Source organism: Streptomyces sp. NPDC059909, assembly GCF_042730885.1.
GTDB lineage: Bacteria > Actinomycetota > Actinomycetes > Streptomycetales > Streptomycetaceae > Streptomyces.
The window spans coordinates 1782-59316 of sequence record NZ_JBHWKX010000021.1; the positions used below are offsets into that span (position 1 = coordinate 1782).

A 57535-nucleotide genomic window follows, 5' to 3' on the forward strand; every position below is an offset into this window, starting at 1 on the left:
TTGGGGGGGCGCGTCGTGGTACAAAGGGTGTCAGATGGGGGAGAGGGCTTTGCTAGTTTTGTTGTTAGGGTCGGTGGCTCGGAGGCCGGGGGGCCCCTTTGGCCGGGGCGAAACGGAACCCCGGGCCAGGGCATCCTGCCCATGTGAGGCCGCGCGTTCCCAGCAAGCCTCGCCCACGGAGGCCCGCTGGGCCCGACAGGAGGATCACACAGTGACCAGGAACCTCGACGGCATGGCCGCCCAGGACGGCGCACGTGTGCCGCCTGAGCACATCCCAACCGCCGTCACCGCAGGAACCCTCCTCTACAGCGACGGCGCGACGCAGACCTTCGACCCCGACGGAGCCACCCGCTACCTCGAGGCCGGGCGCCAGACGGAGGGGACGTGGACCGTAGACGAGAGCGGCCACTTCAGCTCCTTCTGGCCGCCCTCCTACCGGGCCTCCTACGATCTCCGATGGGTAGTGGAGCAGGGGCAGATCGTCGGCCTCCGGTTCACGGACCTCAACAGCGGAGCCCGCTTCGACGGCCGCTACCAGTAACGACTGGGTCGGCGATTGAGGCCGGGACGTACTCTCCTGGCGGTTCGGCTGGTGGTTGATCAGCAGGTGCTCTGTCGGGCGAGCACCAGTTCGGTGCTGTGGGAGGGCTGGGTGGCCCGCTGGGCGGCGCGGTCGGAGACCAGTCCCGCGATGGCGCTGTGTGTCTCGGCGTAATCTTCGCGGCGCCCGGTGTAGTGCTGCCGCCACTGTCGCATTTCGGCGTTGGCGTGCTCGACGACGATACGGCGGGAGGACTGACGGCGGCGCATCTCGCGCCAGGCCCGCTTGTCGCCTTCCGGCGCGTCGTCCTTGGGCTTCTTCGGCGGGGCGGTGACCTGGCCGGGGAACTCGTTGGCCAGGCCTCGGTAACCCTCGTCGACCTCGGCTTTCACCTTCAGGTGGAGGCGCAGTTGCTCGGCGATGCCCTCGGTGCCCACGGCGGTCTGGTCGTGCATGCGCACCGGCCGGTCAGCGCCGTTCCACAGGGTGCGGCCCTTGGTCGCTGATGGTGGTGGTCTTGATGGTGTTCTACCTGTGGGGCCGGCCCACCCAGCAGGCATGCCGCCCTGCTGACCGCCCGCCCCGACGCCCGTCGTGTCCGAACATCGGCACGGCCCCAACTGCCGCCGAACGAAGGGAAAGTGGTCGGTCAGGACGCGTCCGTCAGAGCCTGCGCATCCGCCTCGGGCTCCTTCGACGCGGCGGACGCCGTCCGGCCCGGGCCGCCGCCACGGCTGAGGTGCACACCGAACGCCGACGTCGCCAGGCCCAGTACGGCGGCTACGCACCAGACGATCCGGAAGTCGTGAAGTGAGGCGGCACCGACGTGGGAGCCGATGACCGCGACCAGGACAGCGACGCCGACCGTGGCCGAGATCTGGCGGACGGAGTTGACCAGCGCCGACCCGGTCGCCGCACGGTGCCCCGGCACGGCGTGCACACCGGCAGCGACCAGAGTGCCCAGGGCCAGACCGACACCCGCACCGGTCAGCAGCTGGCTGGGCAGCATGTCACGCAGATAGTCCGGCGTGACGGACGCGAAGCACGCGAGCCAGACCATACCGCCGGTGAACAGCAACCCGCCCGCGGCGACCAGCGGTCCGTGCCCGAAGCGCTGCGCGGCGCGGGCGGTCAGAAGGGTGACGACCGGCACGAGGGCGGGACCGGGGGCCAGGGCGAGACCGGTGCGCAGCGCGCTCCAGTGCCAGACCTCCTGGCACCACAGCACGTTCGACAGCAGCATGATCGCGAAGGCGACGCCGAACACGAGGCTGCCCGCGTTCGCCGCTCCGAAGCGCGGCAGCCGCAGCAGGTCCAGCTCGAACAGCGGGCGGGGGTGCCGCAGGGACCTGAGGACGAACGCGGCGCCGCTGATCACGGCAACGGCCAGGAGCAGTACGGTCCTGCCGCTCGTCCAGCCCCAGTCGGGAGCCTGAACCAGCACCCCGGACAGCGCCGCGACCGAAAAGATGACCAGCAGGGCGCCGAGGAGGTCGGGCAGCGGGCCGGCCTCCCGGGCGGTCGGCTTCGGCAGGACCGATCGGCCGGCGACGAGCGCCGCGATGCCGATGGGCACGTTGACGGCGAAGATCCACCTCCAGTCCACCTCGGTCAGGAGGCCGCCGGCGACGGGCCCGGCGGCCGCGGCGAGTCCGCCGACCGCAGCCCAGCTCCGGGTGGCCTGGATACGGCGCTCGGCCGGCACCGTCGCCAGCAGCAGGGCCAGGGACGTCGGAATCTGGGCGGACGCCCCGACGGCCTGCACCACCCGGGCCACAACGAGGGTCCCCAGGTTCGGGGCCAGGGCACAGCCCAGCGACGCGAGGGTGAAGACGGCGATCCCGGTGAGGAAGACCAGCCGCTGGCCTATGCGGTCACCGGCACGCCCGGCCACCACCAGCAGCGCGGCGAAGGTGATCGCGTAGGCGTTGAGGACCCAGGACAGCGAACCGAGAGTCGCGACCCTGCCGCCCCCGGAGAAGGTCTCTCCCATGGCCGGAAGCGCGACGTTGACGATCAACAGATCCAGGTTGGTCATGAAGACGGCCACCAGGACGACTGCGGCGGCCGTTCGAGGGTGCTTTGAAAATTGAAGCAACATAGCCATGGCGCAAGCCAAGCACGGAGTGATTTGGAAATCAAACCCTGCCGGGGTGATACTGGGGCCATGACCGCGCGCATCGATCCCCAGGACATGGTCGGACGCCCCTGCTCGCTCGCTGCCGCCCTGCAGATCATCGGCGACCGATGGGCCCTGCCGGCGATCCGCGAGGTCATGCTCGGCAATCACCGGTTCCGGCAGATCGCCAGGAACACCGGCGCCCCCACGGACCGCCTGGCGGCGCGCCTGAAGGCGCTGGTGGAGAGCGGTGTCCTCGAACGGCGCCCGCTGCCGGACGACGCACGCTACAGCGGCTACTACCTGACGGAGGCGGGGCGCGATCTGGGGGCCATCACCCGCGAGCTCATCGGCTGGGGCGACCGCTGGGTCGTCACCGCGCCGCCCAGCCGGATCCGTCACCGGGACCACGAACTCGTCACCCACACGGTCTGCGAGACCTGCGGCGAGCAGGTCCACGGCGAGGACGTCCACCGGGAGGAGCTGAGCCCCGGCTGGGACCCGTCCGGCCCGGTGCAAGCCCCGTAGACCGTGCTGTGGTCGTCGATCGCGCCCTGGAACGGGCTTGTGCTCTCGGCGCGGTCGTCGGCCGGAAAGTCCCGCGGATCTCCCGGTCGTTGTCCTTGATCCGCTCGTCCAGGGCCAGGAGCTGGTGGGCCAGGTCGCGTACCGGTTTCGCATCGACGAGCGTCACCGCGAGCCGCACCCGACCGGCACCCCACGCCAGGACGTCGCTGTTGGGCTGTGCGCCGGCCTGGTGCGGCGTCGTCATGCGGTGATCTTCCATACGCTCTGGACATCGCGGAGATCGTGCGCCGACTTCAGGAGGGACACGAGACCCATCACGCCAGGAGGGTGCGCCAGCGATCGGCCGACTCCATCATGTCCTCGATGACTCGCTCCAGGAACGTCCCCACCCTGGCCAGCCGCTGCCCCATGGGCGTGTCCAGCCCGAGCGTCTCGGCCGCCGCCATCGCGGCCTGCGCCGACTCGAGCCTCTGCGGCCAGACCATCGACGCCGGCACGACGGTCGTCCTGTCGTACAACACCGCCAACCGCGACACCGAGCGCTTCACCGATCCCCACGTGCTCGACCTCCACCGGCAGGACGGCGGGCACCTGGCCTTCGGCCACGGCATCCACCTGTGCCTGGGTCAACAGCTGGCCCGCATCGAAATGCGGATCGCCCTCTCCGCGCTGATCAACCGCTTCCCCACGCTGCGCCTGGCCGTACCGGCCGAAGAAGTCGGCCTGCGCCCGGAGACCGCGGACATCTATGGAGTGAAGAGCCTCCCGGTCACCTGGGACGTGTGACCGCGAACCGGTGACGGGTGAGTTCGCGTACGGTCGCCCGTCACCGCTGCGGTTGCTCGCCTGCGATGATCGCGCCCGCGTCGCCCTGGCCGCGCCGCAGCTCGAATCGCGGGCGCCCAAGTGTCAGGCGTCGGTGCCGGACGTCGACGGCGGCGACGTTGGAGAGGGACGCCTCGGTGCCGGCGGCCGGAACGGCGGACGCGCGAACGAAGACACCGGAGCACATCAGCGCCACCGCAGCTGCCGCTGGAGGACCGGGTGCTGCTGGTGGACGCGTACTGGCGGAACTACCTGACGCGGCGACAACCGGCCACGTTGTTCGGGGTGTCGACGTCGCGGCGGCGGACCGGGCCCTCGACCACCTCGGACCGGAGCTCGCGCTCCAGCCGCGGCGCCGCTTCCTCAAGGACGCCGTGCTGATCGCGGACGGCGAGTACTTCGTCGGCTGACGTGCGCCGGCGGCGGGGAGACACAGGTCACATTCGTCCATGTCACAGGGGGTCGGGCTACCCCGTCTCAGGGGGTGTAGCCACTGACGACCGCAGAGGAGCACACCATGGACGCGCGACTGAACTTCTTCGCCGACCCGACCGCCGGCAAGGCCCTCAAGTACGTCATGTCGGCGGGCAAGGCGCTCAAGGACTCGCCGCTGCCGACCGCGACGCAGGAGCTGGTGTCGCTGCGCGTGAGTCAGATCAACGGCTGCGCCGTCTGCATCGACATGCACACCAAGGAGGCCGCCGCAGCCGGCGAGACCTCGGTGCGGCTGAACCTGGTCGCGGCGTGGCGGGAGGCCGCGGTCTTCACCGAGGCCGAGCGTGCCGCGCTGGAGCTGGCGGAGGAGGGGACCCGGGTCGCGGACGGGGCCGGTGGGGTCAGCGACGAGGTGTGGGCGTACGCCGCCGAGCACTACGACGAGGAGCAGCTCACCGCCCTGGTGATGCTGGTCTCCTTCATGAACATGGCGAACCGGCTGAACATCATCACCCAGCAGCCGGCCGGCAACTACGAGCCCGGGCAGTTCCACTGAACGGCATCAGCAACTGGCTCGGGGTCCGGCTGCGGGCTCCGGGCCCCCGGGCTCGGGGGCGTTACCCAGCCCTGCCGGTGGTCCGGATGATCACCAGAAGATGCCCGCGTCGGCGAGTACGGCCGACTGGGAGGGCTTCAAGGGGAGGGGATCCGGCGTGAGCAAGGTCGAGGAGTTCGAGGAGCTCCGGCCGCTGCTGTTTTCGATCGCCTATCGGATTCTGGGCAGTGTGGGTGAGGCCGAGGACGCGGTGCAGGAGACATGGCTGCGCTTTGACGGCTCGTCGACCCGGCCCACGTCGACCAAGGCTCTTCTGTCGGCCGCGGTGACGCGGATCTCGATCGATGTGCTGCGCTCCGCGCGGGTGCGGCGGGAGGAGTACGTGGGCCCGTGGTTTCCCGAGCCGCTGCTGAGCGATCCGTATCAGGATCCGGCGCGGTCGGTGGAGCTGGCCGACTCGGTGTCGATGGCGGCGCTGCTGCTGCTGGAGCGGCTCAGCCCGCTGGAGCGGGCGGTGTTTGTGCTGCGGGAGGTCTTCGCCTTCGGGTTCGACGAGGTCGCCGCGGCGGTGGGACGGTCGGAGGCGGCGTGCCGGCAGCTGCTGGTGCGGGCGCGGCGGCATATGGAGGCCGGGCGGCCGCGCTTCGAAGCGGACCGGCGGGAGCGGCAGGAACTGGCGACGCGGTTCTTCGACGCGCTGAAGGACGGCGATGTGGGCGGGCTGCAGGATCTGCTGGCCGCCGATGTGCAGCTGGTCGGCGACGGCGGCGGCAAGGCCCCGCAGCTGGCCAGGGCCGTCATGGGCGTCGAGAACGTGGCCCGGCTGCTTGCCTCCGTCTTCCCCCGGATGGCCCGGATCGGCGTGACGTTCGAGCCGCACGAGGTCAACGGCCAGCCGGGCGCGATCTTCCGCGACAGGGACGGCAAGGTGCTCCACACCCTGGCGCTCGATGTACTCGACGGGCACATCCAGACGATCCGCTCGGTGATCAACCCCGACAAGCTCGGGCACGTGGGCCCAGTAGCGGATGCCTGGGCAATCGACCGCGAGGTGAAGCAGGCCCGTCGGCAGCCGAACTGACCTCGAGAAGTGGTCAAGGCCGACTCGTTCACCTGCAGCTCATGTCAGCGGCCGCAGGGTGGCCGGTTCGCCTGCCCGGCGAGGTCGAGGTTGTGCAGGCGGGCGATGCCGCGCATCACGTGGTGCACGCCGTCGCCGCGAAGGCGGAAGATCTTCCAGGTCTTCATGCGGGCGAAGACGTGCTCGACGCGGGCCCGGACCTGCTGTGGCTCTTGTTGTGCGCCTGCTTCCGGTCGGGGAGTTCTTCGTCCTTGCTGCTGCTGCGGCGGCGAGGGAGGACCAGTCCCGTTCCGCGGTCTTCCCGGCGGCGTCCTTCGCTCCGGACCGGGCCCAGGCCCGGCAGTCGTTGCGGTTGCCCGGCAGTGGCCGGCCGACCACGACCACCAGCCGGGTGTCGGCGTCGACGACCAACTGATGGTTCGTCGAGTTCCGTGAGCAGGGTGAAGCCGGCCTGGCGCCCAAGAAGGGCCCTCGCGCAAGTCACAACTCGCGGCCCCTGCCCGCCGGAACACCCAGGAGGGGCAGGAACCACAGCACGGGCACTACCCGGCACCACGGCCGGGTCAGCCGGTCAGCCGGTCAGCACGGTGCGGCGGGAGCGGGCCAGGGCCAGCCCACCGATGACCATGGCGATCAGCCCCACCACCAGGGCCACGATGGCCCCGCCCCGCCCGTTGCCGGTGCCGATACCACCGTCGGAGGTGGTCACAACCAGCCCACCGAGGGCCATGCCGATCAGCCCCGCCGCCAGGGCCACGATGGCTCCGAGCCGCCCGGAGCCGGTGCCGAAACGACCGGCGGGGCGGGCCAGGGCCAGCCCACCGATGACCATGCCGATCAGCCCCAGCACGGCGGCCACGGAGGCGCCGAGTCGCCCGGCGGTCATGGTGTACACACTGGCGGCGGCCGGCTGGACCGAGACGTGCGCGGTCGCCGGTGCGGCAAGCAGGAACACCCCGAGCAGGGCAGTTCCGGCCGCGGCGAGCACACGTCGCACTGACGTCAAGGCTCCTGATGAGCTCATGTCCCTCTCCTCATTCGTGCGTCTCGTTTCCGAGCTTCGGATGTCTCCTGATCATGTCGCCGGGCGCACCGGCGGTCGTCCTGCAGACGGATGCACTTGGCGCTGCCGCCCATGGCGTACCCGGTTGCCGCGGATGCCGCAGGCGCCGCGGAGGTACTGCGTGCGCGGTAGGCGGCCGCTCGTCCCCGAGCCGGATTCACCCGCGGCAGCATCCGGCTATGGTGCGCGCATGAGCACAGGACGGTCCGATGTCCGGGCGGTTGTCGGAGACTGGGCGATCGCCGTCGGAGTGGCGGCGACGCTGCTGGTCACCGGGCTGTCCGGGCAGCACTCCGCCACGAACCTCGACCTGCTCGGCTACGCGCTGCTGACGGCCGGCGGCCTGGCGCTGGCCGCGCGCCGCCGGGCTCCGGTTCCCGTCCTGGCCGTCACCGGACTGTCCGCGGTGGGTTACCAGGCGGCCGGTCTCGACGTGCCTGCCGTCGCGTACCTGTTCGCGGTGTACGCAGCCGTACGGGCGGGACACCGCACCATCACGGTGGCGGCGAGCGTGACCATGCTGGCCGCTCTCCCCCTCGCGGCCCTGGCCTCGGGCCTGCACGACACGGGCGAGGCGTTCGCGCGCGCCCGAGGCGCTCTCGAGCTGGCCTGGCTGATCGCGGCCGGCGCCGCGGGTGAAGCGCTGCGGCAGGCCGAGCGGCGGGCGGACGAAGCCGAGCGCACCCGGGAGGAGACGGCGCGGCGCCGCGCCGACGAGGAGCGGCTGCACATCGCGCGGGAGCTGCACGATTCGCTCACCCACCAGATCTCGATCATCAAGGTGCAGGCCGAAGTCGCCGTCCACGTGGCCCGCAGGCGTGGCGAACAGGTGCCGGAGGCCCTGTTGGCGATCCAGGAGGCCGGACGTGAGGCGTCCCGGGAGCTACGAGCGACCCTGGAGGCGCTGCGCGACGACGACACGACCCCGCCGCGTGGGCTCGACCACGTCCCGGAACTGGTGGAACGGGCCAGTACGGCCGGCCTGGACGTGACGCTGACGATCGAGGGACAACGACACGACGTGCCGGCCGCGGTGGACCGGACCGTCTACCGGATCGTTCAGGAGTCGCTCACCAACATCGCCCGGCATGCCGCCGCCGGCACGGCGTCGGTCCGGATCGACTGCCGTCCGGACGCCCTCGCGATACGCATCGATGACGACGGCAAGGCCACACCGGACATCGCCCCGGTACCCGGCGTCGGGCTGCTCGGGATGCGCGAACGAGTCACCGCCCTCGGCGGTCGCCTGCGCGCGGAACCGCGCGGCGAGGGCGGCTTCACCGTCCAAGCCGAACTCCCCGTGGACCAGACGTCATGATCCGTGTCCTGCTGGTCGACGACCAGCCGCTCCTTCGCAGCGGATTCCGCGCGCTCCTCGACCTCGAAGACGACATCGAGGTGGTGGCCGAGGCCGGCGACGGGAAGGAGGGCCTGGCTCTCGTCAGGGAACACCTGCCCGACGTTGCGCTCATCGACATCCAGATGCCGGTCATCGACGGCATCGAGGCGACCCGGCGCATCGCCGCGGACCCGGCCCTGGCCGGGGTACACGTGGTCATCCTGACCAACTACGGCTTTGACGAATACGTCTTCAACGCACTGCGCGCCGGCGCAGCCGGATTCCTCGTCAAAGACATCGTGCCGGAAGACTTCCTCCACGCCGTACGCGTCGCCGCGCGCGGCGACGCCCTGCTCGCACCGTCGATCACCCGCAAGCTGATCAACCGGTACGTCACCCAGCCGCTCCGCACAGGCGCCGAAACGGGGCTGAAAGAGTTGACCAACCGGGAACGCGAGGCCGTCGTCCTGGTCGCGCAGGGCCTGTCCAACGACCAGATCGCCGATCGCATGGTGATCAGCCCAATGACCGCAAAAACCCACATCAACCGGGCCATGGCCAAGCTCCACGCCCGTGACCGCGCCCAACTCGTGGTCCACGCCTACGAATCCGGCCTGGTAGCCCCACGTGGCGCCGGGGCAGATCCGGTACGGATCACTCGTCCAGCTCGATGATCGGCCGGTCGCTGACGACCGCTGCAATGATCATCGGGGCATCGCCGTCGGACTGGTTCAGCGAGACCGCAACCCACCGACCGTTGGTGGCCGAGCCGGCCGGTACAGGTCCCCACACGGCGAGATCGCCGAGGAGGTCCTCGTCGCACAGCGCTTGGAACAGCGCGGGCATGGGTTGGTCTTCGATGTTCCGGAAGATCGGTACGCGCATGCTCACCGGTCGATGGGAGCCCCACCGGCGATCCAGTTCCTCGACGAGATCCGCGAGTTGAGCTTCGGCCGCCTCCTCCGCGTCGTTCCACTCGGGCGCGTACACCCCCGTGAGGCTGTCGCCCTCCCAGAGCGGGACGCTCACAAAGCCCTCGCCTCTGGTCACCGTCCATTCCCCGGAGACCGGGTCCCCCTCGGTGACCGTCGGCCCGGTCGCGGGTACGGGCTCGGCCAGCAGGGCCTCGATCTCGGCCGCGGCCTGACCGGTTTCGAATGTCTCTCCGGCCCGGGCGGTCACAGCGCGGCCCGGTCCATCGGGTGGGGCAGCGGTTGGAGTGCGCCGGCCTCCCGCAGTCGCAGGTAGGCCTGGACCACGGTCTCGGTGTCGCCGCGCTCGGCGATCTCGAGGAGGACACCTCCGCCGCGCAACTCCGTGCGGGCGGCCGTCAGGTCGGCCGGCACCTGGGCTGCGCGGCCGGGGGACAGGTAACCGATCCAGCCGACGGAAGGCTCACCGACGGTGAAGCCGGCGTCGTCCTCCAGAGCATCGAGCACGTCGTCGTCGATCACGCTGCCGAAGTCGGGCCGCCATGCCTCGGCGAGAGCGGTGAGCAGTTCGACGTCGGGGATCTCGGCATCGTCCGGCGAGCTGACACCGATGATCATTGCTTGGAGCAGGGACTGCGACGTGCCGCCCGCCCGGCTGCTGATGTCGATCTTCCAGCCCGGCTCGCCCGTGATGACGAGACCCAGCCCGTATCCAGTACGGTCCGACCAGGCGTCGTCCTCCTGTTCCGCGCGCAGGGCGGCGAGGAGGGACTTCTCGTCGGACCGCAGCTCGGTGGCGGGGCCGGACGCATGGATGTGCTGCCAGGTCCACACGTCGCTCGATCCGGATCCGGCCGCGGGGAGAAGCACAGCCAGCTGATCCAGCATCTGCTTCCACCGTGCGGCCAGCGCCTCGGTCGACTCCTCCCGGGGCCCCCAGGCGCCCCGCACCACACGTCGCATGTCCTGCCTCCGTTGCCTCTCGGTCTCCGGTCCGCCCACATCCACCTTCGTCACGCTAGTCGAAAGCCTCCGGCTTCTTCTCGCCGGCTGTCGGCTTCTGCTTGGTGTAGATGACCTTGATCGGCATGTCCGCCTCTCGGAACGCCTTCCGGGCGGCCTTGGCCACATCCGGGTCGGAGAAGTGCCATTCGACGGCACGGCCATTGGCCGCATCGAGCTGCCCCTGCGCCTCCTTGATGAACTTCTGCTTGCCCGATTCGGTGAGCGTGCCCTTGTCGGACTTGGAGAGGTAGCTCTTGTAGCCGTTCTTGGCCTCGAGGAAGGTCTGCCTGCCGGAGTCCCAGCCGTCGTACTCCACGGGCGGTTTGCCCTCCGTGGGGTGCGCGACGATGTACTCCTTGCCGCGCTTCGTGCCGGTGATCTGCTCCTGGTAGCGGAGCCACGACTCGTTCTTCCAGTTGGGCTTGGGGTTACGGTCCCGGCTGCCCCAGTAGCCGTCGCCGTTGTCGGCCGCGCCGAGCTCCGGGTCGTTCAGGTCGTCCGCCCAGTCGGGGTCGTTGTAGTTACGAGGGTCGGAGGTGTCGTTCTTCTTCGCGTCGGGCCACGGCTTCTTCTTCGCCGCGGCCTGGGCCGCGCGGTCCTTCTCCTCGGCGCGCTTCTTGGCCGTCCATGCCTCCCGCTCCTTCTTGCGCGCCTCCTCCGCCTTGGCCTTGGCCTCCGTGTCGCAGCCCTCGTCGGCCAGGATCACCCGAGGTGGCGGGCCCGCGGCGAGTACGCCGGTACCGGAGCCCCCGACGCCCGTGAATCCGGGGCGCGGCGGGGGCCCGAAGGCGATGGTGCAGCCCGTCTTACGGGCCTTCTCCTCGGCCTCGTCCGCCGCCTCGTCGGCCTCCTTCGCCGCCTTCCGGGCGCCTTCGACGTCGCCGGCCTCGGCGGCCTTACGGGCACGGCGCGCCGCGTCGCCCGCATCTGCGGCGGCCTCGGCCACCTCCCCGGCGACCTTGCCCAGCTTGCCGAGTTTGCCGAGTTTGCCGACGACCTTCGCGACGTCGTAGCCCGGGATGAACATGGAGCCGACGTTCCAGACGACGTCGGTGACGGCCCGGGTCTTCTCGCCGTTGTTCCAGCGGTCGCGCACCTCGTCGCCGACGAAGATGTCGTCGCCGACCTTCACGACGGTGTTGAGCGAGGCGCCGCCCCAGTCGCCGAGAGCGCCGAGGTAGTCGCCGTTGTCCCACTTCTCGCCGGCGTCCTTCGAGTCCTCGGTCCACTGGTCGCCGAGCTGGCTGCCGTAGTCGGCCATGCCGGACCAGGTTTCGGGCTTGAAGAGGTCGACGATGCCGGCGATGTCACCTCCGATGCCGTCGACGAAGACGCCCTTGACTACCTGGGTTCCGCGGTCCCAGGCACAGCCGAAGAAGCCCCAGCCGCCGCAGTCCTCTTCTTCGCCGGCGTCACCGCCGTCCGACTCCTCGGAGTCGTCGGTGTCGGAGGCAGGGATGTCATAGGCCGCTTCCGGCTCCTCGTGGGTCTCGGGGTAGGTGTCCCCACCACCGCCGGGGCCGCCGGTCGTTCCGCCGTCGGGTCCGCCGCTGGTGCCGCCGTTTGCCCCGCCTGTGGAACCGCCAGTTCCGGTCGAGCTGCCGCCCGTGCCACCGGTCGAGCCGCCATCCGCGCCACCCGTGGTGGTGCCTCCGGTCGCGGTCGAGCCGCCCGTGCTGCCGGTCGTACCACCGGTCCCGGTCGTACCACCGGTCCCGGTGGTGCCTGCGGTCCCGGTCGAGCCGCCCGTGGACCCGCCGGTGTCCGCGTCGCTCGAATCGCCTGGATCGCCTGAGCCGTCGGCACCCTCCGAGTCTTCGCCGTCACCGGCTTCCACGGTCGTGGCGCCGTCGTCACCACAGTCCGAGCCCCCGCCGATCCGGCACACCTGGGCGCCGATCTTGGACGTCAGTTCCTGGCCGATCCCGGTCGCCACCAGCCCACCGATGATCGCGGCGACCACCAGGACCAGACCGAGGTACTCCAGGGCCGTCTGGCCCCGGTCCCGCCGCCAGGTGATCATGTGGGAGAGCGAGAACTCGGGCTTGTCCTCCCGCTCCCGCTCCGGCAGTTCGAACCACTGACGGCTCTCCGTCTGCAGGAGGAACAGCAGGATCAACGCCGGGAGGAAGAGCTGGCTGAAGCCATGTGCCGACCCGTCGCCGATGTTGGCCAGGCCGCCGAGGATCAGCCACCCCTGTACGGCGACGAGGCCGATCCACACGCCCCTGCCGCCCGTCCAGACACGCCGGCCGAGCAGCCAGCCCACCACTCCGGGCGCGGCGCCGTACAACGCGAGACCGATGAGCAGACCGCCCATGGCGTCCGACGCGAGCGCCGAGCCGAACAGGCCGATGCCGCCCAGCACCGTTGCCCCGAACAGGACGTGCAGCAGTACACGCACGACCCGGAGTTCGCGTGGCAGTCCCCGCCGCCCCGCGCCGGACGCCGGAACGGCGCCTCCGTAAGCAGGTATGCCGCCGAACGCAGACATGTGTGACCCCAACTGGTGCTGATGCCGAGCAAAGTGAAGACCAGTCAGGCTATGACCCGACTCCCTGCGACGTCGTGGGCCCCAGGGCCCAACCTCAGGCCCAAGCGGTACTCATCGTTACGTGTACGTGCATTTCGCGAGGACGTGATGGAGGGGAGAGCGTTGCGGGTCCGGCGATTTGAGACCTGTTTTGGGCCCAAGAGCCCACGACGTGTGGCAACTCCGAGGTCTAGCGTCGTGCGTATGTCACTAGCGGGGGTTGCACGGCGCGTTCGCCGGCGAGTACGAGTGCTGGGGCCGCGCACGGAGGTTCGGCTGCTGGGTCTTCGGCGGCATCGTGACCGTGGTCAGGGTGCGTTGGAGTACCTGGGTCTGGCTCTGGTCGTGGTGGCGATCGTCGGTGCGTTGGTGGCGACGGGGATCGGTGCGGAGCTGACGCAGAAGATCGCGGCGCAGGTGTCGTGCATCGGTGGTGGTGAGTGCGGTGGTGGGGGCGAGTCCGAGGCGGACGGCGCCGGTGGCACGCAGGGGAATCCCGCGTCCGACACCGGCGGTGGCAGCGGTGAGGCCCCCAAGTCGCAGGAGCAGCTGGACTATGAGAAGGCGCTGAAGGAGCTCCAGGACGCGCAGGCGGACGAGAAGTCCGATGCGGACAAGGCGAAGGAGGCGGCGAAGGAGCTCGCGAAGATCCTGGCCGAGGAGCTCGGTATCAAGGATGCCTTCGACTGCATCACCAAGGGCGACATGGGCGCCTGCACGGAAACTCTGATCAACATCCTCACCAGTTTGATCGGTGGTGCGGTGGGGAAGCTGGCGGCGAAGTACGGGGCGCCGTGGAAGTGGAAGAAGGCCGCCGAGCTGATCCAGAAGCTCAAGAAGCACGGCGGGGATCTCTACGACGGCATCAAGGGCCTGATCAAGAACCGCAAGAAGGTCGCGGACGCCCAGAAGAAACTCGACGACGCCAAGAAGAAGTGGGATCCGGAGAAGCAGAAGAAGCCGGACGAGAAGAAGCCCGACGACAAACCGACCAAGTGCGCGACGCCTCACAGCTTCCTGGCTGGCACTCCCGTACTGCTGGCCGACGGGACCCGCATCCCCATCGAGACCGTACGCGTCGGTCAGTGGGTCACTGTCACCGACCCGGACAGTGGGCTGACCACGGCACGCCGGGTCACGGACACCATCACCACCCATGACGACAAGGACTTCACCCGCCTGACCGTCCGGACGGGCACGGGGCCGGCGGCACTCACCGCCACCGACACGCACCCCTTCTGGGTCGCGGGCCAGGGCGGCCGCTGGGTAAAGGCGGGGGAGATCAGGACGGGCGCCGCCTTCCTGACCCCGTCGGGCGGAACGCTGCAGGTCACGGGCGTCGAGCGCTATTCACTCCGCCAGACGACCTTCGACCTCACCATTGAGGGAATTCACACCTATTACGTCGGTGTGGGCGGGCAGAACGCACTGGTCCACAACAACGATCCTTGTGAGAACCCCGACTACGACGAAGATCCGAACTACGGCATCACGGACGAGGCGCACGAGAAGATCGACAAGGCGCACGGTACGAAGGTCGCCGACGGTGTGGACTACAACGTCAAGCGGATCAAGTCCAAGGACCAGCCGGTGCCCGGCGAGACCCCGGAGGAGGCGGCCAAGCGGATCAAGAACGCCGAGGACCACATCATTCCTGGGACGAACGGCGACCCGACGAAGATGGCGGAGTACTTCGCCAAGTTCAAGGACAAGAAGTTCAGCCACCACGACTCCCGGCCGCCGGACCCGTCGAAGCCGAACTCCCAGGCGGAGGCGCTCTACGATGAGGAAAAGGGCGTGGTGATCCTCAAGAACGGCACCATGATCCACGGGTACAAGTTGTCCAAGGAAGAATTCGACCGGATCTATACGAAGGGACCGAAGCCCAGCTGATGGAGACCGAGGTAGTGATCCGGCGGGCCGAGGGGACCGGGGACGGGAGTGCCGGCGGGAGCTATGTGCTCGTGCTCCCGGACGATCAGTTCCATCTGCTCCGCCGGGCGGCCGTCGTGTTCGCCGCTCAGGAGCAGTCCCCGGCCGCCAGGGCACTCGTACTGGGGTCCTGGGACGTGAGCCTGGACGCACCGCTTCAGCTCGCGCTTCCTTACGACGACGTCGTTCCCGGTCCGGTCACGCTGACCTTCGCGCAGCTCCACGCGCTCCACGCCATCCTCACCACGCTGCCCACCTCCTCCGTCTGGACGGAGGAGGAATTCGTCGGGAGGGTCGGGGACTTCAGGGAGACGCTTCTGCGGCTGGCGAGCGGCCTGAGGTGGGGGATCGCGGTGCGGACGGGCGAGGCGGGCGGATGAGGGCGCGCGTACCCGTTCGCCGTGCGGAAGGGGGCGAGGGCTGGCTGGTGCGGCTGACCCCGTCCCAGCTCGATCTGCTGGGGAGGTCGGCCGGCGCGTTCGCCGAGTTGGTGCCGGACGAGGCCCAGCGGGACTTCGTACTCGGGCCGGAGGGCGCATCGCTTGCGACGCTGTTCGCGATCGAACACGATCCCGACCACTCCTCGGACGTGCGAGCGACGGACGGCCAATTGAGGTCCATGCACGCGCTGTTGGTCACGCTGCTGGCCCTGCTCCCGTCGGAGCGCGAATGCGTGGAGAGACTCGGGTACTTCCGGGCGAATGTGTCCGATGTGGCGCTGGGGCTCCGGCACGGCTACGGCAAGGCGGCTGTGGAACGGGGCTGAGGGGGGGCGCCCGCGTGTGCCCGCTGATGGTGTCGGCTCCGGCAGCGCCCGCGGCCCCGGGTCGTCACCCGCATTTCCTTCCGTCGTACTCCAGGGCCGTCCGGCCCCGGTCGCGCCGGTTCCTTCGCCCCGGGCGGGACGCCGGAAGGGTTTCGCCGTAAGGAATTTGAGACCTGCTTTGGGCCCAGGAGCCCACGACGTGTGGCAGTTGCCAGGTCTAGCGTCGTGTGTATGTCACCAGCGGGGGTTGTGCGGCGTGTTCGCCGACGGGTTCGTGTGATGGTGCCTCGGACGGAGGCTCGGCTGCTGGGTCTTCGGTGGCATCGTGACCGTGGTCAGGGTGCGTTGGAGTACCTGGGTCTGGCTCTGGTCGTGGTGGCGATCGTCGGTGCGTTGGTGGCGACGGGGATCGGTGCGGAGCTGACGCAGAAGATCGCGGCGCAGGTGTCGTGCATCGGCGGCGGCGAGTGCGGTGGCGGGGGTGATGAAACCCAGGCGGACGGCACCGGTGGTACACAGGGGAACCCCGCGTCCGACACCGGCGGTGGTAACGGCGACACCCCCAAGTCCCAGGAGCAACTGGACTACGAAAAGGCGCTCAAGGAACTCCAGGACGCTCAGGCCGCGGAGAAGTCGGACTCCGACAAGGCGAAGGAAGCGGCCAAGGAGCTCGGGAAGATCCTCGCCGATGAGCTCGGTATCACCGATGCGCTCAAGTGCATCACGGAAGGCGACATGGGCGCCTGTACCGAGACCCTGATCAATGTGCTGCTGAGCCTGATCGGTGGCGCGGTGGGCAAACTCGCGGCGAAGTACGGGGCGCCGTGGAAGTGGAAGAAGGCCTACGAGCTCATCAAGAAGCTCAAGAAGCACGGCGGGGATCTGTACGACGGTCTGACGGGGCTGCTGAAGAATCGCAAACGCGTCAAGGACGCGGAGAAGGCCCTCGAGGAAGCGAAGAAGAAATACGACCCGGAGAAGCAGAAGAAGCCGACCGAGAAGAAGCCCGACGAGAAGAAGCCGGACGACAGCCCGACCTGCCCCGCAACCAGGCACAGCTTCCCGCCCGGAACCCGTGTACTCGTCGCCGGCGGCCTGAGCGTCCCGATCGAGGCGCTGCACATCGGCGACCAGGTCGCCGCCTCCGACCCGGCCACCGGATTCACAACTCTGCGCACGGTGAGCCGCGTCATCACCACCTATGACGACAAGGACTTCACCCGGCTCGGCACGTCCGCCGGCACCGTCACCGCCACGGACACGCACCCCTTCTGGCTCGTCGACGAGCGCCGCTGGGCGGACGCCGGGGAGGTCGAGGCCGGGGATCTGCTGCGCATGCCGGCCGGCGGCACTCTCGCCGTCACCGCGGTTCACCGCTACACCCAGCGGCAGACCACGCACGACCTGACCGTCGCCGGCCTCCACTCGTACTATGTGCTCGCGGGGCTCGCCCCCGTCCTGGTGCACAACAACGACTGGTGCACGGACGAGATGCGCCTCGAGGACGCCGACGACATCGCCGATGGGCACGCGGGCAGCAAGCACGCGGGGGACTTCCCCGGCATGTCGGTCGACGATCTCCGCAAACTCACCAAGGACGTGATCCAGAATCCCTCGCGGACCAAGGACCTGGGCAGCGGCCGGAAGGCGTTCCTCGGCAAGGACGGCACGACCATCGTGATCCACGACCCCATGCATCCTGACGGCGGGACGATCTTCCGGCGGGACCCGGGCTCGCTCGAAGAGTATTGGGAAGGACTGAACTGATGGCGGGACGAGACGTGCCGGCGAGTGAACTCCTCGCCGAGGACGAGATCGCACTGCTTCGGCGGGCGCTCCTGGAGTGGGGAGGGCCTGCCCGGTGCAGCGATCAGCTCGCCGTCGGCATGGGATTCGCGTCCATGCAGGATCTGCTCGACCAGTGCCGCAGGCTGCGGGCCGCACTCGCCGACGATGTCGCGCTTGCCCCGGTGGACTGGGCGCGCACTCTCCTGGCTACGGAGATCGTCTTCGTCAGCGACCTCGCGGGCACCGGCTTCGAGTGGCGAACGACCACGGGGCTCGACGACGAACGGACCATCAGGACGCTGCGGTCGATCCAGCGGAAGCTGGCCAGGACCGTGAGGCGCTACTACGGGCAGACCCCGACCGGATGACGGCGGTACGAACGCGGACGGGCGTCCCGTGCCCCAACGGCACGTACCGGCAGTCCTGGATGAGCGATTACCTACAGGAGCTGCTGGGCGACGGCCCGCTGCCGGGGCCGCCGGACGACGATGGGCCGAAGTGAGTGAACTCACCTCCCATTGACGGCCTTTGGGTCCCAGGGCCCAAGATCCACACCTGGGTTTCGCATTAGCGTGCGAGTATGAATGGTGCGGTTGGGGGCTGGGCAGAGTCTGTTGCCCAGGCGGCGAATGTAAAGTCAGGAGTATTCACGGGGAGTTGGGGTCCAGGGGGCGACGTGCCGCCCGGCTTCCCGGTTCGCGGTCGCACACCGCTGCCTCGTCAACTGCTCCGGGTGCAGGGACTCCAGTGGGTGCAGGTCGCGCTGACCCTGGTGTACGTCCTGACCGTGCTGTCGATGGTGTCGTACTACAACGGCGAACTGTTCGGCATCCTGCTCTACGACTCCCTGCCCAGCATCATCGGGGTCTGTCTCGCCCATCGCGCATGGCGCGGAGGACGGTGGGTCGGCCGAGGGCTGGTCATCGTCCAGTGCTGGCTGCTGTGGCTGGCGTTCATCTCCCTCCTGCACTTCGACTACCGCGGCATCTCGCAGACGGCGATTCCGGGCGTCGTGATCGTGCTGCTGCGCACACCTGAGGTGCGCGCGTGGTTCGACCTGGAGGTCGACGAGCGGGAGCGGCCGCGGTCCTTCCGTATGGAGCGGATGATCCGCTGGCGGCGGGACCAGGGCCAGACGGCCATGGAGTACCTCGGCCTGGTCCTCGTCGTCGCCGCGATCATCGGCGGGATGGTGGCGACCGGGATCGGCTCGGAGCTCACCAGCAAGATCGCCGCGCAGGTCTCGTGCATCGGCGGCGGAGAGTGTGGCGGTGACGGTGACGCCGGCGGCACGGGCGGCGACGGGAACACCGAAGCCGGTGGCTCGGCCGATGGCGAGGGTGAGCAGACCGGCGGAGCTGGCGGAACCGGCGGAACCGGCGGAGCTGGCGGAACCGGCGGAGCTGGCGGAACCGGCGGAGCTGGCGGAACCGGCGGAACCGGCGGAACCGGCGGAGCTGGCGGAACCGGCGGCACAGGTGGCTCCGGCGGTGCCGATGGCGGCGACGGCGCCACCGACGGGGCCGCGTCCGGTGAGAACGACTACTCGACCATGAGCGGCGACACCATCCCCGTCGCGCCCGGTCCGCTGGAGCGGGAGGTCGACCCCGAGGACTTCAAGGACGACGGCACCGAGCGCCTGATCCCGGAGGAGCGCCACGACAGGACCGTCTGGGATCACACCCGAGGCTTCGTCATGGCGCCCTTGGTCGGCTTCTTCAACGACACGGTCGCGTTCGCCGCCAATCCGAAGAAGACGATCGAGGACACCTGGGAAGGTCTCGAGAACTACAGCCAGGACTGGTGGAAGAAGAACCGGCCGAGCGTCGGCGAGAAGTGGAAGAAGGGCGACAAGCTCGGCGCCTCATGGGACGCCTTCACGGGCGGGTTGAGCTTCACCAAGGACTTCGCCGTCGACATGTTCGTCGACAAGGAGAACTGGAAGAAGGGCAACTACGGCGCCTCTGCCGGCAACACCATCCTCGGCGTCATCGGCATCTTCAGCCCCAAGACCCTGAAGAAGTTCAAGAAGCTGGGCGACGTCGGCGGCAAGAGGGACTTCCCGGACACGCCGAACGGCCGGGCCGCGGAGTCCGCGCAAAAGGCCAGGGACGAAGCCAAGCGCGGCGACCTCGACCAGGCCCTGAAGCACGCCAACGAGGCGCAGCGGCACGCCGACCATGCCCGCCGTATTGCCGACAGGGATCAGAAGAAGCAGTGCAAGGGTCTCGCGCTGGCCTCGGCGCAGCCGGCCGCGGCGAACACCGGCGGCCCCCGCGGCGTGACGACGGCGACGTTCGCCGTCCACCGAGGGGGAACCACCAACGGAATCGTCCGGACGGGCACGAACCTCTGCGGCGATGACGACGACGACGTCGTCGAGGCCAACAAGGCCCAGAGGGAGGCCCTCAACGCCCGCGCCGACGTCCTGCGCGAGGTGCTGAAGCAGGCCAAGAAGGACGATGTGCACGTCCAGACCAAGGCGCTGGACGACTTCCTGGCCCGGGCCAAGGACGATTCCATGTGGGACCAGAAGGAATACACGAGCAAGGAAGCGGCCGACGCGCTCGATGACGTCACCAAGCTGGTGCAGCGCAAGAACATCGACGGCCTGAGCCGCGAGAAGCTGGCGTACAAGGTGCTGAACTCCCCGAACAAGGACAAGCTCGCGGAGAACCTGGCCGAGGCCAACGCCACCCGCAGGATCGCCGAGAACGAGGCGGCGGACGGCACCACGGTCTACTCGGGCCCCGGCGACAATGCGAAGAACCCGAAGCACAGCGGAGAACTGCCCGACGGCAATGGCGGCACGATCGACGTCTCCGGTATCCCGGACGCCGATGTCGCCTACCGCGGCAAGGACGGCAAGGTTCATGTCGTCGAGGTCAAGAACAGGGCCAACGCGACCACGCAGCCGTCCCTGCCCGAGCAGGTCAAGCGGCTCGGCGAATGGCAGAAGAAGGAGCCCGGCCGGCAGGCACGCTACGAGATCGAGAGCACCGACAAGTGGACTCAGATCTTCGAACAGTTCAACTACAAGAAGCAGAGCAAGACGGAGAAGCGGGAAGGCAAGCCGAAGGTCCGGCCGCCGGGCAACCCGGCGCTGGAGATGGCCAAGAACAACGTCGGCGCCCGGATCGCGGGGCAGGACGTGTCGCCGTCCCAGCTCAAGCAGATGGAAGCGGCGTGGAACGGCAAGTCCGACGCGGAGAAGGCCGAGGCCATCCAGTCCGGCAAGATGAAGGATCCGAAGACAGCCATGGAATACCTGGGTGTCTCCTGACGAAGGGACGGGCCACCCCATGAGTGTGCGGCGGCAGCTGGACGACCTCGCCCAGGTGCTCGCGGAGCTGCCGCCGCCCACCACGGGCTGGACCGAAGAGCTCTGGGAGCTGTACGAGAAGACCGAGGGGGAGCCGGATCTGCCCCTCACCGACGCTCAACGGCAGCGCTTCACGGCACACCGGACGTGGGAGAAGCTGACCGGTCGCGCCCACGAGCTGTTCCGGTCGGTCCGCGGCGGACTGGAGAGCGATCCCTCGCTCCCAGCCGCCGAGGTGGCCCGTGCGGCGGAGCTGGCCGAGTCATGGTTGCGTACCGCGCCGGTGGTCACCGACGCCGTCTGGCTCCTGTACGGCCTCGGGGCCCCGTACGGCGAGGCGGCGCTGCTGCGCCTGGTGGGCGACGGCTCGGTGGACGAGTACGCTCGTTTCCTCGCCCGGGAGCGGCTGCTCCAGTTGCGCCGGGCCCGCTATCGGGCGCGGGCGGCTGAGCCGGTCAGGGACGACGAGGAGCCGCTGCTTCCCGAGCCCGCCCGGCGGTGGGGCAGCGGCCTGCCCGATGCGCCGGAGATCTTCGTGCAGGTCAGGGCGCTGCTGCTGAGCCTCCTGCCCAATGACCGGCTGGAGTTCCCGGAGCCCCCGCCCGAGTGGGACGGGGACTACGACGAGGACTGGGACGAGCGTCCACAGTGGCTCGACATCCGGAACGTGCTGCGTGACCTGATGCCGTCGCCGCGGCTCGTCACCCGGCAGCGGATGACCGAGGCGCGGCGCGAATGCGAGCTGCTCGGCCTTGACGCCGATGACGAGGACTTCACGGAGCGGTGGACCGCGCGGATCGCGGCGTGGCTGGCCGAGGACGTCTTCGACTGGCTGGTCGATCACTCCGCCAGGACGCTGGAAGCGGCCGCCCCGTGGGCGGCCGATCTGGCGGAGTCTTACGTGCGCCGGGGTTTCGGGGCGGGCAGCGCCGTACGTCTGCTGTGGGCCGTGGACGAACTGCCGGGCAGCCGTGAAGCGCTGGACAGGATCGCGGCCGACGAGTCCGTGCCGCCCGAGGTCCGGGAACAGGCGCGACGGTAGACGCTCACACCCAGCCCCGCACCGCCACGAACCCGTACAGCAGCCCCAGCGCGAGCACTCCCAGCCCCACCGCGAACGCGGCCGGCACCAGGAGCGGGCCCCAGGCTCCGGGCCCGGCCACCGTCGCCCGCTTGTCCGGGGCCGCCGGATCGTACGAGACGCGGATCGGGGCGCCGACCTCGAAGCCGAAGGGGCCCGGCGCGGAGTCGGTGAACTCGACGTCGCGGCCGTCGCGCGTGCGGAAGGCGAAGACGTACTCGGTGGCGTAACGGTGCTCCATGCCCGGGCCGCGGTCGACCATGCGGCGCTCGGCGCACCGCCCCTCGGCATGCTCGCCGCGCCGCACGAGCCACAGGACGCGGCGCAGCCGAAGGGCGGAGCGGACCGCGAAAGCCCCGAAGAGGAGGCCGAGGAGAAGCAGGAGCGTGGCTCCGCCACCGGGAAGGATCTGCATCGCTGCCTGCCTTACGTCACGGCCTGGGCTACTTGACGGTGATCGACTCCACGAACGTATCGAGTTCGTCCTCGCTCAGGGCATCCTTCACCGCGTTGATCCGTACGAGGAAGGGGACCCCCTTGGAATCGACCCCGGCCACCATGACACCCGTCATGCGCGTCCCCTGCTCCGGGGTCCGCTCCTCGCCGCTCGACGTGAACTCGTAGTTGATACGGCGTGCCTGTCGCGCGCTCTCCTCGCCGTTCAGCCGCACGTCGCTGGTGTCCTTGCGCGTGGCTCCGATGCCGATCACCGCGCCCGCCGCGGATGCGGCCTCCGCCGCGTCGTCCACGCCCGTGGCGAAGTTCAGCTGGACGGACACCATGCCGGTGCGCAACCCGCCCTCCTCCTTGAGCGCGACCGCGGCGTTGTGCTTGCTGCGCTCGGCGGCCGGCTGCTCCTTGTAGCCCTCCTTCGCCGGGTAGCCGACGGACAGGCTCTTGGTGTCGAGCGTGTCCCAGCCGTCGGGGAGAGCTGCTGCGTCCGTGCCGCCACCGCAGCCGGTCAGCAGGGCCAGGGAGAGGGCGGCAGCCGTCGCGCCACCGAGCGCCCGGAAGTTCTTCATCGTCCTTACGTCCTTACTTCGCGCAGTAGCTGTACGGCAGGTAGGAACGCTTGTCGCCCTGCGGGGCGCCGAGGAACTGGGCGTCCGTCAGTGTCTCCTTCTTGTGCTCGTCCGAGATGGAGAACCCGAGGCTCATGCCCAGCGAGACCTCGAAACCGAACTCCTGGGCGTCCGTCTCACCGTGGTAGTTCATCGTGCTCGACAGACCGTCCTGGAACATCATCTGCTCGAAGGGGTCGTTCCCCTCGGGCTTCTTCTGAAGCGACTCGTCGCCGAACATGTACTCGAACGGAGCGGTGTTGTTCCCGGAGCCGTCGAGCCACTTCTCGGCGATGGCCCTCTTGTCCTCGCTCGCCTGGTCGTCCTCCTTGCCGAAGACGATCGAGTTCGTCTGGACCTCGATGCCGGTCGGCCCGGAGGAGTCGTTGACGCTGCCCTTGCCGCCCCGCTTCTCGTCCTTCTTCTTTCCGTTGTCGTGACCGACCTCGGTCTTGTCGGACGTCTGCGTGCCCTCGAACGTCTTCGTCATGTCGATACGGACCAGCTTGCCGGTCTTCTGATCGCGCGTGACCGTGATGGCGCCCGTGTAGGAGTCCTTCGCGCCGGCCGTGCCGCCGAGCGGACCCGCCTCGCCGCTGACCTTGCCCTCGATCTCCAGCTTGGCGGTGTACGTGTACGACTCGTTGCCGTTGACGTCGTCCTTGGTGATCGTCACGTCGGGCGAGAACTTGGCCTTGCCGCCCAGTTTGGCGCCCAGCTTGGTGTCGTCGCCCGCCTTGAGGCCGAGCCCGCCGTCCGCCTGGACGTAGGCGCCGATCGTCGAGTACGAGATCTTCTTGTCGCCGATCTGCTTCTCGATCGCTTCCTTCTTCTCGCCCCACTTGTTGGCGGCGTACCAGTTGCCGCCGTACGCGCCGCTGTGCGTCATCGAGGTCTCCCACATCTTCATTTCCTCGATGTCGTCTCGCATCTTCTTGGCGTCCTCCTCGCTCTTGAAGACCCAGGTGTCGCCGTTCGTCACCTTGATGCCGGCGCCGAGGTCGACATCGGCCTTGCCGAGCTTGCCGAGCTTGATGCCGGGGGTGGAGCCGTTGACGCCCGCGGAGGCCGCGTCGGTGAAGGTGAGGTGGACCAGCTTGTCGTTGCCGTCGACCTTGCCGTCCTCGTTCACATCGGTGTTCGCCTGGGCGACCTTCTGCTGGAAGCCGTACTCCTCGCCCCACTCGAACCAGCCGATCTTCACCTTGCCGCCCGCCGTGTCGGAGACGCTGGAGACCTGGCACAGCTTGGGCTCGTAGTCCGCGTCGGTCTTGGGCTTGGCGGTGCCGTCAGGTCCCTTGGCGCAGTTGCCGCCGCCGGAGCCCGTGAGGGAGGTGATGGTGCATCGGATGCGGTCCCCGATGCTGCCGCCGATGCCCGCCGCGGAGACCGCGAGGATCAGGGCGACAACGACGACGATCACGCCGAGGTACTCGAAGGCGGTGGCACCGCTGTCGCGCCAGGTGTACGGGTACGCCGCCGGTGAGCGGTTGTCCGCGCCCCGCCCCTCCAGCAGCCGGTCGAGCGCGAGGCCCGTGGCGGTGCCGGTGGCGAGGGCCACGACGGGCATGAAGACGCCCTCGGCCGAGAGCAGGTCCCAGGACACGGTGTAGCCGTAGACGAGGCCGGCGAGGGGCACGGCGAGCGTGGCGAGAAGACGGGTGGCGAGGGAGTCGCGCTGCGGTTCGGGGAGTACGCGGGCGGCGGCCAGCACGGTCAGCGTGATGGTGAGGATGCTGGGAACGTGCAGCAGCGCGAGCCGCCAGCCGAAGGTCTCGAGCCGTTCGGAGGTGGCGAGGGGCTCCAGGAGGGCCTTGGCGGAGAGCAGCCCGCAGGCGAAGTACACGATGATGGCCGCTGCCCAACTGCGCATCAGCGCGAAGAAGGAAGCGGAGCCACCTGGGCCGTGCCGTCCGGGTGGTACGTACCCGCCGCGTCCGTATCCGCTTCCGCTTCCGCTGCCCCACGCCCCGCCACCGCTCACGGCCGTACCTCTCTCGTCTCCGAAGCCCGTACTGCTTCCGTGCATGCCTGCGCGGCGCGAGCGTACGAGCGCGGGGCTCCGTTGACGTGGGCCCTCGGCCCCAATCTCAGGCCCAACCGCGCGGGCCCCACCAACTGCCGTGACCCACCGGCGAATCTGGGGCCGGTAGTGGGCCCTGGGGCCCATGACGGGTGCCGCGTCGGCCGGTTAGCTTCGCATGCATGTCTGTTCTGGGGGATGTGTGCAGCGTGGTCCGGCGGCTGAGCGGTCGTGTCCCGCGCACGGAGGTTCGGCTGCTGGGTCTTCGGCGGCATCGTGACCGTGGTCAGGGTGCGTTGGAGTACCTGGGTCTGGCTCTGGTCGTGGTGGCGATCGTCGGTGCGTTGGTGGCGACGGGGATCGGTGCGGAGCTGACGCAGAAGATCGCGGCGCAGGTGTCGTGCATCGGTGGTGGTGAGTGCGGTGGTGGGGGCGAGTCCGAGGCGGACGGCGCCGGTGGCACGCAGGGGAATCCCGCGTCCGACACCGGCGGTGGTAGCGGTGAGGCCCCCAAGTCGCAGGAGCAGCTGGACTATGAGAAGGCGCTGAAGGAGCTCCAGGACGCGCAGGCGGACGAGAAGTCCGATGCGGACAAGGCGAAGGAGGCGGCGAAGGAGCTCGCGAAGATCCTGGCCGAGGAGCTCGGTATCAAGGATGCCTTCGACTGCATCACCAAGGGCGACATGGGCGCCTGCACGGAAACCCTGATCAACATCCTCACCAGCTTGATCGGTGGTGCGGTGGGGAAGCTGGCGGCGAAGTACGGGGCGCCGTGGAAGTGGAAGAAGGCCGCCGAGCTGATCCAGAAGCTCAAGAAGCACGGCGGGGATCTCTACGACGGCATCAAGGGCCTGATCAAGAACCGCAAGAAGGTCGCGGACGCCCAGAAGAAACTCGACGACGCCAAGAAGAAGTGGGATCCGGAGAAGCAGAAGAAGCCGGACGAGAAGAAGCCCGACGACAAGCCGACGACGTGCCCGGTCAAGCACAGCTTCCTGCCCGGTACGCCGGTACTGCTGGCCGACGGACGTCGCGTTCCCATCGAGAAGGTCCAGGTCGGTCAGAAGGTCCTCGCGACCGACCCGTACACCGGGCGGACCGAGGCACGGCCCGTCGAGCAGGCGATCACCACCCATGACGACAAGCACTTCACCCGGCTGTCCGTCCGGACCGCCGGCGGACCGGCGGTGCTCACGGTCACCGACACCCACCCCTTCTGGCTGACCGACCAGGGCCGCTGGGTGGACGCCGGCGACATCCGGCGGGGCGCCACGCTCCGGAGCGAGAACGGTGCCTCGCTCCCGGTCCTCGGGGTCTCCCGGTTCACCCAGCGGCAGACCACGCACGACCTCACCGTCCGCGACATCCACACGTACTATGTCGTCGCCGCGGCGAGCGGGATCCTGGTCCACAACAACGACGGCGCGACGAAGCCGACGGCCGAGCACCGAAAGCTGCAGAACATCATCAACACCCTCTACAAGGGAGTGGGCAGCCCGGATCAGATCGGTGACGGAAGCGCGATGGCGGCCGCCGACTACGAGGCGAAGGGCGGCCCCAAGGTCGAGGGCAGGGACCATGTGCAGAAGGCGAAGGAGATGAGGGACTCGCTCAAGAACTTCCTCACCGACACGGAGTGGAAGCCGAGGAAGGGCGGGCGGAAGGAACCACTGATCCGGACGCCTGAGGACGAGCGACTGGCCAGGACACTCATCAAGGCCCTCGACGACGCCATCGAGGGCAAGTACAAGGGCTACAAGAACTACCCCGGACTGGACTGCTGATGACGACCCCCGATGTGTCTCCGGACGTGCGACTGGTGCAGGACCTCGTCGCCGCGATCCCCGGCTTCGAGGACAGCTACGACGCCCACGTGTTCAACGAGCACGGCGTTCTGCCCCACGTGTTCTTCATCGATGTCGTGGAGGAGACCGTCCTGGCGTTCCTCGGTGAGGAGTCCGAGGTGCCGGACTGGCGCCGGACTCTCGACTTCCTGGAGGAGCAGAGCGCTCGCGGGGTGCCGGAGGTCGACGCGGTCATCGTGACGTCCTTCCTGAACGACCTGCCCTACCCCGGTCAGCCCGGGAACGACATCGTCCGGCATCTCGGCCCGGTCATGGCGGCCAAGTTCGCGAAGATCCGGCCCTCGGGCTGACCGTCGCGCCGTGCTTGCACGGAGGCCGTCGGAAAGTGCCGCCGGGTTCCTCGGTCCTGTGCCCCGGCTACTGCCGGAGGCGACCGAGGGTCCCGGCCGGCCCGACCGACATAATCGACCGCATGCCCCATCAGCCCCAAGCCCCCCACCTGCGCAGACTCCCGGGACTCCCTGCAGCCGCCCCCGCACTCCTCGGCTACGCGGCCGTACGGCTGACCGGCATGGTGATCCTCGCCGTGGGCGCGGCCGTGGCCGGGGTGGACGGGCTGCATCGGCTCAAGGGGCGCTGGGATGCGGTCTGGTATGTCCGGATCGCGGAGAACGGGTACGGGTACGAAGTCCGGCTCCCCGACGGCAGTGTGCACTCCGACCTCGCCTTCTTCCCGCTCCTTCCAGCGCTGGAGCGCGGTGTCTCGGAGGTCCTGCCGGGTGTGGACGCCGCGACCGCCGGGCTGGTCGTCGCCTGGGTCGCGGCGTTCGCCGCCGCATGGGGGATCCACGCCGTCGGGTCGCATGTGGCAGGTCAGCGGGCCGGGGTGCTGCTGGCCGTGCTGTGGGGGGTGTACCCGACCGCGTTCGTGCAGTCGATGGCGTACACGGAGACGCTGTTCACCGCACTCGCCGCCTGGTCGCTGTACGCGCTGCTGACCGACCGCTGGATCGCGGCCGGGGCACTGTGCGCCCTCGCCGGGCTGACCCGGCCGTCGGCCGCGGCGCTCGTCGCCGCCGTCGGGATCACCGCGATCGTGCGCCTGGTCCGGGAGGGCCGCGGGGCGCTGACATGGCGGATGGCCGCGGGGGTGGTGCTCGCGCCGCTGGGCTGGCTGGGGTACGTCGTCTTCGTGGCCGTACGCGAAGGCAGCCCGACCGCGTACTTCGAGGTCCAGGCGGCCTGGGGCAACCGCATTGACGGCGGCGTCGCCCTCGCCCGGTTCGTCGGCGAGCAGCTGACCGGGCCGACGCCCCTCGCCGGGATCGGGCTGATCGCCGCACTCGGACTGCTCGCCTGGGTGGTGTGGCTGTGCGTGCGGCAGCGGCAGCGGCAGCCGTTGCCCGTGCTCGTGTACGGGATCGGCATCGTCGTGATCTCGCTGATCGGGGCCGCGTACTTCGGCTCCAGGCCGCGTCTGATCATGCCGGCGTTCCCGCTGCTGCTGCCCGCCGCGGTGGCGCTGGCGCGACTGCGACAGCGGACGGTCGTGGCGGTCGTGGCGCTGCTCGCCGTCGCCTCGGGCGCGTACGGGGCCTTCACGCTGCTCGGGTCGGGGCCGCCGTAATGGGCCCGTGGGCCCATGTGCCGCCCGCTGCATCGTTGTTAGCGTGCTGCTCACACTCGGCGAAGCGAGATGGGAACGGGATGAGTACGGGGACCGCGGGTAGGGCACGGCGCATCGTGATGGTCGCGGCTGCTGTCGCGCTGACAGCCGGAGTGACCACCGGATGCGAGGGCGACGACAAGGCCGAGGGGGACGCGAAGAAGCCCGTCAAGGAGTCCGCGTCCGCGACACCTCCGGAGGCGACTCCGTCGAACGGCGTGCCGCCCGAGGCGTCCGACCCACCCGTGCCGCCGGACGCCGAGCGGCCGAGCACCGGCAAGACCCTCACCAAGGCGGAGCTGACGCAGGCGGCCCTGGTGACCGGCGACGTACCGAACTACGTGGTCACGCCGATGCAGGGCGGCGAGGAGACCGGCACGGAGAAGGCGGACAAGCCGGACTGCCGGCCGTTGGCGGCCGTCATCAACGGCGCCCCCGAACCCGCGGCGAGCGCTGCCGTGTACCGCACGATCGTGGACAAGAGGGAAGAGGGCAACGAGAAGCAGACGGTCGTCACCACGATCCTCACCTCCCACACGGGCGGTTCGGCGGATGCCGTCCTGAAGTCGGTCCGTACCGCCGTCGAGGCGTGCGCCGGAGGCTTCACCACGCACGGCGGTGACGGCGGCGCCTCGACCTACTCCGAGGTGAAGAAGCTTCCCACGCAGAAGGTGGGCGACGACGCGATCGCGTACCAGGTGACGGGTGCCGTGGACGGGGCCAAGGTGCCGCTGGTGTTCCACGTCGTACGCCGGGGGGCGACGGTCGCGACTTTCTACACCGCCAACTTCGTCGACGCGGAGACGCCCGAGATCCCGGCGGTTCTGGTCCAGAAGCAGTCCGCGAAGTTGCCGTAAGGGCAAGCGCCGGCCGGGCAGGTCAGTGCTCGATCGCGAGCTGTACGCCCGGTCGCAGGCCCCAGCCCTCCATCGCTCCCGCCTCCGCCTCCAGCACATGGCGGGAGCGCAGGCGCAGCATGCCCAGTCGCCCCGGCCTCATGGTCCGTACGTCGATGACGTGCAACTGCTTGTCCAGGTAGGCCACATCGATGGCGAAGCGCATCCTGAAGGTGTGCACGCTGTTGCACGGGGTCAGCATGATCGCGCCGTCGATGCCGTCCCGGCCGAGCAGACCGCGGGTGCGTGCCCGGTACGAGGCGGCTATCAGCAGATCCACCGGATGGTCGTGGCCAGGGATGTTCAACGTGCCCTTGCCGTCTTGCCAGATGCCCATGGGGGTAGACCGTAGCGGCAGTCGTCCGGCTATGGGCCCAGGATCAACGGAGAGTGGGTCCCAGGGCCCATGACCGGGGCCCGGGGCGGTTCTAGGGTCGAACGCGTGGAGAACGGGTACGTCGTCGCGCTGATCGTCATCGCCGCCGCCTGGGGGGCCGGGGCAGGGGCGCTCGTGCCGCGCGCCGCGTACCGGCTGTCCGTCGAGCCCGGGGAGGGGTGGCGGGACGCGTGCCCGGCGGGGCATCCGATCACCGGGCCCGCGCGGGGCTGGCTGGGTCCGGCGCGGTGCGCGAGCTGCGCTGTGGCGGCTCCGGTCCCGACGCCCGTACCTGCTCAGGCGCCCGCGCCCGTGGCGCCCGCCGCCGGCCCGTCGCGGGGCGCGTCGGAAGACAGTGCGCCGGAGGAAGCCGCGCCGAACGACAATGCCTCGGAGGACGCCGCCCCGGAGCACGAGCCCGTTCCGTACCGGCCCTCCCTCCTCGTCCCGGTCCTCACCGCGCTCGTCTGCGCCGCGCTCGCGGCCGCCGCCGGGGCGCGGCCCGAGGCCGCCGTATGGGTGCTGCTCACGCCCGTCGCCGTCCTGCTCGCGCTCATCGACCGCAATGTCCACCGGCTGCCGGACCACCTGACCCTGCCGCTCGCCGGCGCGGCCGCCGTGCTGCTCGGGGGCGCGGCACTGGTTCCCGGCGCCGCCGGGTCGTGGCCGACGGCGCTGCTCGGCGGACTGGCGCTCGGCGCCGGGTACTTCGTGCTCTTTCTGATCAACCCCAACGGCATGGGCTTCGGCGATGTGAAGCTCGCGCTCTCGCTCGGGGTCGCGCTCGGCTGGTACGGCTGGGGAGTCCTGTTCGTGGGGGCCTTCGCGGGCTTTCTGCTGGGGGCGGCGTACGGGCTCGGGCTGGTCGTGCTGCGCAAGGCCGGGCGCAAGTCGGCGATCCCGTTCGGGCCGTTCATGATTTCGGGAGCGCTGATCGGGCTGCTGCTGGGGGCGCTCGCGGCGTAGGCGCCTCGTACGCGCGCACGCACGTACAAGACACGGCAACCCCGCCGCGTGCATCCTCGATCCATGGACACCAAGCGATCCATGGACACCGAGCCGGTCAATCTCAGTGAGGCTCTGGCCTCCTTCGACGATGTCTACAGCCCGCGCATCGTGGCCCGCATGAACGACTACGACGTGCGCATCGCGCACACCGCAGGGGAGCACGTCTGGCACGTCCATGAGGACACCGACGAGTTCTTCCTCGTCCTCGACGGCCGCTTCGACATCGCGCTGCGCGACGCCGACGCCGGCACGGAGAAGACGGTCCGGCTCCACAAGGGCGACACCTTCGTAGTACCGAAGGGCACGGAGCACAAGCCGTCGTCGCCCGGCGGTTCGATCCTGATGTTCGAGCCGTCCGGGACCAGGACGACGGGCGACCGCCACGAGGGGGAGATCCCCGGTCATGTGGACAGCACGACTGGGCACGCCCTCTAGCATTCGGGCGTATGCGGACATTCTTTGACAGAGCGACGGTGCCCGGTACGCATACGCACACGGTCCCGACCCCCGTCGCACGGCCGCCCGCCGGCCGTCCCGCCGCCCCCCTCCTCCCGTGGGGATGGGCGGCGGGCCTGTTCCTCCTCTACGCGACGGTCGCCGTGCGCCGCCATCTGCTCCTCCGCACCACCGGGTACGACCTCGGCATCTTCGAGCAGGCCGTACGCGCCTACGCACACCTCAGAGCTCCCGTCGTCCCGTTGCGCGGCGACGGCTTCAATCTCCTCGGCGACCACTTCCACCCCCTCATCGCGGTCCTCGCCCCGCTCTACCGGCTCTGGCCGTCCCCGCTGTGTCTCCTCGTCGCCCAGTCCGCGCTGCTCGCCGTCGCCGTCGTACCGCTTGCCAGCTGGGCCGCCCGGGCGCTCGGGCGCCGCGCCGCGCATGTCGTCGCGTTCGGGTACGGGGCCAGCTGGGGGGTCGCGTCGGCCGCGGCCTTCGACTTCCACGAGGTGGCCCTGGCCGTACCGCTGCTCGCGTACGCACTCGAAGCGCTCGGGCGGCAGCGGTGGGGGCGTGCGGTGGCCTGGGCCGCGCCGCTGCTGCTGGTGAAGGAGGACCTGGGGCTGACGCTGGCGGCGGTCGGGGTGTACACCGCGTGGAAGGGCGGATGGCGGGACGGATGGCAGGGGGCAGTCAAGGCCGGCTGGAGGGGCCGGTGGAAGGGGCGATCGAGGGACGGCGCCGGGAAACGGGCGCGCAGGCTCGGCGTCGCGACCGCCGCCGCAGGTGTGCTCGGCAGCGCGATCGAGATCAAGCTGCTGCTCCCGGCGTTCAACCCCGGCGGCGGGTACGCGCACGGCGGCAACCTCGCCGAGGGCCACGGCTCGCTCCTCGCCACGCTCGCCTTCGCCCCGCTGGATGCGCTGAGGCCCGACGTCAAGGCCATGACGCTCGTCCTCGTCTTCGCCCCGGGCGCGCTCGTCGCCCTGCGCTCGCCGCTCTCGCTGCTCGCCGTACCGACGCTGTCCTGGCGGATGCTCTCGGCGAACGGCTTCCACTGGGGGACCGCCTTCCACTACAGCGCCGTCCTGATGCCGGTCGTCTTCGCCGGCCTCATCGACGCCCTCACCCGCTACCGGGCCTGCGACCACCCCCTCGCGGCGCGCCACGTCCGCGCCTCGCTCGTGACGGTCATCGCCGTGACGGTGGTGATGCTCCCCTCCTTTCCCCTCGCCCAGCTGGCCCAGCGCGCCACTTGGCGCACGACCGCGCACGTCGAGGCCGCGCGCTCGCTGCTCCAGCGCATCCCGGACGGCGCGACGGTCGCCGCGACCAACCGGCTGGTCCCGCAGCTCACTTCGCGCTGCGAGGTCGTGATCTTCCCGACCTGGCCGGTCGAGGGGCAGTTGTACGAGTACGACAGGAGGCGGCTGCCCCGGCCGACGGCGGAGTGGATCATCCACGACCGGCGGGCGCCCGAGGCCTGGCCGTACAAGACCGGGCACTGGCCCTACCCGGCCGAGCAGCAGCTGGCGGAGCTGGACGCGGCGAAGCGCTCGTACGGCTACGAGCTCGTCGCCGAGCGCGACGGCATCACCCTGCTGCGGCGCGGGGGGTAGGGGGCTGCGGGGCGCCTCGCGTGCGTCACGCGTGCCCGCCCACCGTCACCGCCCCCACCGTCAGCTCCGCCACCCCCTCCAGGACCTCGCCCACTCGCTCCGCCTGCTCCTCCAGGTCCCGGCGGCGCGCCGTGGTCAGGAGGCGGGGGTCGACCGGCTCGACGGTGACGGTGATCCGGCGGCCCGAGCGGCGCTGGTGCCAGACGCCGGCGACGGTGCCGTCGACGAGCAGGACGGGGAAGTTTCCGGCCTGACCGCCCGCGAGGGCGCGCTCGTAGGCGCGTCCCGGGAAGAGCAGCTCTCGAGGCTGGGAGGCGACCGTGAAGGCGTCGAAGTAGGGGAGGAGCCGCACACCGCGCGCCGGGGCGTCGGGGAAGTCCGTGTCGCCCGCCGCGATCCATGCCGGCTCGCCCTCGAAGAGCACCTCCTCGACGGTTCCGTCCGCCGCCAGTGAGACGAAGAGACCGGCCGCCCAGTCGCGCGGCGCCGCGAGCCACCTGGCGAAGTGCTGAGGGGTGGCGGGGCCGTACGCGCGCAGATAGCGGCGTACGAGTTCGGCGTGCGCGGCGGGCCCCGCCATCGGGGTGAGGCCGGGCAGCAGGCGGCGCGGACTGATGTACGTGACCTTGCGGCCGCGGTTGGGGCCGAAGCACAGCAGCCCGCCGTGGGCGGCCAGGTGCGTCACCTGCCGCCACCGCGGCCACTTGTCCTGGAACGCCTCCATGACCCGCTCCCCGGCCCAGGGTCCGGTCCGCTCCACGATCGCGTCGGTCAGCTCGTCGACCGTCAAGGCCGCGGCCACGTCCGCCTCCGTGTGCGCGAGCGCGTCGCCGATCGCCGCGAGGACCGCCTCGGTCTGCTCCTCCGTCATCCGGACCTCCGGCGGCAACGGATTCGACCCGGCCGGAATCGCGGAGAGCGCGCCCGTCCACAGCGGCAGATCGGCGGCGGCCAGCAGATGCACGGTGCCCCGCGGCCCGTACGTCTTCACCAGCGTGCCGTGCGTCCACAGCGCCCCGCGCACGTCCGCCCGGGTCGCGCCCTCGACGCGCAGAGCGACGGACAGCTCGGCGGCGGACAGCACCTGGGCGTGCGCGCCGAGCATGGCGCCGGCGATCGCGGACACCGGATCGGTCGCAGGGGTGGCGAGACCCTGCCGGGCGATGCGGCGGGCGTTGGCCTCGCTCCAGGTCACGCGGCGCGTCGTCGTCATGGAGCGACCATACGAGGCATATAGGTCACATTCTGTCCGCCATGATGTGGAGTACTGTCGAACAGGTAAGTGTCACGGCGTCACAAGTGCCATGGTGAACCGAGGAGTTGGTCGACGGTGGCGAAGGGCAAGATCTCCTACACCTGCGGTCTCGACGCGGCGGTCGACGTCGTCGGCGGCAAGTGGAAGCCGATGATCCTCTGGGCCCTGCACGACGGGACCCACCGCTTCGGCGAGCTGAAGCGGCACGTGCCGGGGGTGAGCGAGAAGATGCTGATCCAGCAGCTCCGCGAGCTGGAGGCGGACGGGATCGTGCACCGCGAGGTGTACCGGGAGGTGCCGCCGCGGGTCGAGTACTCGCTGACCGAGCTCGGCCAGGCGCTGAACACCGCGCTGCTGCCACTGGGCCAGTGGGGTGAGGACTTCATGGACCGGATTCTGGCCAACAAGGCACGCGCCGCGGAGCGGGCCGCCTGACCCGCCCGAGGGTGGCCGGATCGCCTCCGGCCCGTCTCCCGCCGGCCCGGCCTGCGGCGTCAACCGTGTGACCAGCGCCACGGGTCCCCCGTCGGGAGTAGTGGCACACCCGGCTGCGTGCCACCCCGCCTACGCCGGACACCGTATGTCCGGCGGGTTTCCGCCTTCGCACCGCAGTCCGGCGCTTTCGGAGAGTAGTTGTGGCATGGCGTGGCACGCAGCATCACTTACGAAGGGTTATGGTGGAAACCCCCCCTCGGGCCGGTCCGTATCCCCCCCACGGACCGGCCCGTTTTCTGTCTCAGCTCCGGCCGGCCCAGATGTTCGTCCCCGCGGTGTCCACCGCGAGGGTGTCGATCTCCTTCAACTCCTCGTCGGAGAGCGGCGGCCCGGCGAGCGCCGCGACGTTCTCCTCCAGCTGCTCCACCCGGCTCGCGCCGATCAGCGCGGACGTCATGCGCTCGTCGCGCAGCACCCACTTCAGCGCGAGCTGGGCCAGCGACTGGCCCCGGCGCTGCGCGATCTCGTTCAGCCCCTGCAGCCGGCGGAGCACCTCGTCCGAGAGCAGATCCGGGTCGAGGGACTTGCCCTGCGTCGCCCGCGAGCCCTCCGGGATGCCGGTCAGATACTTGTTGGTCAGCAGGCCCTGGGCGAGCGGCACGAAGGAGATGCAGCCCATACCGGCCGTCTCCAGCGTGTCGAGCAGACCGTCGTCCTCGGTCCAGCGGTTGATCATCGAGTACGAGGGCTGGTGGATGAGCGCCGGGACGCCCATCTCCTTCAGCAGCCGCGCGGCCTCCTCCGTCTGCTCCGCGGTGTACGAGGACACGCCGACGTACAGCGCCTTGCCCTGCTGGACGGCGGACGCCAGGGCGCCCATCGTCTCCTCCAGCGGGGTGTGCGGGTCGAAGCGGTGCGAGTAGAAGATGTCGACGTAGTCGAGACCCATCCGCTTCAGGGACGCGTCGAGCGACGACAGCAGGTACTTGCGGGAGCCCCACTCGCCGTACGGGCCGGGGTGCATGAGATAGCCGGCTTTGGTGGAAATGATAAGTTCGTCCCGGTACGGGGCGAAGTCCTGGGCGAAGATCTTGCCGAAGTTCAGCTCGGCGGAGCCGGGCGGCGGTCCGTAGTTGTTCGCCAGGTCGAAGTGGGTCACCCCCAGGTCGAAGGCGCGGCGCAGGATCGCATGCTGCGAGTCGAGCGTGCGGTCGTCGCCGAAGTTGTGCCAGAGACCGAGGGAGATCGCGGGGAGCTTCAGCCCGCTGCGGCCGGTGCGGCGGTACTCCATGGAGTCGTAGCGGCTCTCGGCGGCGCGGTAGTAGGGGGAATCGTTCACGCTTCTCTGCTTATCACGGACTTGTGACAGACCGGGTTGGGTGGCCGTGGCCGGTGCGCAGTAATGTGACGACCTCGGGGGGCAGCCAACGGCACGCGAGGGGTGCCGCTGCGCGGCGGGCCGGACCCCACAAGGGTCGTGCCGGCCCGGACGAACCGAGAGGGTGGACTACGTGAACCTGCGCGACCTGGTGTACGGGCTCTACGCGCGCCGTGTGGAAGGCCGCCTCGACCACGCCCAGGTGCCCAAGCACATCGGCGTCATCCTGGACGGCAACCGGCGCTGGGCGAAGGCGTCCGGAGGCACGACGGAGCAGGGGCACAAGGCCGGAGCCAGCAAGATCCAGGAGCTCCTGGGCTGGTGCGCCGAGACCGACGTCGAGGTCGTCACGCTCTGGCTGCTGTCCACGGACAACCTGGACCGGCCCGAGGACGAGCTCGTACCCCTCCTCGGGATCATCGAGAACGCGGTCCGCGACCTGGCGGCGGACGGCCGCTGGCGGGTCCACCACGTCGGGACGCTGGATCTGCTGCCGGCACGCACGCAGGCCGTGCTCAAGGAGGCGGAGCAGGCGACGGTCGGGAACGACGGGATACTCGTGAACGTCGCCGTCGGCTACGGCGGCCGCCAGGAGATCGCGGACGCGGTGCGGTCGCTGCTCACGGAGCACGCGTCGAAGGGGACGACCTTCGAGGAGCTCGCGGAGATCGTCGACACGGACCTGATCGCCTCGCACCTCTACACGCGGGGGCAGCCCGACCCCGACCTGGTGATCCGCACGAGTGGTGAGCAGCGGCTCTCGGGCTTCATGCTCTGGCAGAGCGCCCACTCGGAGTACTACTTCTGCGAAGTCTTCTGGCCGGCCTTCCGCAAGGTCGACTTCCTCCGCGCGCTCCGCGACTACGCGGCCCGCCACCGCCGCTACGGCACCTGACGGGGGCGGCGCCCCCGGCCCCCGGCCGCAGACAGCGGGCTCCACCGTGCCCCGTGCCGACGGGTGGGCGGTACCGGCGGACGGGCTGGGAAGCGCGCCCCGTTCCGAGGGGTGGGCCCGGTGTGTCCGTCCTCAAGAGCCGGACGGGCTGAGAAGCGCGCCCCGCGCCGGCGGTGGTCCAGGGTGTCCGTCCTCAAACGCCGGACGGGCCGGGAGACGTGCCCTCGAATGGCGGACGGGCCGGGGACGCGGGCGTCGCGCAGGGACGGTTTCGCGCCGGGCGGCGGGGCCTTGGGGGCGCCGGGGGCGGCAGGTGTGAAGCCGCGTCACCGAACCCGCGCGTTCATGGTCATCGCCTGTTCATCGACGCGTCGTCATATGCCATGGCATGGCTGTGCTTGTTCGAGGGAATACCCCTTCCAGGTCGACATCCGGACACTCGAGCCCGGATGGCGCTCTACAGCGAGTGGCACCGAGCCGCTCGCCCGGGAGGCCCTTTGCGCCAGGACGACCGTGCGGTCAGCACGGAAGGAACGGGGGGCCGGTGCCCGGCCCGTGCATCGTGGCCGGAGACCGGTCCCACTGCCCGCGACGTCGTCGCACCCCGATCTCAGCCGAGGGGGTACGTCCTTCCGTGGTGAACAGCACTAAGCGCCGCATGCCCGACAGGCGCACCTATGTTCTCGACACCAGCGTCCTGCTGGCCGACCCGAACGCTCTGTCCCGCTTCGACGAGCACGAAGTCGTGCTCCCGATCGTCGTGGTCACGGAGCTGGAGGCCAAAAGGCACCATCCGGAGCTCGGTTACTTCGCCCGGCAGGCCCTGCGCCTCCTGGACGACTTCCGCGTCCGGTACGGCCGCCTGGACGCACCGATTCCGATGGGCGACCTCGGCGGAACGCTCCGCGTCGAGCTCAACCACTCGGACCCCGGCGTGCTCCCCGCCGGATACCGGCTGGGCGACAACGACTCGCGGATCCTCGCGGTGGCGCGCAACCTCCAGGCCGAGGGGTACGACGTCACGGTCGTCTCCAAGGACCTGCCGCTGCGCATCAAGGCCTCGTCCGTCGGCCTCCTCGCCGAGGAGTACCGGGCGGAGCTCGCCATCACGGATTCCGGTTGGACCGGAATGTCCGAACTGGCCCTCTCCGCCGAGCAGGTGGACATCCTCTATGAAGAGGAGACGCTGTACGTCCCCGAGGCGGTGGACCTCCCGGTCCACACCGGTCTCGTCCTGCAGTCCGAGCGCGGCAAGGCCCTGGGCCGTACAACCGCCGAGGGCAATGTCCGCCTCGTCCGCGGCGACCGTGAGGCGTTCGGCATCCGCGGCCGCAGCGCCGAGCAGCGCATCGCCCTCGATCTGCTGCTCGACCAGGACGTCGGCATCGTCTCGATGGGCGGCCGCGCCGGTACCGGCAAGTCCGCGCTGGCGCTCTGCGCGGGCCTGGAGGCGGTGCTGGAGCGCCGGCAGCACCAGAAGGTGATGGTCTTCCGGCCGCTGTACGCCGTCGGCGGGCAGGAGCTCGGCTATCTGCCGGGCACCGAGGCCGAGAAGATGAGCCCCTGGGCCCAGGCGGTCTTCGACACGCTCTCCGCGGTGGCCGGCCGTGAGGTCATCGAGGAGGTCCTGGGGCGCGGCATGCTCGAGGTGCTGCCGCTCACCCACATCCGGGGCCGGTCGCTGCACGACGCGTTCGTCATCGTCGACGAGGCCCAGTCACTGGAACGGAACGTTCTCCTGACCGTTCTGTCCCGTATTGGGGCCAATTCGCGGGTCGTTCTGACCCATGATGTGGCGCAGAGGGATAATTTGCGCGTCGGTCGCTACGACGGAGTCGTCGCCGTCGTCGAGAAGCTGAAGGGGCATCCGCTGTTCGCCCACGTCACGCTCACCCGCTCCGAGCGCTCGCAGATCGCCGCGCTGGTGACCGAAATGCTGGAGGACGGCCCGATCTGATCCGGTAGCGTCCGGCAATGTCCGGTAAAACCCAGTAACTCCGTAAGGGAGTTGCCGCCGCCCGGCGAAGCGAAGGAGCCTAGCCGGGCGGCGTCGTGCTGTGCGGCGCTTTCCGTAAAACCCCTGAGGCAAACGGGGTGTGAGCTTTCCCACGTGACGAAGAATTGCCTTGCGCCCTCGGGTTCCGGCAGAGTCTTGCTTCCGTCAGGCCCCGCATGCGGCACACACGCATCCTCAGGGATGTGGCACCACACAACTCAACAGACGCCGCCGTATGCCGCCCGAGCACCATGCGGCACTCCCGCAAGGGAGTTGTCCACCGGGCCCGTGCCTCCCGTGACCTAGCAAGTGGGAGTGCCAGTGCCAGGGGCACGATTGCGTCCGCGAGGTCACCTGTGCGGGCGATGCTGGAAGGAAACCGTGTGAGCCGGATCTCGGTCCGGGGATTCGCCGTGGCGTCCGCCACTGCGGTCACCACCGTCGGCGCCGTCGTGGGCGTCGCGTCGGGCACCCCGCAGTCGGGCAACGACTTCGAGGCGACCGCCGCCGACGCGACGCTTCTCGCAGACATCCCCGTGGGTGAGCAGGCCCAGGTTCAGGTCGCGTCCCTGACGCAGCAGGCCGATGCACAGGCCGCTGCCGCGGACGCGGCTGCGAAGAGGTCCGCCGAGGAGGCGGCCCGTCTCCAGGCCGCCAAGGACGCCAAGGCGAAGAAGGAAGCCGCCGAGGAGGCCGAGCGCGAGCGCCAGGCCGAGGAGGAGGCACGCGCCAGCCGCGACGCCGTTCGCGAGGCCTCGACCTTCGCGGCCCAGTCCTCGTACAGCGTCGCCGAGGTCCAGGCGATCGCCCGGCAGATGATTCCGGGCGACCAGTTCCAGTGCTTCAGCAACATCGTGGACCACGAGTCCAGCTGGAACTACCGCGCCAGCAACCCGTCTTCCGGTGCGTACGGTCTCGTCCAGGCGCTCCCGGGCTCCAAGATGGCGTCCGCCGGCGCCGACTGGCAGACCAACCCCGCCACCCAGATCAAGTGGGGCCTCAACTACATGAACGACCGCTACGGCAGCCCCTGCGGCGCCTGGTCGTTCTGGCAGGCCAACCACTGGTACTAGGCCCTCGGTAGCAGGCCCCCGCCCGGGCCTGCCCGGCGCTCAGCGTCGTGGAGCCCCTCGCCGTCCTACGGTGAGGGGCTTCGTGCGTGTACGGTCGGGCCAGGCCCGGGGGGAGAGGGAAGCGACATGTCGAGAATGCCGGAGTGGCTGGAGCGGCTGGGTGCCGGACTGGCCCGATGGGGAACGCGGTTGGAGGAGCGACAGGCCGAGGCGGCCCGTCACGGCAACGGGAACGGGAACGGTGAGGAGGAGCTGCCCGCGGGGCAGCCCGAAAGCGTCCCGCCGCCTCCCTCGTACGCCCCTTCCGTCCCCGCCACCCCTTCCTCACGCGCCATCGCGTCCAGGCCCGATCCCGCAACGGCGATCCCGTGGGGGATGCGCGTCGCCGCCGAGGCCGGCTGGCGCCTGCTCGTCCTCGCCGGGACCCTCTGGGTGCTGATGCGGGTCATCAGCGCCGTTCAGCTCGTCGTCCTCGCCTTCGTCGCCGCGCTGCTGATCACCGCCCTCCTCCAGCCCACCGTGCGCCGGCTCAGGAGGGTCGGACTGCCGCGCGGGATCGCCACCGCCGTCACCGCGGTCCTCGGCTTCGTCGGCATGGGCCTGGTCGGCTGGTTCGTGGTCTGGCAGGTGCTGGACAACCTGGACAACGTGGCCGACCGGGTCAAGGACGGTATCGAGGAGCTCAAGCGCTGGCTGCTCAACAGTCCGTTCCACGTCACCGAGCAGCAGATCAACGACATCGCCAAGAACCTCCAGGACACGATCGGCACCAACACCCAGGAGATCACCTCCGCCGGACTGGAGGGCGTGGGCGTGCTGGTCGAGATCCTCACCGGGATGCTGCTGGCGATGTTCTCGACCCTCTTCCTGCTCTACGACGGGAAGCGGATCTGGCAGTGGTCCCTGAAACTGGTGCCCGCTCAGGCGCGGCCCGGCGTCGCAGGGGCCGGCCCGCGGGCCTGGCGGACCCTGACCGCCTATGTGCGGGGCACGGTGATCGTGGCCCTCATCGACGCGATCTTCATCGGGCTCGGCATCTACTTCCTCGACGTCCCGCTGGCCGTGCCGCTCGCCGTCTTCATCTTCCTCTTCGCCTTCATCCCGCTGGTCGGCGCGGTCGTCTCGGGCGCGCTCGCGGTCGTCGTCGCGCTCGTCACCCAGGGCGTGTTCACCGCGCTGATGGTGCTGGTCGTCGTCCTCGCCGTCCAGCAGATCGAGGGCCATGTGCTGCAGCCCTTCATCCTCGGCCGCGCAGTGCGCGTCCATCCGCTCGCCGTCGTCCTCGCGGTCGCCGCGGGTGGCCTGACGGCGGGTATCGGCGGCGCGGTGGTGGCCGTTCCGCTGGTGGCGGTGACCAACACGGTGGTGGGCTACCTCCGCGCGTACGGCCAAGGGCCGATGCAACGCATCGGCCCCGCGCCGCACGGCGCGACGGTGATGGAGGTGGCGCCGACTCCGCCGCCGTCGGCGCCCATGCCGGGTGAGGAGGAGGAGCGGTGATCTCGGAGCCGGAGCTGGTGGGCGGGGCCGACTTCCCCGCGCCGGAAGCCCCCGCCTCCGTCGTCCTCGCCGGCGGCGGCGACGACGCACCGAAGCCCCCGCGCCCGCCCCGCCCCTGGCTCTGGGCCCTCGGCGGCGCGGTGCTCGCGTCCGCGGTGTGGGCGGGGGGCCTGTACGCGTACGAGCGCATCGGCCCCGACCTCGGGGGCTACCGCGTGAATCGTGACCTGTGCAAGGAAGCGGAGTTCAAAGCCCTGACGGCCGCGGTCGGCACGCGGACCGACGGCTTTTCGGCAGCGGACGATCACCGGTCGCTCAACCGCTCGACGTGCGTCGTCGACTTCCTGCCACCTGGGGGCCGGGAGTTCGAGGGTCTGCAGTACGCGGTGGAGGTCTCCTACCAGCTGCACAAGGAGACAGATCCGGAGCCGGAGTTCGACGCCGAGGCCCGCCCGAGCCCGGAATTCGGTGACGAGCGCAAGGCAAAGCGTATCGAAGGCATCGGCGAGCGCGCCTATCTGCTGATGCCCGACACCGGGGACGGGAATCTGGACCTGGTGGTGCTCGACGGCCGGGCCGTGCTCAAGATCAGCGTCTTCGTGCAGCTCAACTACGGACCCGAGGACGAACCCGTGGAGAAACCGCCGGCAGGGACCGACGTTCCCGCTCTCAAGGGCGCTGTCATCGAGGACATGAAGGCGCTGATCGCACGTCTCAAGAGGCCCGCATGACCCAACGGCCGCGAACGCGCGCTGAACACTTCCGGACGGCTCCGCAAAGTCGCTCACGACCGACCGGTAACCGAACAGCGGATAAATAGCGTCCGCTTCATGAAACACATACGCAGAGCAGCCGGGCTCGCCCTCGCGCTGCTGTTTCTCGTGCTGGGCATCGGCGCCCAGCCCGCGTTGGCGCATGTCTCGCGCGAGCATGCGGAACTCGTGGTCGCGCCCGGTGACGGCGTCACCAGCGGCCGCCTCATCGTGCACCACGATGTCGTGGCCCCCGAGCAGGCCGGTGCGTGGGCGGCCGGGCTGCTCTCGACCCCCTGCCCGGCCACCGGCTCGGGTGTGCCCGGTGACAACGGCGGCGTGCCCGGTGGCGTCGTCACCGAGCTGGCGTGGAGCTGCCACGTCGACGCGCTCGACCTGAGCCCGCTCATCGACAAGGGCGGACTGACCCAGGTCGTCGTCGAGTTCGACGGCACGGCGGTCGACGCCTCCGCCGCCACCCCGCTCGTCGACGTCCACGGCGCGCACGCCCTGCCGTCGTTCCCCTGGCTCACCGTCGCGCTCGTCACGGCCGCCGGTGTCGTGCTCCTGCTCGCCGCCCGGCGACTGCCCGCCGTCGTCCGCGGGCTGCGCCGCACCCGGCGGCGTTGGCGCCTCGCGACCGCCGGTGCCGTCGCGCTGTCCTTCCTGGCGCCGCAGGCGGCCTTCGCCGACGACAGCGCGGACCCGGCCGCCGCCGTCACCGTCGAGGGCACCGTCTTCAAGGACCGCAACGGTAACGGCGAGCGGGACAAGGGCGAGCAGCCCATGCCCGGCATCGACGTCACCGACGGGGCCGGATGGACGACGACCGGCGCGGACGGGTCGTACAGCCTGCGGATCGACCCGAAGCGGCGCGAGACCGACCTCGTCAGCATCGTCTCGCCCGACGGATACACGCCCGCCCTGCGCAAGGACTACATCCCGCGGTTCTTCCACAAGGTCCCCGAGACCGGCGGCACGGGCGTCGACTTCGCGCTCGTACCCGACCGCAACGCCTCGAACCCCACCGAGAAGTGGGTCATGAACTCCGACCCCGAGGTCGGCAACCGCACCGACGACGAGGCCCGTCGCGCCCTGCCCCAGTGGACCGGGCAGGTCCAGGCGATGAGCGAGGTCGACGGCGCGACGATGCAGATCGCGACCGGCGACCTCACCGTCACCGACTACGCGGCGGAGCCGCGCCGTCAGGGTGCGTACGACCTGTTCAGCAAGGGCCTGGAGGAGGGCCGGCTCGGCCACCCCTTCTACCCCGTGATGGGCAACCACGACTTCGGCGGCACGGCGAGCTCCCAGGGCTACGCCGGCAGCATGGAGTACTACCGCCGCAACCTGGCCCCCGAGTGGTACAGCTTCGACCGGGGCGGCCGCCACGTCGTCGTCCTCGAGGACAACTACGACGCGAGCGGGCTGAAGCCGCAGCTGGAGTGGCTGCGCCAGGACCTCGCCCGGCACGCGGTCGGCAAGCAGGTGTTCGTCTTCGCCCACCGCTCGCTGTTCACCCAGTGGGGCCCGGGCGCCGGCATGCAGCCGACGATCGACGAACTCGCCAAGTACGACGTGCGGATGGTCGCCGCCGGCCACAACCAGCAGGCCGAGTTCCGGCGCGGCGCCTTCAAGCGGTCCGTCGAGATCAACAACCAGGGCACGTACGGCATCGACGGCGCCCACCCCGACTACAAGGTGCTCGACTTCAGCGCCATCACGGACGATCCGAGCACGCCCCGCAACGAGGACACCGGCCATGTGACCGGCATCCACCGGCAGTTCGACATCGACGACGACGCCGCGCTGGTCAGCCCCGCGCAGGGCAGCGTGCACGGCGCCGGGGCCGGAGTCCCCGTCGAGGTGTACGCGGAGGACGACGGCCGTACGCCGGCCAAGGCGGCGCTGACCGTCCGCGACGGCCGCGGCCACCTGGTGAAGCGTGCGGACGTGCGCTTCGGCAAGGACGCGTCCCGCCCCGGCGTCGAGAACTGCTACACCTCGCCCGGCGGCACGCCCGAGCCCTGCCCCGCCGCACGCGGCGCCTGGACCCGGGCGAGCGGCACGCTGCACGGGCTGCGGCCCGGCACGTACACCGCGGAGTCGGTCGCGTACGACACCCGGGGCAAGCAGTTCCCGGTCGTCCGGAACACCTTCGAGGTCGTACGGGACTCCGAGCTCGCCAAGCCGAGGACCGGCCAGGACTGGCTGCGGCAGGGCGGCGACGAGGCCGGACGGTCCGCGAGCGGCGACGAACCGGGCGCGAAGCTCGACCTCGCATGGGCCCGCCACACCGGCGAGCAGTTCAACCTCAACGGCTCGGTCGTCGCGGACGGCAGGCTCATCGTCTCGTCCCGCGCCTTCGACTCGCCGTACAGCATGATGCGCGCCTACGACATCGCCTCCGGGCGTGAGCTGTGGCGCACGTACCTGGACGGCGACGCCGAGTCGGCGCCGACGCTCCACGGCAGCAAGGTCTATCTGACGACCGGCGTCGGCCGGATCTACGCGCTCGACGCGGCGACCGGCCGCATCGTCTGGCAGTCGATCGACCGCGAGGAGACCCACGGGGACACCGTGCGCCGCTACGGCCGCGCGGGCGGACCGGTCAGCGTCTTCGCCCTCGCGGGCGGCAGCGACCGCACGGTCGCCGTCTACCAGGACGCGTACACGGTCCGCTGCCGGGACGCCGTGACCGGCGGGATGCTGCCGGGCGGCTTCGGCGCCGCGTTCTCCTGGGGGCAGGCCCACAGCACGGTGATCCGCGAACCCGGCTCCAACACCGCCTACCTGCACTCCATGTCGAGCAACACCGTCATCGCCATGGACCTCGCGACCTGCACCCAGCTGTGGGTGAAGGACACCGCGGGCGACATCGACAGCCACTCCTCGCCCGTCCTGACCGACCCGGCCACGGGCGGCGAGGCGAAGCTGGTGACCTTCACGGCGTACGGCGTCCGCGGGCACGACCCGAAGACGGGCGCGGTGACCTGGGAGTCCAAGCTGGGCGGCGGCAGCACCTGCGAGCCGGGGCGCGCCCCGCTCACCAGCCCGGCCGTGTGGGGCGACACCGCCTATGTCGCGGGCCGGGACGGTGTCGTACGCGCCTACGACACAAGCGCGGCCGATCCGTCGAAGCCGGGGTGGGAGGCCAGGTCCGGCTATCTGGCGGGGGAGAGCCCGCTGGACGACAAGTGGCGTGTCGCCATGGGCTGTTCGGCCGGTGCCGGCTCGCCGGCCATGCACCCGCTGGTGACGAAGTCCCATGTGTACGTAGGGACGTGGGACGGCCGCCTGCTCGTCCTGGACCGGGCGAGCGGCACGCAGGTCGCCTCGTACAACCTCGGCGCGGGAGTGGCCTCGGCCCTCTCCGTGAGCGGTGACCGGCTCTTCGTCCTCACGGACGACGGCACGGTCCACGCGCTCGTCGCACGCCGGAAGTAGAGGGGAAGCACCACCGTGCGATCACTCCGCACCGGGGTGCTGCTCCTGCTGGCCGCCGTTCCCGCGCTGCTCCTGGGCAGCGCGGGGACGGCGCAGGCGCACCCCTTCGGAACCCCGCCCGTCGTGAAGATCGAGGCGGCGGGCACCGCCGTAGACGCGACCTGGTCCGCGCAGCGGGACGACGTCGCCGTCCTGGAGAAGGAGTCCGGCGGCGACGAGGCGGGCTATCTGCGCGCGCACATCGCCGTACGCCAGGACGGCCGTCCCTGCCGTGCCGACCGGGCGGACGGCATGAAGCTCCACTTCGTCTGCCCGCGGCCGGTGGACCGGATCGACCTGACCGTCACGGCGCTGACGGACGTCGATCCGGCGTACCGGACGCTGTCGGTGACGGGCACGGGCTCCGGCGGATTGCACACGGCGCAGGAGCCGACGCGGACGCTGACCCTGGCGCCGGCGGTCGCGGGGGACGCCGTGGCCGGACCGGCCGCGTCGGGCCGGGCGGCCTGGACCACCGACCTGACGTCACTGCTGGACCATGGCGTGTCCCTCCCGTTGGCGCTGCTCGTGGCCGCGGCCGTGGGTGCGCTCCACGCCTGCGCGCCGGGGCACGGAAAGTCGCTGGCCGCCGGGTACCTGGTGGGCGGCAGGGGCAGGCCGCGCGACGCGGTGTGGCTGGGCGGGATCGTCGCCGTGATGCACACGCTCTCGGTCGCCGCGCTGGCGGTCGGCTGGTGGCTGGCGGCGAACAGCACGCCGGACATCGCGGCCCTGACGGGGTGGCTCCAGCTGATCGCGGCGCTGGTGGTGGCCGGCGTGGGGGTGAGCCTGCTCCGGAGGCATCTGCGGCACCGGAAGCACCACCACCATCACGGGCACGGACATGGTCACGATCACGATCACGGGCATGGCCACGGGCACGGGCACGATCACGGGCACAGCCATCACATCCCGGACGCGCCCTCACTGCTCACCTGGCGCGGGCTCGTGCTCCTCGGCACGTCGGGCGGCCTGCTGCCCTCGCCGTCCGCCTTCCTCGTGCTGCTCACCGGGCTGCTGACCGGCAAGGTCGGCACCGCCCTGGCGATGGTCGCCGCCTTCGGCGCCGGCATGGCGCTGACGCTCACCGGCGTCGGTCTGATCGTGCTGCGCGGCCGGGACGCGCTGCTGGACCGCGTCTCCCGCTCCGCGGCGCTGCGCACATGGAGCCTGCGCGTTCCCGTGGTCGCGGCATCGGCGGTGGTGGCCGGGGGAACGGTGGCCTCGGCAGTCGCCGCCGGCCGTCTCCTCGCGCCGTGACGTGACACGGGGTACGACACGACGTACGACAAGGGCGCCCCCTCCCGGCTGTGTGCCGGGAAGGGGCGCCCTCGCTCGTACAGCTTGTACGTCAGCCGGTTGTACGTCAGCCGGCCAGAACGGCTTCCGCCTCCAGCGTCGTACCGACCGCCTGGATCACCGAGGCGACCTTGAAGGCCTCCTGGATGACGTCACGGTCGACGCCCGCCTTGCGCAGGACCTGCTCGTGCGAGTCCAGGCACTGACCGCAGCCGTTGATCGCGGAGACCGCGAGCGACCACAGCTCGAAGTCGGTCTTCTCGACGCCCGGGTTGCCGATGACGTTCATCCGCAGGCCGGCGCGCAGCGTCCCGTACTCGGGGTCCGACAGCAGGTGCCGGGTCCGGTAGAAGACGTTGTTCATCGCCATGATCGCGGCGGCGGACTTGGCGGCGGTGTACGCCTCGGGGGAGAGGATGGCCTTGGCCTCCGGCTCCAGCTCGCGCAGCACGATCGGCGAGCGCGAGGCGATCGCGCAGGCCAGGACCGTGCCCCACAGCTGCTGCTGCGTAAGGAGCCCTGTGTTTTCGGCGTTTCCGATCACCGAACCGAGGTTCAGCTTCAGGTCCTTGGCGTAGTCCGGCAGGGCGGACTTCAGCTCATCGAGGGCCATGCTCACTCACCGGCCAGCAGCTTGACCGGGTCGAGGGTGTTCTCGCCCTTGGTCCAGTTGCAGGGGCACAGCTCGTCGGTCTGCAGGGCGTCGAGGACCCGCAGGACCTCCTTGGGGTTACGGCCGACGGAGCCGGCGGTCACCATCGTGAACTGGATCTCGTTGTTCGGGTCCACGATGAAGACGGCGCGCTGCGCGAAGCCGTCCTCGCCCTCGATGCCGAGGTCGCGCATGAGCTCGTGCTTGGAGTCGGCCATCATCGGGAAGGGCAGGTCACGCAGGTCGGCGTGGTCCTTGCGCCAGGCGTGGTGGACAAACTCGGAGTCGCCGGAGAAGCCGAGGATCTGGGCGTCACGGTCGGCGAACTCGTCGTTCAGCTTGCCGAACGCGGCGATCTCGGTGGGGCAGACGAAGGTGAAGTCCTTGGGCCACGCGAAGACGACCTTCCACTTGCCCTCGTAGGACTTGTGGGTGATCTCCTCGAACTCCTTGCCGCTCTCCAGCGAGACGCAGGCGGTCAGCTCGAACGTGGGGAACTGGTCACCGACAGTGAGCACGCGCTCTCCTTGCAGATTGGAAGTACCCCTTGTGGGGGCTTCCGGGGGTTGGACGGACCTCCAGCCTGGCACAGAGTGCATTGATCACGGAAATAGCTAGACTTGGTCATCGTGATCGGAGGTGCTTATCAGTGGTGACGGTGACTACGGGAGTGAGTGCGGTGAACCGGGGCAAACAGCCCAGCCTGGCGCAGCTGCGCGCCTTCGCCGCCGTGGCCGAGCATCTGCACTTCCGGGACGCCGCGGCCGCTATCGGGATGAGCCAGCCCGCGCTGTCCGGGGCCGTGTCGGCGCTGGAGGAGGCACTGGGTGTCCAGCTGTTGGAGCGTACGACGCGCAAGGTGCTGCTGTCGCCCGCCGGGGAGCGGCTCGCGGTGCGCACGAAGGCCGTGCTCGACGCGGTGGGCGAGCTGCTGGAGGAGGCCGAGGCGGTACGGGCCCCCTTCACCGGGGTGCTGCGTCTGGGCGTGATCCCGACGGTGGCGCCGTATCTGCTGCCGACCGTGCTGCGGTTGGTGCACGAGCGCTACCCGGAGCTGGACCTCCAGGTGCACGAGGAGCAGACCTCGTCACTGCTCGAGGGGCTGTCCGGCGGGCGGCTCGACCTGCTGCTGCTCGCGGTGCCGCTCGGGGTGCCGGGGGTGACCGAACTGCCGCTCTTCGACGAGGACTTCGTCCTCGTCACGGCGGAGGAGCACTGGCTCGGCGGCCGCCACGACATTCCGCGCGAGGCGCTCAGGGAGCTCCCGCTGCTGCTGCTCGACGAGGGCCACTGCCTGCGTGACCAGGCCCTCGACATCTGCCGCGAGGCGGGCCGCACGGAGGGCGCCCCGGTCACCACGACCGCGGCCGGCCTCTCCACGCTGGTCCAGCTGGTGGCGGGCGGGCTCGGCGTGACGCTGCTGCCGCGCACGGCCGTCCAGGTCGAGACGGGCCGCAACGACCGCCTCGTGACCGGGTACTTCGCGGACCCGGCCCCCGCGCGGCGCGTCGCGCTGGTCATGCGGGCGGGCGCTGCGCGCGCGGACGAGTTCGAGGAGCTCGCGGCGGCGCTGCGGCGGGCGTTGGGGCACTTGCCGGTGCGGGTGGTGGGCTGACTCCCGAGTGTCGGTCCTCACTCGTCGGCCGGGCTCCCAAGGAGCCCGGCCGACGATGGGCCGCAGGCGCCCCCGCCCGTCCCCGCTCACTCCGTCCGAAGCCCCTCCGGGCGCATCAGGCGCCACAGCGGCGGCAGGCTGAGGAGGGTCACCAGGAGGACGACGCCCGCACCGACGCCGGCCATCGCGGCGACCGAGCCCCAGTCGACGGCCACCCGCGCCGCGACCATCTTCAGCAGCACCGCGCCGAGGGCCAGACCCACCGCGGTGGAAAGAGGCAGGCCGAGCGCGATCGGCACCGTGGTCTGCCAGAGGACCGACATGCTCAGCGTCGAGCGCCGCGTGCCGAAGGCGACCAGCGCCGACAGCAGCTCCTTGCGCTCGCGCAGCTGCTCCGGCTGGAGACGAGCAGGCCGATGGAACGGGGTCAGCATCGGGTCGGCCCGGAAGACCGCCGTACGGGCCCGCTCGATCGCCTCCGGCACGGACGGGTCGAGCTGGACGTAGATGCTTGCGTACTGGGACGTGTCCAGGCCCTTGGGGGCGGCCCCGGTCGTGGCGAGGATGCCGCTGCGCCGCAGGCCGGTGGGGTCGGGACGGCTCGCCACCTGCCGGGCGGTCGCCGGCAGCGTCCAGGCGACGGGCTCGTAGCAGGTATACATCGTGTGTATACCTGCGGCCCCTTCCCGAACCGGGGCGCTGCCCCGGACCGCGTGGAGAGTGCCCGGTACCGCCGTGTCGGCCCGCGAATCCGTCCTGAGACGCCGGACGCGCTCGGAATGGGCCGGCGCCGGGCGGTCCAAGCCCCCGCGCCCGACAGGGCGTTGGGGGAGCCCGGGGGGTGGAGCCCCGGGACGGGGTCCGGGGTGGAGCCCCGGTTCGCGAAGGGCGCGCGCGCCGCAGCGCCGCCGGTGCGAGGAGGTTCACACGGTCGAAAGGCGCACAACCCTCCGACCTCCTCACGCGTCGGTTCCATGTGAGAAAGGTGCTGATTCTCACGTCCGGAAAAGACCGGATCAGTTGCCCTTTGTCTGTAGTGCCGATGTTAGCTTTCTGAGCTGATCTGACGACGAAGAGCGGAGCGACGGGGCGATGGGCCGAGCGGAAGAGCGGCAGGCCCGGCAGCGCGGAGCGCGCCGGGCGAAACCTGGTGGGGGCGGCATACGCCGCTTCTTCACCTGGAGGAAGGTGCTGGGTACCTTCCTCGGCCTCTGCCTTGCCATGATGGCCGCGTTCATCGTGGTCTACATCCTGGTGCCGGTCCCCGAGGGGAACGCCCAGGCCCAGATGCAGAGCAACGTCTACAAGTACGGCAACGGCAAGATCCTCGCCCGTACCGGCAAGGTCAACCGTGAGATCGTCGGCCTGGAGAAGATCCCCCAGGACGTCCAGAAGACGTTCATCGCCGCCGAGAACAAGACCTTCTACCAGGACTCCGGCATCGACCTGAAGGGCACCGCCCGCGGTCTGCTCAACACCGTCACCGGCAAGGGCAAGCAGGGTGGTTCGACGATCACTCAGCAGTACGTCAAGAACTACTACCTGAACCAGGATCAGACGGTCAGCCGCAAGCTCCAGGAGCTGGTCATCTCGCTCAAGGTCGACCAGCAGAAGGACAAGAACGAGATCCTCGCCGGGTACATCAACACCAGCTACTACGGCCGCGGAGCGTACGGAATCCAGGCCGCGGCCCAGGCGTACTACCGCATCGACGCCCAGAAGCTGAACGTCGCCCAGGGTGCGTATCTCGCCGCGCTGCTCCAGGCCCCGAGCCAGTACGACTGGGCGGTCGCGTCCGACACCGGCAAGAAGCTGGTGACCGAGCGCTGGAACTACGTACTGAACAACATGGTCGAGGAGGGCTGGCTCGACGCCTCCGAGCGCGCCGGCCTGAAGTTCCCCGTCCCCAAGGCGCCCAAGGCCGCCCCCGGCATGGAGGGCCAGACCGGCTACCTCGTCGAGGCGGCCAACGAGGAGCTGGAACGCCAGGGTGTCAGCGAGAAGGACATCAAGGCCGGCGGCTGGACCATCACGCTCAACATCGACGAGAAGAAGCAGAAGGCGCTGACCAAGGCCGTCGAGGACCAGCTCGAGGCGAAGCTCGACCGCAAGGGCGACAAGCGCAACGTGACGGTCCAGGCCGGCGCGACCTCCGTCGACCCGAAGACCGGGCACGTCGTCGCCCTGTACGGCGGTGTCAGCGCGACCGAGCACTGGCTCTCCAACGCGACCCGGCGGGACTACCAGCCGGCCTCGACCTTCAAGCCCGTCGTGCTCGCCTCCGCCCTGGAGAACGGGTCCGTGACCCAGGACGGCCGGAAGATCGGCCTCAACACCGTCTACGACGGCACCAGCAAGCGGCCCGTCGAGGGCAGCGACGTCCCCTTCGCGCCGGAGAACGAGGACGACAGGAGCTACGGCCCGGTCACCGTCCAGAAGGCCACGAACAGCTCGATCAACTCGGTCTACGCCCAGATGATCGTGGACGTCGGCCCGGACAGGGTGAAGAAGACCGCGCTCGACCTGGGGATGAAGGACGGCAAGGGCTGGCCGGAGCAGCCCGCCATGTCGCTCGGCACGATGGGCGCCTCGCCCTGGGACATGGCCGGGGTGTACGCGACCCTCGACAACCACGGCAAGAAGACGACCCCGACGATCGTGAAGTCCGCTGCGCACCGGGACCGCACGGTCGAGATCCCCGACCCGATCGGGGGCCAGGCGATCAGCCGTGAGGCCGCCGACACCGTGACGGAGGCCATGACGGGCGTCGTCGAGAGCGGCTCCGGCACGAACGCGCTCGGCGACTACCACGCGGCGGGCAAGACCGGTACGTCGGAGAACAACCGCTCGGCCTGGTTCGTGGGCTACACCCCCGAACTCGTCACCGCGGTCGCCCTCTTCGGCGAGAAGCCCGACGGCACCGGCCAGGTCACGCTCACCGACGCGATCAACCCCGGCCGCGCCAACGGTGGTGGCGTCCCCGCCCAGATCTGGAAGCAGTACACGACGGGCGCCCTCGGAGGCGGCTCCGACACGGAGTTCGACCTGGAGATCTCCGAGCCCGTCCAGGAGCCGGAGGAGAGCCCGACCGACGAGCCGACGGAGACCGAGAAGCCGCACGGCCCGGACGACAAGCCGACGAAGACCAGGGAGCCGGACCGTCCGACCGGTACACCGGACAGCACCCCGACCGGCGACCCCACCGACCCGGGTGACTCGTCGGGGACCGACTCCGGCGGCACCGACAACGGCGGCACCACGGACGGGGGTACGACGGACGGTGGCACCACGGACGGCGGTACCTCCGACGGGGGCACGGACAGCGGTACGACGGACGGCACCACCGACGGGACGACGGCCGGCATCAAGCCGCCCAGGCGGTAAGCGGTAAATGGCTCGCGGTACAGCGGAAGGGCCCGGCGCATCAGTGCGCCGGGCCCTTCCGTCTCACGTCACGGCGACGCGTCAGCCTCCGTTGACGTCCTTCGCGATCCGGTCACCGATCTCCTTGTCGATGTTGCGCCAGTACTGCAGCGCGCGGTCCAGCACCGGTCGCGAGACGCCCGCCTTCAGATGACCGCTGACGTTCGACACCAGCCGGTCGCGGGCCGCGTCGTCGAGGACCTTGCGGACCATCGTGCCGGGCTGGCCCCAGTCGTCGTCCTCGGCGTGCAGCTTGTACGCCTCGCGGACCATCTCGCCGGCCGAGGCCCAGCCCGCGGGGTCGCCGAAGCGCTCCACGTCGGCCGCGGGGCCGCCGTACGAGTTCGGCGCGTACGGGCGTGCCGTGTTCGCCGGCTCGTACCGCATCGGGCCGTCCTTCGCGTACGAGCTCACCTGCGACCGCGCCCTGTTGGGCGGCAGCTGGTTGTAGTTCGGGCCGATCCGGTACCGGTGGGTGTCGGGGTACGAGAAGAGCCGGCCGAGCAGCATCTTGTCGGGAGACGGGCCGATGCCCGGCACCAGGTTCGACGGCTCGAAGGCGGCCTGCTCGATGTGGACGAAGTAGTTGTCCGGGTTCTTGTTCAGCGTCATCCGGCCGACCTCGATCAGCGGGTAGTCGCCGTGCGGCCACACCTTGGTCAGGTCGAACGGGTTGAAGCGGTAGTCCGGGGCGTCCTCGAACGGCATGACCTGGACGTTCACGGTCCAGGACGGGGCGTTGCCGCTCGCGATCGCGTCGAACAGATCGCGCCGGTGGACGTCGCCGTCCCGGCCCGCGAGGTCGTCGGCCTCGGCCTGGGTGAGGAAGTCGATGCCCTGGTCGGTCTTGACGTGGTACTTCACCCAGAACCGTTCGCCGCCGCCGTTCACCCACATATAGGTGTGCGAGCTGTAGCCGTTCATGTGGCGGTAGTTCTTGGGAACGCCCCGGTCGCCCATCAGCCAGGTCACCATGTGCGCCGACTCGGGCGAGAGGGTCCAGAAGTCCCACTGCATGTCGTTGTCGCGCAGCCCGTTGTCGGGGCGGCGCTTCTGCGAGCGGATGAAGTCCTGGAACTTCTGCGGGTCGCGTACGAAGAAGATCGGCGTGTTGTTGCCGACCAGGTCGTAATTGCCGTGCTCGGTGTAGAACTTGAGCGCGAAGCCACGCGGGTCCCGCCAGGTGTCCGGCGAACCCTGCTCACCCGCGACCGTCGAGAAGCGGGCCAGCATCTCGGTGCGCCTGCCCGGCTGGAAGAGGTCGGCCTTGGTGAACTGACTGACGTCGTTGGTGACTTCGAAGAAGCCGTACGCGCCCGCACCCTTCGCATGGACCACCCGCTCGGGGACCCGTTCACGGTTGAACTGGGCCATCTTCTCGATCAGGTAGTGGTCCTGGAGCAGGATCGGACCGTTGGACCCGATGGTGAGCGAATGCTCGTCGCTCTCCACCGGTATTCCGGAGTTGTTCGTCGTGTAGGTCACGAGAGCGTCCTCCCGTCGAGATGGGGGTTACGGGGTCGCTTCGTCCACCACAGCAGTCAACTCCGCCGATGAGAAGTCGGCAACATTTGGACTCGGTCCAATCCTGGGCCCCGTACGGCGTGTCCCGTACGCCTCAGTGTGTGGGCAGCTCGAACCACACCACCTTGCCGGTCGACAGCCGGGTCGCCCCCCACCGTCTGGCCAGCCGGTTCACCAGGAACAGCCCACGACCGCCCTCGTCCGTGTCCCGCGCCCGCCGCTGCCTGGGCAGCTGCGGAGAGTCGTCGCCGACCTCGCAGCGCAACACGTCCGTGCGCAGCAGCCGCAGCGTCACCGGCCGCTCCGCGTACCGCACGGCATTGGTGACCACCTCGCTGACCAGCAGCTCCACCGAATCGGAGAGCTCCTCCAGATCCCATCGGGCCAGCGCCCTGCGGGCCAGCCGCCGGGCCCGGCCGGGAGCCTGCTCCTCCGGCTCCAGGAACCAGTACGCGACGTCACTCGGCGCGATCCCGTCGAAGCGGGCCGCGAGCAGCGCGATGTCGTCGTCCCGGTCACCCGGGCCGAGCATGTCGAGCACGTCGTCGCAGAGCGCCTCCAGCGGCGGCGAGTGATCGGGGCCGGTGAGCTGCGCGGTCGCGGCGAGCCGCTCCCTCAGCTGCTCGATCCCGGTCCACACGTCCCGCAGCCGCGACTCGACGAGACCGTCGGTGTAGAGGAGCAGCGTCGCCCCGGCGGGCGCGTCCAGCTCGACGGCCTCGAAGTCCACCCCGCCGACCCCGATCGGAGCGCCCGGCGGGACCCGCAGCACCTCGGCCCGCCCGCCCAGGTGGAGCAGTATCGGCGGCGGATGGCCCGCGTTCGCGATGGTGATGCGGTGCGAGACCGGGTCGTACACGGCGTACATACAGGTCGCCATGCGGTCGGTGCCGAGGCGCTGGGCCTGCTCGTCGAGGTGGTGCAGCACCTCCTGCGGCGGCAGGTCGAGCCCGGCCAGGGTCTGGGCCGTCGTCCGCAGCTGGCCCATGATCGCGGCCGAGGTCATGGAGTGGCCCATGACGTCGCCGACGACCAGCGCCACCCGGCTGCCGGGCAGCGGGATCGCGTCGTACCAGTCACCGCCGACCCGCGCGGTCTCGGCCGCCGGCAGATAGCGGGACGCGAGCCGCACACCGGTCGGCTGCGGCAGGCCCTCGGGCAGCATCGTGCGCTGCAGCTCGTCCGCGATGTACGCCTCGCGGCCGTACAGCACGGCCTTGTCGATGCCCAGTGCGGTGTGGGTCGCCAGCTGGGCCGCCACCAGCAGATCGTTCGGCTCGAACGCCGGACGGTCGGGACGGCGCAGGAAGATCGCGGCGCCGATGACGCGCCGGCGGCCGCGCAGCGGGGCCAGGATGGCCCGGTGCCCGGTCGGTACGGTCTTCTCCACCCCGAGCAGCTCCGGCAGGGCCGCGCGGGCCGCGGCCGAGTCGCCGAAGACCGGCCGTACACCGCGCAGCACCTCGGCGAGCGCGCCGCCCGCCTGCACCTCGCACAGCTCCGCCGCGGGCAGGTCGGCCTGCGGGTTGAGCACCGGCACCTGCGGGGCGGCGAGGAACGTGCCGTCGGTGTCCTCGTCGGTCAGACGCAGCCGGTCGGTGCGGCGCAGACGCAGCACGAACGGCGCGACCGGCCGCTCGTCGCCGACCGGCAGCGGGTCGCGCAGATAGACGAGGATCGCGTCCGAGAAGGTCGGCACCGTGGCCCGGCACAGCCCGAGCACGATCTCGTCCAGATCTATGCCACGCGCGATACGTCTGGTCGCGGCCCCCACGAAACGCAGCCGGTCGCCCTCGCGCCGCGCGACCCCCGTGGGGTCCTGAGGTGTACCCGCCGCCGAGGCCTCCGCACCTGCCGCTGCCGCTGTCGCCGACCCGGCCGTCGGCGGCGCCGCCGGGACGGGGGGTACGGACGGGACGGGCGGCACGGGCGAGGCCTGGGACGAGGGGGGTGCGGGCGGCTGGGCGGGCACGCCGCCGGCCGCCGGCTTGGGGGCGTGCGCAGCCGCCTCCTGCCGGGGCCGGGTGCGTTCCTGCGGCCGGGCAGCAAGAGGCTGCCGGCCTTCGTGGGAGGTGGGATGCTCCGTCACGCGTGGGATTCCGTCCGTCCGGGCCGGTGATACGAGGCGAGGTCCTGTCTTCCGGATCGTGCCGGGCCGGTCCGGAGGGCCGGCCCTGGGGCCTGTCTTCCGGAACGTGCCAGGCTCGCCTCGGGTGCCGCTGTGCGCGTCCGGGAGCGGTGACGATCGCGGCTGCGCCGCGGGTCCCCGGACCTGTGTGCGGAGGATCCGCCCCTGGTCCGGGACGGCAGCGCCCCTGGACGGTCGATATAGCCCATACCCAATCCGGGCGTGGCGTCGACAAGTTGGGGGAGATCCGGGCGCACATCAAGCACGGTTTTCGTCCCCCTCGTGATGACTTGCGGTCAGTTCCGGTGCGGTGCTGAGTCGTTGAAGCGACGCGGCCTTGCGGAGGACGATCCTACGTTTGAACCCCGGGGGCGCATCAAGGGTCTCACGACGTCGTCATGCGGACGTGCGCGCCGCCGCGCCGGGCAGTGGCCGGTTCCAGTCGGCGGGCAGCTCGGGGACCGGCCAGCGCGGATCGGGCCGCCAGTCCTCCCAGCCGTCCGAGAACGGCGGCCCCCACGCCCGGATCACCTCGACCGCCGACTGCCCGGCCTGCCGCACCTGCCGGGCCAGCCGGGGGCCCATCAGCCCGGCCCGTTGCGCCTGCGCGAACTCGTCCTCGTCCAGCCAGCGCCAGCTGCGGTCCGGGCGCACCGCGATGTCGAGGAAGTGGTCCTCCGAGTCCACCCCGCCGGACCAGCGGGCGCGCGGCTCCTCGAGGTTCACGTACCAGTTCTTGAACCGCCAGCCCCGCTCCCAGAAAAGCCACACCGACCACGGCTCACCGGGCCGGGCCAGCTTCAGCACGCCCGTACCGAACCACCGTGACGTGACCGTGGTCCGCGGCGCGGTGTAGCGCGTCGCGAGCGGCTCCTGCTGCACGGGTGTACCGTCGGCCAGCACCGGCTTCACACACTCGGTCCCCGGCGCCATCCACACGGCCAGCAACTCGTCCGTGTCCTCGACGACGGTCACGGGCCGGCAGATGTGGACATCTCCGGAGGCGTTGCCGCGATAGCGCCAGAGGATGTGCTCCCCCGGCGCCCAGTGCCGTGACTCCGTGGGCGCTGCCGATCCTGTCATGCGCAGATCTTAGGCAAGGGCCCACCTGACCGCTGCGGTGCGGCTCACGTCCGGATCATCGGGGTTTGCGCACAAGGAGTTCGACCGTCACGCCGGTGTGCCGTTCCGCCCCGAAGGCGGTGTACTTCGCGCGGAGTGCCATGGCCTGGCCGAAGGGGAGCGCACGCAGCGGATCGGCATTTCCGTCCTCCGCCACCACCCAGATGCGGCGCTTGTCCGCCCCGAGGCACGTCGTCGGCTGCGGGCAGTCGACGGCGAACAGATCGTTGACCTCGACGGCTGTCCTGGCGACGAGCGCCT

General features: G+C 70.2%; 49 protein-coding genes and 4 pseudogenes (1 of these 53 running past the window's edge). 32 read left to right on the forward strand and 21 right to left on the reverse strand.

Annotated features, from left to right (window positions below; genetic code table 11):
• Positions 1–211: 211 nt before the first annotated feature.
• Positions 212–541, forward strand: coding sequence for a hypothetical protein (locus ACFV9O_RS16495; protein ID WP_385417951.1), 330 nt, complete (start codon positions 212–214; stop codon positions 539–541).
• A gap of 59 nt (positions 542–600) precedes the next feature.
• On the opposite strand, the gene ACFV9O_RS16500 is transcribed toward ACFV9O_RS16495, so the two are convergent.
• Positions 601–996 carry a transposase gene (locus tag ACFV9O_RS16500; protein ID WP_385417953.1) on the reverse strand — a complete coding sequence of 132 codons (396 nt, stop codon included), beginning with the start codon at positions 994–996 and terminating at the stop codon, positions 601–603.
• Positions 997–1190: 194 nt separating this feature from the next.
• Entirely contained in the window at positions 1191–2648 is a 1458-nt protein-coding gene (locus ACFV9O_RS16505; protein ID WP_385417956.1) for an MFS transporter, read from the reverse strand.
• A gap of 60 nt (positions 2649–2708) precedes the next feature.
• On the opposite strand from ACFV9O_RS16505, the gene ACFV9O_RS16510 reads away from it, so the two are divergent.
• A complete protein-coding gene (locus tag ACFV9O_RS16510) occupies positions 2709–3188 on the forward strand; it encodes a winged helix-turn-helix transcriptional regulator (RefSeq protein ID WP_385417959.1) in 480 nt (159 codons plus the stop codon).
• A gap of 23 nt (positions 3189–3211) precedes the next feature.
• On the opposite strand, the pseudogene ACFV9O_RS16515 reads toward ACFV9O_RS16510, so the two are convergent.
• A pseudogene (locus ACFV9O_RS16515) lies at positions 3212–3336 on the reverse strand (IS110 family transposase); the annotation flags it as partial.
• Positions 3337–3662: 326 nt separating this feature from the next.
• Here ACFV9O_RS16515 and ACFV9O_RS16520 point away from each other — a divergent pair.
• The 4 genes and pseudogenes from ACFV9O_RS16520 to ACFV9O_RS16535 all read left to right on the forward strand — a co-directional run.
• Positions 3663–3974, forward strand: a pseudogene (locus ACFV9O_RS16520) (cytochrome P450); the annotation flags it as partial.
• A 231-nt stretch (positions 3975–4205) separates the two neighbouring features.
• Positions 4206–4405 (forward strand): annotated as a pseudogene (locus ACFV9O_RS16525) (transposase family protein); the annotation flags it as partial.
• Between the two features lie 125 nt (positions 4406–4530).
• Positions 4531–5004: a carboxymuconolactone decarboxylase family protein gene (locus ACFV9O_RS16530; protein ID WP_385417962.1), complete on the forward strand. Its 474-nt coding sequence runs from the start codon at positions 4531–4533 to the stop codon at positions 5002–5004.
• Between the two features lie 157 nt (positions 5005–5161).
• Positions 5162–6085: an RNA polymerase sigma-70 factor gene (locus tag ACFV9O_RS16535; RefSeq protein ID WP_385417965.1), complete on the forward strand. Its 924-nt coding sequence runs from the start codon at positions 5162–5164 to the stop codon at positions 6083–6085.
• A gap of 44 nt (positions 6086–6129) precedes the next feature.
• Here ACFV9O_RS16535 and ACFV9O_RS16540 read toward each other — a convergent pair.
• A pseudogene (locus ACFV9O_RS16540) lies at positions 6130–6517 on the reverse strand (transposase family protein); the annotation flags it as partial.
• Between the two features lie 139 nt (positions 6518–6656).
• The gene (locus ACFV9O_RS16545) at positions 6657–7082 is read right to left on the reverse strand and encodes a DUF6223 family protein (protein WP_385417967.1); all 426 of its coding nucleotides are present in this window, start codon (positions 7080–7082) and stop codon (positions 6657–6659) included.
• Between the two features lie 256 nt (positions 7083–7338).
• On the opposite strand from ACFV9O_RS16545, the gene ACFV9O_RS16550 reads away from it, so the two are divergent.
• Together ACFV9O_RS16550 and ACFV9O_RS16555 are read left to right on the forward strand one after the other, a co-directional pair.
• Positions 7339–8466, forward strand: a complete 1128-nt coding sequence (locus tag ACFV9O_RS16550) for a sensor histidine kinase (protein ID WP_385417969.1) — start codon at positions 7339–7341, stop codon at positions 8464–8466.
• The gene (locus ACFV9O_RS16555) at positions 8463–9161 is read left to right on the forward strand and encodes a response regulator (protein WP_385417972.1); all 699 of its coding nucleotides are present in this window, start codon (positions 8463–8465) and stop codon (positions 9159–9161) included. The genes ACFV9O_RS16550 and ACFV9O_RS16555 overlap by 4 nt, the downstream gene beginning before the upstream one ends.
• Here the strand turns inward: ACFV9O_RS16555 and ACFV9O_RS16560 are convergent.
• From ACFV9O_RS16560 to ACFV9O_RS16570, 3 genes are read right to left on the reverse strand one after another with little or no spacing between them, the layout of a single operon-like run.
• Positions 9142–9669 carry a hypothetical protein gene (locus ACFV9O_RS16560; RefSeq protein WP_385417975.1) on the reverse strand — a complete coding sequence of 176 codons (528 nt, stop codon included), beginning with the start codon at positions 9667–9669 and terminating at the stop codon, positions 9142–9144. The genes ACFV9O_RS16555 and ACFV9O_RS16560 overlap by 20 nt on opposite strands.
• Positions 9666–10382, reverse strand: coding sequence for a hypothetical protein (locus tag ACFV9O_RS16565; RefSeq protein WP_385417978.1), 717 nt, complete (start codon positions 10380–10382; stop codon positions 9666–9668). Before ACFV9O_RS16565 ends, ACFV9O_RS16560 begins: the two co-directional genes overlap by 4 nt.
• A gap of 55 nt (positions 10383–10437) precedes the next feature.
• A complete protein-coding gene (locus ACFV9O_RS16570) occupies positions 10438–12918 on the reverse strand; it encodes a Tox-REase-5 domain-containing protein (protein WP_385417980.1) in 2481 nt (826 codons plus the stop codon).
• Between the two features lie 357 nt (positions 12919–13275).
• Between ACFV9O_RS16570 and ACFV9O_RS16575 the strand changes: the two genes are divergently transcribed.
• The 7 genes from ACFV9O_RS16575 (at position 13276) to ACFV9O_RS16605 (ending at position 21807) form a co-directional block, all read left to right on the forward strand.
• Positions 13276–14850, forward strand: a complete 1575-nt coding sequence (locus ACFV9O_RS16575) for a polymorphic toxin-type HINT domain-containing protein (RefSeq protein ID WP_385417983.1) — start codon at positions 13276–13278, stop codon at positions 14848–14850.
• The gene (locus ACFV9O_RS16580; protein ID WP_385417985.1) at positions 14850–15269 is read left to right on the forward strand and encodes a hypothetical protein; all 420 of its coding nucleotides are present in this window, start codon (positions 14850–14852) and stop codon (positions 15267–15269) included. The genes ACFV9O_RS16575 and ACFV9O_RS16580 overlap by 1 nt, the downstream gene beginning before the upstream one ends.
• Complete coding sequence (locus ACFV9O_RS16585) at positions 15266–15655, forward strand: hypothetical protein (protein ID WP_385417988.1); 390 nt, start codon at positions 15266–15268, stop codon at positions 15653–15655. Before ACFV9O_RS16580 ends, ACFV9O_RS16585 begins: the two co-directional genes overlap by 4 nt.
• Before the next feature lie 345 nt (positions 15656–16000).
• Complete coding sequence (locus ACFV9O_RS16590; RefSeq protein WP_385417991.1) at positions 16001–17422, forward strand: Hint domain-containing protein; 1422 nt, start codon at positions 16001–16003, stop codon at positions 17420–17422.
• On the forward strand, positions 17422–17811 hold the full coding sequence (locus ACFV9O_RS16595; RefSeq protein ID WP_385417993.1) for a hypothetical protein: 390 nt from the start codon (positions 17422–17424) through the stop codon (positions 17809–17811). The genes ACFV9O_RS16590 and ACFV9O_RS16595 overlap by 1 nt, the downstream gene beginning before the upstream one ends.
• A gap of 365 nt (positions 17812–18176) precedes the next feature.
• A complete protein-coding gene (locus ACFV9O_RS16600; protein WP_385417995.1) occupies positions 18177–20726 on the forward strand; it encodes a Flp family type IVb pilin in 2550 nt (849 codons plus the stop codon).
• 19 nt (positions 20727–20745) lie between these two features.
• Entirely contained in the window at positions 20746–21807 is a 1062-nt protein-coding gene (locus ACFV9O_RS16605; RefSeq protein ID WP_385417998.1) for a hypothetical protein, read from the forward strand.
• A gap of 4 nt (positions 21808–21811) precedes the next feature.
• Here the strand turns inward: ACFV9O_RS16605 and ACFV9O_RS16610 are convergent, their stop codons facing one another.
• The 3 genes from ACFV9O_RS16610 to ACFV9O_RS16620 are packed head-to-tail and all read right to left on the reverse strand — an operon-like array spanning position 21812 to position 24891.
• Positions 21812–22261: a DUF3592 domain-containing protein gene (locus ACFV9O_RS16610; protein ID WP_385418000.1), complete on the reverse strand. Its 450-nt coding sequence runs from the start codon at positions 22259–22261 to the stop codon at positions 21812–21814.
• A 28-nt stretch (positions 22262–22289) separates the two neighbouring features.
• On the reverse strand, positions 22290–22868 hold the full coding sequence (locus ACFV9O_RS16615) for a hypothetical protein (RefSeq protein WP_385418003.1): 579 nt from the start codon (positions 22866–22868) through the stop codon (positions 22290–22292).
• 13 nt (positions 22869–22881) lie between these two features.
• Positions 22882–24891, reverse strand: a complete 2010-nt coding sequence (locus tag ACFV9O_RS16620) for a hypothetical protein (protein WP_385418006.1) — start codon at positions 24889–24891, stop codon at positions 22882–22884.
• 221 nt (positions 24892–25112) lie between these two features.
• Between ACFV9O_RS16620 and ACFV9O_RS16625 the strand changes: the two genes are divergently transcribed.
• From ACFV9O_RS16625 to ACFV9O_RS16640, 4 genes are all read left to right on the forward strand, one after another.
• Entirely contained in the window at positions 25113–26714 is a 1602-nt protein-coding gene (locus ACFV9O_RS16625; RefSeq protein ID WP_385418008.1) for a polymorphic toxin-type HINT domain-containing protein, read from the forward strand.
• Positions 26714–27085 carry a hypothetical protein gene (locus ACFV9O_RS16630; protein WP_385418011.1) on the forward strand — a complete coding sequence of 124 codons (372 nt, stop codon included), beginning with the start codon at positions 26714–26716 and terminating at the stop codon, positions 27083–27085. Before ACFV9O_RS16625 ends, ACFV9O_RS16630 begins: the two co-directional genes overlap by 1 nt.
• 122 nt (positions 27086–27207) lie before the next feature.
• Positions 27208–28362, forward strand: a complete 1155-nt coding sequence (locus ACFV9O_RS16635) for a hypothetical protein (protein WP_385418014.1) — start codon at positions 27208–27210, stop codon at positions 28360–28362.
• A gap of 80 nt (positions 28363–28442) precedes the next feature.
• On the forward strand, positions 28443–29258 hold the full coding sequence (locus tag ACFV9O_RS16640) for a hypothetical protein (protein WP_385418016.1): 816 nt from the start codon (positions 28443–28445) through the stop codon (positions 29256–29258).
• A gap of 22 nt (positions 29259–29280) precedes the next feature.
• On the opposite strand, the gene ACFV9O_RS16645 is transcribed toward ACFV9O_RS16640, so the two are convergent.
• Positions 29281–29634, reverse strand: a complete 354-nt coding sequence (locus ACFV9O_RS16645; protein ID WP_385418018.1) for a DUF192 domain-containing protein — start codon at positions 29632–29634, stop codon at positions 29281–29283.
• Between the two features lie 105 nt (positions 29635–29739).
• On the opposite strand from ACFV9O_RS16645, the gene ACFV9O_RS16650 reads away from it, so the two are divergent.
• From ACFV9O_RS16650 to ACFV9O_RS16660, 3 genes are all read left to right on the forward strand, one after another.
• Positions 29740–30639, forward strand: coding sequence for a prepilin peptidase (locus ACFV9O_RS16650; RefSeq protein WP_385418020.1), 900 nt, complete (start codon positions 29740–29742; stop codon positions 30637–30639).
• A gap of 81 nt (positions 30640–30720) precedes the next feature.
• Entirely contained in the window at positions 30721–31116 is a 396-nt protein-coding gene (locus ACFV9O_RS16655; protein ID WP_385418194.1) for a cupin domain-containing protein, read from the forward strand.
• A gap of 11 nt (positions 31117–31127) precedes the next feature.
• Positions 31128–32741: a DUF2079 domain-containing protein gene (locus ACFV9O_RS16660; protein WP_385418022.1), complete on the forward strand. Its 1614-nt coding sequence runs from the start codon at positions 31128–31130 to the stop codon at positions 32739–32741.
• A gap of 25 nt (positions 32742–32766) precedes the next feature.
• Here the strand turns inward: ACFV9O_RS16660 and ACFV9O_RS16665 are convergent, their stop codons facing one another.
• Positions 32767–33954, reverse strand: a complete 1188-nt coding sequence (locus ACFV9O_RS16665) for a winged helix DNA-binding domain-containing protein (protein ID WP_385418024.1) — start codon at positions 33952–33954, stop codon at positions 32767–32769.
• A 117-nt stretch (positions 33955–34071) separates the two neighbouring features.
• On the opposite strand from ACFV9O_RS16665, the gene ACFV9O_RS16670 reads away from it, so the two are divergent.
• Positions 34072–34431: a winged helix-turn-helix transcriptional regulator gene (locus ACFV9O_RS16670; RefSeq protein ID WP_385418026.1), complete on the forward strand. Its 360-nt coding sequence runs from the start codon at positions 34072–34074 to the stop codon at positions 34429–34431.
• A gap of 301 nt (positions 34432–34732) precedes the next feature.
• Here ACFV9O_RS16670 and mgrA read toward each other — a convergent pair whose 3' ends face one another.
• Positions 34733–35770 carry an L-glyceraldehyde 3-phosphate reductase gene (mgrA, locus tag ACFV9O_RS16675; RefSeq protein WP_385418028.1) on the reverse strand — a complete coding sequence of 346 codons (1038 nt, stop codon included), beginning with the start codon at positions 35768–35770 and terminating at the stop codon, positions 34733–34735.
• Positions 35771–35942: 172 nt separating this feature from the next.
• On the opposite strand from mgrA, the gene ACFV9O_RS16680 reads away from it, so the two are divergent.
• From ACFV9O_RS16680 to ACFV9O_RS16710, 7 genes are all read left to right on the forward strand, one after another.
• Positions 35943–36704, forward strand: a complete 762-nt coding sequence (locus tag ACFV9O_RS16680; protein WP_385418029.1) for an isoprenyl transferase — start codon at positions 35943–35945, stop codon at positions 36702–36704.
• 634 nt (positions 36705–37338) lie between these two features.
• Complete coding sequence (locus ACFV9O_RS16685; RefSeq protein WP_385418032.1) at positions 37339–38661, forward strand: PhoH family protein; 1323 nt, start codon at positions 37339–37341, stop codon at positions 38659–38661.
• Between the two features lie 422 nt (positions 38662–39083).
• Positions 39084–39773 carry a transglycosylase SLT domain-containing protein gene (locus tag ACFV9O_RS16690; protein WP_385418034.1) on the forward strand — a complete coding sequence of 230 codons (690 nt, stop codon included), beginning with the start codon at positions 39084–39086 and terminating at the stop codon, positions 39771–39773.
• A 126-nt stretch (positions 39774–39899) separates the two neighbouring features.
• On the forward strand, positions 39900–41273 hold the full coding sequence (locus ACFV9O_RS16695; protein WP_385418036.1) for an AI-2E family transporter: 1374 nt from the start codon (positions 39900–39902) through the stop codon (positions 41271–41273).
• Complete coding sequence (locus ACFV9O_RS16700; RefSeq protein ID WP_385418039.1) at positions 41270–42004, forward strand: hypothetical protein; 735 nt, start codon at positions 41270–41272, stop codon at positions 42002–42004. Before ACFV9O_RS16695 ends, ACFV9O_RS16700 begins: the two co-directional genes overlap by 4 nt.
• 99 nt (positions 42005–42103) lie before the next feature.
• Entirely contained in the window at positions 42104–45472 is a 3369-nt protein-coding gene (locus ACFV9O_RS16705) for a PQQ-binding-like beta-propeller repeat protein (RefSeq protein WP_385418041.1), read from the forward strand.
• Positions 45473–45487: 15 nt separating this feature from the next.
• Entirely contained in the window at positions 45488–46771 is a 1284-nt protein-coding gene (locus ACFV9O_RS16710) for a hypothetical protein (protein ID WP_385418044.1), read from the forward strand.
• Positions 46772–46877: 106 nt separating this feature from the next.
• Here the strand turns inward: ACFV9O_RS16710 and ACFV9O_RS16715 are convergent, their stop codons facing one another.
• Positions 46878–47423, reverse strand: coding sequence for an alkyl hydroperoxide reductase (locus ACFV9O_RS16715; protein WP_385418047.1), 546 nt, complete (start codon positions 47421–47423; stop codon positions 46878–46880).
• Between the two features lie 2 nt (positions 47424–47425).
• Complete coding sequence (locus tag ACFV9O_RS16720) at positions 47426–47980, reverse strand: peroxiredoxin (protein WP_385418049.1); 555 nt, start codon at positions 47978–47980, stop codon at positions 47426–47428.
• 131 nt (positions 47981–48111) lie between these two features.
• On the opposite strand from ACFV9O_RS16720, the gene ACFV9O_RS16725 reads away from it, so the two are divergent.
• On the forward strand, positions 48112–49077 hold the full coding sequence (locus tag ACFV9O_RS16725; protein WP_385418050.1) for a hydrogen peroxide-inducible genes activator: 966 nt from the start codon (positions 48112–48114) through the stop codon (positions 49075–49077).
• Positions 49078–49163: 86 nt separating this feature from the next.
• Here the strand turns inward: ACFV9O_RS16725 and ACFV9O_RS16730 are convergent, their stop codons facing one another.
• Complete coding sequence (locus ACFV9O_RS16730; RefSeq protein ID WP_385418051.1) at positions 49164–49739, reverse strand: FtsX-like permease family protein; 576 nt, start codon at positions 49737–49739, stop codon at positions 49164–49166.
• Positions 49740–50169: 430 nt separating this feature from the next.
• Here ACFV9O_RS16730 and ACFV9O_RS16735 point away from each other — a divergent pair, with 430 nt between their 5' ends.
• Positions 50170–52461 carry a transglycosylase domain-containing protein gene (locus ACFV9O_RS16735; RefSeq protein WP_385418054.1) on the forward strand — a complete coding sequence of 764 codons (2292 nt, stop codon included), beginning with the start codon at positions 50170–50172 and terminating at the stop codon, positions 52459–52461.
• An 81-nt stretch (positions 52462–52542) separates the two neighbouring features.
• On the opposite strand, the gene ACFV9O_RS16740 is transcribed toward ACFV9O_RS16735, so the two are convergent.
• The 4 genes from ACFV9O_RS16740 to ACFV9O_RS16755 form a co-directional block, all read right to left on the reverse strand.
• Entirely contained in the window at positions 52543–53985 is a 1443-nt protein-coding gene (locus tag ACFV9O_RS16740; protein ID WP_385418057.1) for a catalase, read from the reverse strand.
• Positions 53986–54118: 133 nt separating this feature from the next.
• Complete coding sequence (locus tag ACFV9O_RS16745; RefSeq protein ID WP_385418060.1) at positions 54119–56113, reverse strand: SpoIIE family protein phosphatase; 1995 nt, start codon at positions 56111–56113, stop codon at positions 54119–54121.
• 435 nt (positions 56114–56548) lie between these two features.
• Positions 56549–57235, reverse strand: coding sequence for a DUF402 domain-containing protein (locus tag ACFV9O_RS16750; protein ID WP_385418062.1), 687 nt, complete (start codon positions 57233–57235; stop codon positions 56549–56551).
• A gap of 55 nt (positions 57236–57290) precedes the next feature.
• Positions 57291–57535, reverse strand: partial view of a glycosyltransferase family 39 protein gene (locus tag ACFV9O_RS16755; RefSeq protein ID WP_385418065.1) — the final stretch only. 1267 nt of this gene lie beyond the right edge of the window; only the last 245 of its 1512 coding nucleotides appear in the window; the start codon falls outside the window, past its right edge; it ends in the stop codon at positions 57291–57293.

Bases quoted from the DNA above. Each gene is read 5' to 3' on its own strand.
- ACFV9O_RS16660 (WP_385418022.1), top strand. From the start codon at position 31,128: ATGCGGACATTCTTTGACAGAGCGACGGTGCCCGGTACGCATACGCAC.
- ACFV9O_RS16570 (WP_385417980.1), bottom strand. From the start codon at position 12,918: ATGTCTGCGTTCGGCGGCATACCTGCTTACGGAGGCGCCGTTCCGGCG.
- ACFV9O_RS16615 (WP_385418003.1), bottom strand. From the start codon at position 22,868: ATGAAGAACTTCCGGGCGCTCGGTGGCGCGACGGCTGCCGCCCTCTCC.
- ACFV9O_RS16655 (WP_385418194.1), top strand. From the start codon at position 30,721: ATGGACACCGAGCCGGTCAATCTCAGTGAGGCTCTGGCCTCCTTCGAC.
- ACFV9O_RS16730 (WP_385418051.1), bottom strand. From the start codon at position 49,739: ATGTATACCTGCTACGAGCCCGTCGCCTGGACGCTGCCGGCGACCGCC.
- ACFV9O_RS16585 (WP_385417988.1), top strand. From the start codon at position 15,266: ATGAGGGCGCGCGTACCCGTTCGCCGTGCGGAAGGGGGCGAGGGCTGG.
- ACFV9O_RS16635 (WP_385418014.1), top strand. From the start codon at position 27,208: ATGCCCCATCAGCCCCAAGCCCCCCACCTGCGCAGACTCCCGGGACTC.
- ACFV9O_RS16630 (WP_385418011.1), top strand. From the start codon at position 26,714: ATGACGACCCCCGATGTGTCTCCGGACGTGCGACTGGTGCAGGACCTC.
- ACFV9O_RS16735 (WP_385418054.1), top strand. From the start codon at position 50,170: ATGGGCCGAGCGGAAGAGCGGCAGGCCCGGCAGCGCGGAGCGCGCCGG.
- ACFV9O_RS16610 (WP_385418000.1), bottom strand. From the start codon at position 22,261: ATGCAGATCCTTCCCGGTGGCGGAGCCACGCTCCTGCTTCTCCTCGGC.
- ACFV9O_RS16605 (WP_385417998.1), top strand. From the start codon at position 20,746: ATGAGTGTGCGGCGGCAGCTGGACGACCTCGCCCAGGTGCTCGCGGAG.
- ACFV9O_RS16580 (WP_385417985.1), top strand. From the start codon at position 14,850: ATGGAGACCGAGGTAGTGATCCGGCGGGCCGAGGGGACCGGGGACGGG.
- ACFV9O_RS16500 (WP_385417953.1), bottom strand. From the start codon at position 996: ATGCACGACCAGACCGCCGTGGGCACCGAGGGCATCGCCGAGCAACTG.
- ACFV9O_RS16695 (WP_385418036.1), top strand. From the start codon at position 39,900: ATGTCGAGAATGCCGGAGTGGCTGGAGCGGCTGGGTGCCGGACTGGCC.
- ACFV9O_RS16705 (WP_385418041.1), top strand. From the start codon at position 42,104: ATGAAACACATACGCAGAGCAGCCGGGCTCGCCCTCGCGCTGCTGTTT.
- ACFV9O_RS16510 (WP_385417959.1), top strand. From the start codon at position 2,709: ATGACCGCGCGCATCGATCCCCAGGACATGGTCGGACGCCCCTGCTCG.
- ACFV9O_RS16550 (WP_385417969.1), top strand. From the start codon at position 7,339: ATGAGCACAGGACGGTCCGATGTCCGGGCGGTTGTCGGAGACTGGGCG.
- ACFV9O_RS16505 (WP_385417956.1), bottom strand. From the start codon at position 2,648: ATGGCTATGTTGCTTCAATTTTCAAAGCACCCTCGAACGGCCGCCGCA.
- ACFV9O_RS16665 (WP_385418024.1), bottom strand. From the start codon at position 33,954: ATGACGACGACGCGCCGCGTGACCTGGAGCGAGGCCAACGCCCGCCGC.
- ACFV9O_RS16645 (WP_385418018.1), bottom strand. From the start codon at position 29,634: ATGGGCATCTGGCAAGACGGCAAGGGCACGTTGAACATCCCTGGCCAC.
- ACFV9O_RS16715 (WP_385418047.1), bottom strand. From the start codon at position 47,423: ATGGCCCTCGATGAGCTGAAGTCCGCCCTGCCGGACTACGCCAAGGAC.
- ACFV9O_RS16625 (WP_385418008.1), top strand. From the start codon at position 25,113: ATGTCTGTTCTGGGGGATGTGTGCAGCGTGGTCCGGCGGCTGAGCGGT.
- ACFV9O_RS16565 (WP_385417978.1), bottom strand. From the start codon at position 10,382: ATGCGACGTGTGGTGCGGGGCGCCTGGGGGCCCCGGGAGGAGTCGACC.
- ACFV9O_RS16530 (WP_385417962.1), top strand. From the start codon at position 4,531: ATGGACGCGCGACTGAACTTCTTCGCCGACCCGACCGCCGGCAAGGCC.
- ACFV9O_RS16595 (WP_385417993.1), top strand. From the start codon at position 17,422: ATGGCGGGACGAGACGTGCCGGCGAGTGAACTCCTCGCCGAGGACGAG.
- ACFV9O_RS16555 (WP_385417972.1), top strand. From the start codon at position 8,463: ATGATCCGTGTCCTGCTGGTCGACGACCAGCCGCTCCTTCGCAGCGGA.
- ACFV9O_RS16640 (WP_385418016.1), top strand. From the start codon at position 28,443: ATGAGTACGGGGACCGCGGGTAGGGCACGGCGCATCGTGATGGTCGCG.
- ACFV9O_RS16750 (WP_385418062.1), bottom strand. From the start codon at position 57,235: ATGACAGGATCGGCAGCGCCCACGGAGTCACGGCACTGGGCGCCGGGG.